This is a genomic window from Taklimakanibacter albus (genome assembly GCF_016595235.1).
Taxonomy (GTDB): Bacteria; Pseudomonadota; Alphaproteobacteria; order Rhizobiales; family Aestuariivirgaceae; genus Taklimakanibacter; species Taklimakanibacter albus.
Genome location: NZ_JAENHL010000008.1, coordinates 578,810 through 635,412, shown reverse-complemented (window position 1 = coordinate 635,412; position 56,603 = coordinate 578,810). Strand labels below are relative to the sequence as shown.

At 63.6% G+C, this 56,603-nt stretch carries 54 protein-coding genes (2 of these 54 running past the window's edge); 40 read left to right on the top strand and 14 right to left on the bottom strand.

Annotation, left to right across the window (positions count from 1 at the left end):
- The 3 genes in view from JHL16_RS25890 to JHL16_RS25880 are tightly spaced (at most 28 nt apart) and all read right to left on the bottom strand, a layout consistent with a single transcriptional unit that may run on beyond the window.
- Positions 1-311 carry the start of an ABC transporter permease gene (locus JHL16_RS25890; protein ID WP_200187787.1) on the bottom strand. It extends 388 nt beyond the left edge of the window, so the window shows 311 of its 699 coding nt (coding positions 1-311); it begins with the start codon at positions 309-311; its stop codon lies off the left edge, out of view.
- 21 nt (positions 312-332) lie between these two features.
- Positions 333-1,103 carry a transporter substrate-binding domain-containing protein gene (locus JHL16_RS25885; protein ID WP_200187786.1) on the bottom strand — a complete coding sequence of 257 codons (771 nt, stop codon included), beginning with the start codon at positions 1,101-1,103 and terminating at the stop codon, positions 333-335.
- Positions 1,104-1,131: 28 nt separating this feature from the next.
- On the bottom strand, positions 1,132-1,932 hold the full coding sequence (locus tag JHL16_RS25880) for an ATP-binding cassette domain-containing protein (protein ID WP_200187785.1): 801 nt from the start codon (positions 1,930-1,932) through the stop codon (positions 1,132-1,134).
- Positions 1,933-2,090: 158 nt separating this feature from the next.
- On the opposite strand from JHL16_RS25880, the gene JHL16_RS25875 reads away from it, so the two are divergent.
- The 4 genes from JHL16_RS25875 to JHL16_RS25860 all read left to right on the top strand — a co-directional run bounded on the left by JHL16_RS25875 (position 2,091) and on the right by JHL16_RS25860 (position 5,013).
- On the top strand, positions 2,091-2,465 hold the full coding sequence (locus JHL16_RS25875; protein ID WP_200187784.1) for a RidA family protein: 375 nt from the start codon (positions 2,091-2,093) through the stop codon (positions 2,463-2,465).
- On the top strand, positions 2,465-3,694 hold the full coding sequence (locus tag JHL16_RS25870) for a Zn-dependent hydrolase (RefSeq protein ID WP_200187783.1): 1,230 nt from the start codon (positions 2,465-2,467) through the stop codon (positions 3,692-3,694). Before JHL16_RS25875 ends, JHL16_RS25870 begins: the two co-directional genes overlap by 1 nt.
- A gap of 125 nt (positions 3,695-3,819) precedes the next feature.
- Positions 3,820-4,158, top strand: coding sequence for a cupredoxin domain-containing protein (locus tag JHL16_RS25865; protein WP_200187782.1), 339 nt, complete (start codon positions 3,820-3,822; stop codon positions 4,156-4,158).
- 18 nt (positions 4,159-4,176) lie between these two features.
- Positions 4,177-5,013, top strand: coding sequence for an FTR1 family iron permease (locus JHL16_RS25860; protein ID WP_200187781.1), 837 nt, complete (start codon positions 4,177-4,179; stop codon positions 5,011-5,013).
- 219 nt (positions 5,014-5,232) lie between these two features.
- On the opposite strand, the gene JHL16_RS25855 is transcribed toward JHL16_RS25860, so the two are convergent.
- Positions 5,233-6,045, bottom strand: coding sequence for an IclR family transcriptional regulator (locus JHL16_RS25855; RefSeq protein ID WP_200187780.1), 813 nt, complete (start codon positions 6,043-6,045; stop codon positions 5,233-5,235).
- A 134-nt stretch (positions 6,046-6,179) separates the two neighbouring features.
- Here JHL16_RS25855 and JHL16_RS25850 point away from each other — a divergent pair, with 134 nt between their 5' ends.
- The 4 genes from JHL16_RS25850 to JHL16_RS25835 all read left to right on the top strand — a co-directional run bounded on the left by JHL16_RS25850 (position 6,180) and on the right by JHL16_RS25835 (position 10,882).
- A complete protein-coding gene (locus JHL16_RS25850) occupies positions 6,180-7,217 on the top strand; it encodes an ABC transporter substrate-binding protein (RefSeq protein ID WP_420884585.1) in 1,038 nt (345 codons plus the stop codon).
- Between the two features lie 220 nt (positions 7,218-7,437).
- Positions 7,438-8,943 (top strand): sugar ABC transporter ATP-binding protein, encoded by a 1,506-nt coding sequence (locus JHL16_RS25845; protein WP_200187778.1) that lies wholly within the window; start codon positions 7,438-7,440, stop codon positions 8,941-8,943.
- Between the two features lie 5 nt (positions 8,944-8,948).
- Positions 8,949-9,911, top strand: a complete 963-nt coding sequence (locus tag JHL16_RS25840; RefSeq protein ID WP_246771287.1) for an ABC transporter permease — start codon at positions 8,949-8,951, stop codon at positions 9,909-9,911.
- Entirely contained in the window at positions 9,908-10,882 is a 975-nt protein-coding gene (locus JHL16_RS25835; protein WP_200187776.1) for an ABC transporter permease, read from the top strand. The genes JHL16_RS25840 and JHL16_RS25835 overlap by 4 nt, the downstream gene beginning before the upstream one ends.
- Here the strand turns inward: JHL16_RS25835 and JHL16_RS25830 are convergent.
- From JHL16_RS25830 to JHL16_RS25820, 3 genes are all read right to left on the bottom strand, one after another.
- Positions 10,879-11,676: an ABC transporter permease gene (locus JHL16_RS25830; protein WP_200187775.1), complete on the bottom strand. Its 798-nt coding sequence runs from the start codon at positions 11,674-11,676 to the stop codon at positions 10,879-10,881. The genes JHL16_RS25835 and JHL16_RS25830 overlap by 4 nt on opposite strands.
- Positions 11,673-12,527 carry an ABC transporter permease gene (locus JHL16_RS25825; RefSeq protein WP_200187774.1) on the bottom strand — a complete coding sequence of 285 codons (855 nt, stop codon included), beginning with the start codon at positions 12,525-12,527 and terminating at the stop codon, positions 11,673-11,675. Before JHL16_RS25825 ends, JHL16_RS25830 begins: the two co-directional genes overlap by 4 nt.
- Positions 12,528-12,592: 65 nt before the next feature.
- Positions 12,593-13,627, bottom strand: a complete 1,035-nt coding sequence (locus JHL16_RS25820) for an ABC transporter substrate-binding protein (protein WP_246771170.1) — start codon at positions 13,625-13,627, stop codon at positions 12,593-12,595.
- A 187-nt stretch (positions 13,628-13,814) separates the two neighbouring features.
- On the opposite strand from JHL16_RS25820, the gene JHL16_RS25815 reads away from it, so the two are divergent.
- The 3 genes from JHL16_RS25815 to JHL16_RS25805 are packed head-to-tail and all read left to right on the top strand — an operon-like array spanning position 13,815 to position 17,071.
- On the top strand, positions 13,815-14,552 hold the full coding sequence (locus tag JHL16_RS25815) for a FadR/GntR family transcriptional regulator (protein ID WP_348647283.1): 738 nt from the start codon (positions 13,815-13,817) through the stop codon (positions 14,550-14,552).
- Between the two features lie 4 nt (positions 14,553-14,556).
- Positions 14,557-16,284, top strand: a complete 1,728-nt coding sequence (locus tag JHL16_RS25810; RefSeq protein WP_200187772.1) for an IlvD/Edd family dehydratase — start codon at positions 14,557-14,559, stop codon at positions 16,282-16,284.
- Between the two features lie 7 nt (positions 16,285-16,291).
- Positions 16,292-17,071, top strand: a complete 780-nt coding sequence (locus JHL16_RS25805) for an SDR family NAD(P)-dependent oxidoreductase (protein ID WP_200187771.1) — start codon at positions 16,292-16,294, stop codon at positions 17,069-17,071.
- Between the two features lie 119 nt (positions 17,072-17,190).
- Here JHL16_RS25805 and JHL16_RS25800 read toward each other — a convergent pair whose 3' ends face one another.
- From JHL16_RS25800 to JHL16_RS25785, 4 genes are all read right to left on the bottom strand, one after another.
- Complete coding sequence (locus tag JHL16_RS25800) at positions 17,191-18,663, bottom strand: ATP-binding cassette domain-containing protein (RefSeq protein WP_200187770.1); 1,473 nt, start codon at positions 18,661-18,663, stop codon at positions 17,191-17,193.
- Positions 18,660-19,712, bottom strand: coding sequence for an ABC transporter permease (locus JHL16_RS25795; protein ID WP_246771169.1), 1,053 nt, complete (start codon positions 19,710-19,712; stop codon positions 18,660-18,662). The genes JHL16_RS25800 and JHL16_RS25795 overlap by 4 nt, the downstream gene beginning before the upstream one ends.
- A gap of 101 nt (positions 19,713-19,813) precedes the next feature.
- Positions 19,814-20,929, bottom strand: coding sequence for a sugar ABC transporter substrate-binding protein (locus tag JHL16_RS25790; RefSeq protein WP_246771168.1), 1,116 nt, complete (start codon positions 20,927-20,929; stop codon positions 19,814-19,816).
- A gap of 204 nt (positions 20,930-21,133) precedes the next feature.
- Entirely contained in the window at positions 21,134-21,964 is an 831-nt protein-coding gene (locus JHL16_RS25785) for an IclR family transcriptional regulator domain-containing protein (protein ID WP_200187769.1), read from the bottom strand.
- A 158-nt stretch (positions 21,965-22,122) separates the two neighbouring features.
- Here JHL16_RS25785 and araD1 point away from each other — a divergent pair, with 158 nt between their 5' ends.
- The 4 genes from araD1 (at position 22,123) to JHL16_RS25765 (ending at position 28,299) form a co-directional block, all read left to right on the top strand.
- A complete protein-coding gene (araD1, locus tag JHL16_RS25780; RefSeq protein ID WP_200187768.1) occupies positions 22,123-23,112 on the top strand; it encodes an AraD1 family protein in 990 nt (329 codons plus the stop codon).
- Positions 23,113-23,148: 36 nt separating this feature from the next.
- A complete protein-coding gene (locus tag JHL16_RS25775) occupies positions 23,149-25,218 on the top strand; it encodes a hydantoinase/oxoprolinase family protein (protein WP_200187767.1) in 2,070 nt (689 codons plus the stop codon).
- An 11-nt stretch (positions 25,219-25,229) separates the two neighbouring features.
- The gene (locus tag JHL16_RS25770; RefSeq protein WP_200187766.1) at positions 25,230-27,038 is read left to right on the top strand and encodes a hydantoinase B/oxoprolinase family protein; all 1,809 of its coding nucleotides are present in this window, start codon (positions 25,230-25,232) and stop codon (positions 27,036-27,038) included.
- A gap of 70 nt (positions 27,039-27,108) precedes the next feature.
- Positions 27,109-28,299, top strand: a complete 1,191-nt coding sequence (locus JHL16_RS25765; protein ID WP_200187765.1) for a M20 family metallopeptidase — start codon at positions 27,109-27,111, stop codon at positions 28,297-28,299.
- A 224-nt stretch (positions 28,300-28,523) separates the two neighbouring features.
- Here JHL16_RS25765 and JHL16_RS25760 read toward each other — a convergent pair whose 3' ends face one another.
- Positions 28,524-29,684, bottom strand: a complete 1,161-nt coding sequence (locus JHL16_RS25760; protein ID WP_200187764.1) for an aminotransferase class V-fold PLP-dependent enzyme — start codon at positions 29,682-29,684, stop codon at positions 28,524-28,526.
- Between the two features lie 104 nt (positions 29,685-29,788).
- Between JHL16_RS25760 and JHL16_RS25755 the strand changes: the two genes are divergently transcribed.
- The 7 genes from JHL16_RS25755 to JHL16_RS25730 all read left to right on the top strand — a co-directional run bounded on the left by JHL16_RS25755 (position 29,789) and on the right by JHL16_RS25730 (position 34,303).
- Positions 29,789-30,706, top strand: a complete 918-nt coding sequence (locus JHL16_RS25755; protein WP_200187763.1) for a LysR family transcriptional regulator — start codon at positions 29,789-29,791, stop codon at positions 30,704-30,706.
- Between the two features lie 113 nt (positions 30,707-30,819).
- Complete coding sequence (locus tag JHL16_RS25750; RefSeq protein ID WP_200187762.1) at positions 30,820-31,602, top strand: transporter substrate-binding domain-containing protein; 783 nt, start codon at positions 30,820-30,822, stop codon at positions 31,600-31,602.
- Positions 31,603-31,625: 23 nt separating this feature from the next.
- Positions 31,626-31,757, top strand: coding sequence for a hypothetical protein (locus JHL16_RS35315; RefSeq protein WP_281436053.1), 132 nt, complete (start codon positions 31,626-31,628; stop codon positions 31,755-31,757).
- A gap of 44 nt (positions 31,758-31,801) precedes the next feature.
- Positions 31,802-32,518 (top strand): ABC transporter permease, encoded by a 717-nt coding sequence (locus tag JHL16_RS25745; protein ID WP_200187761.1) that lies wholly within the window; start codon positions 31,802-31,804, stop codon positions 32,516-32,518.
- Entirely contained in the window at positions 32,515-33,231 is a 717-nt protein-coding gene (locus JHL16_RS25740) for an ABC transporter permease subunit (protein ID WP_200187760.1), read from the top strand. Before JHL16_RS25745 ends, JHL16_RS25740 begins: the two co-directional genes overlap by 4 nt.
- Entirely contained in the window at positions 33,228-33,602 is a 375-nt protein-coding gene (locus JHL16_RS25735; protein ID WP_200187759.1) for a RidA family protein, read from the top strand. The genes JHL16_RS25740 and JHL16_RS25735 overlap by 4 nt, the downstream gene beginning before the upstream one ends.
- The gene (locus JHL16_RS25730) at positions 33,599-34,303 is read left to right on the top strand and encodes an HpcH/HpaI aldolase family protein (protein WP_200187758.1); all 705 of its coding nucleotides are present in this window, start codon (positions 33,599-33,601) and stop codon (positions 34,301-34,303) included. The genes JHL16_RS25735 and JHL16_RS25730 overlap by 4 nt, the downstream gene beginning before the upstream one ends.
- Here JHL16_RS25730 and JHL16_RS25725 read toward each other — a convergent pair.
- Positions 34,284-35,276, bottom strand: coding sequence for a M14 family metallopeptidase (locus tag JHL16_RS25725; protein WP_200187757.1), 993 nt, complete (start codon positions 35,274-35,276; stop codon positions 34,284-34,286). The two genes, JHL16_RS25730 and JHL16_RS25725, sit on opposite strands and share 20 nt — an antisense overlap.
- Before the next feature lie 334 nt (positions 35,277-35,610).
- Between JHL16_RS25725 and JHL16_RS25720 the strand changes: the two genes are divergently transcribed.
- The 12 genes from JHL16_RS25720 (at position 35,611) to JHL16_RS25665 (ending at position 47,646) form a co-directional block, all read left to right on the top strand.
- Positions 35,611-37,365, top strand: a complete 1,755-nt coding sequence (locus JHL16_RS25720) for an ABC transporter permease (protein WP_200187756.1) — start codon at positions 35,611-35,613, stop codon at positions 37,363-37,365.
- 24 nt (positions 37,366-37,389) lie between these two features.
- Positions 37,390-38,697, top strand: a complete 1,308-nt coding sequence (locus JHL16_RS25715; RefSeq protein ID WP_200187755.1) for an ABC transporter ATP-binding protein — start codon at positions 37,390-37,392, stop codon at positions 38,695-38,697.
- A gap of 154 nt (positions 38,698-38,851) precedes the next feature.
- Complete coding sequence (locus tag JHL16_RS25710) at positions 38,852-39,850, top strand: TadE/TadG family type IV pilus assembly protein (RefSeq protein ID WP_200187754.1); 999 nt, start codon at positions 38,852-38,854, stop codon at positions 39,848-39,850.
- 225 nt (positions 39,851-40,075) lie between these two features.
- The gene (locus JHL16_RS25705; protein WP_200187753.1) at positions 40,076-40,753 is read left to right on the top strand and encodes an FCD domain-containing protein; all 678 of its coding nucleotides are present in this window, start codon (positions 40,076-40,078) and stop codon (positions 40,751-40,753) included.
- 2 nt (positions 40,754-40,755) lie between these two features.
- Positions 40,756-41,616, top strand: a complete 861-nt coding sequence (locus JHL16_RS25700; RefSeq protein WP_200187752.1) for an ABC transporter permease — start codon at positions 40,756-40,758, stop codon at positions 41,614-41,616.
- On the top strand, positions 41,613-42,470 hold the full coding sequence (locus tag JHL16_RS25695) for an ABC transporter permease (RefSeq protein WP_246771167.1): 858 nt from the start codon (positions 41,613-41,615) through the stop codon (positions 42,468-42,470). Before JHL16_RS25700 ends, JHL16_RS25695 begins: the two co-directional genes overlap by 4 nt.
- A 29-nt stretch (positions 42,471-42,499) precedes the next feature.
- The gene (locus JHL16_RS25690; protein WP_200187751.1) at positions 42,500-43,564 is read left to right on the top strand and encodes an ABC transporter substrate-binding protein; all 1,065 of its coding nucleotides are present in this window, start codon (positions 42,500-42,502) and stop codon (positions 43,562-43,564) included.
- Positions 43,565-43,639: 75 nt separating this feature from the next.
- Positions 43,640-44,308, top strand: coding sequence for an RraA family protein (locus JHL16_RS25685; protein WP_200187750.1), 669 nt, complete (start codon positions 43,640-43,642; stop codon positions 44,306-44,308).
- Between the two features lie 16 nt (positions 44,309-44,324).
- Positions 44,325-45,398, top strand: coding sequence for an ABC transporter ATP-binding protein (locus JHL16_RS25680; protein ID WP_200187749.1), 1,074 nt, complete (start codon positions 44,325-44,327; stop codon positions 45,396-45,398).
- A gap of 5 nt (positions 45,399-45,403) precedes the next feature.
- Entirely contained in the window at positions 45,404-46,159 is a 756-nt protein-coding gene (locus JHL16_RS25675) for an HpcH/HpaI aldolase family protein (protein WP_200187748.1), read from the top strand.
- A gap of 23 nt (positions 46,160-46,182) precedes the next feature.
- Positions 46,183-47,010: a carbon-nitrogen hydrolase family protein gene (locus JHL16_RS25670; RefSeq protein ID WP_200187747.1), complete on the top strand. Its 828-nt coding sequence runs from the start codon at positions 46,183-46,185 to the stop codon at positions 47,008-47,010.
- Positions 47,011-47,040: 30 nt separating this feature from the next.
- Positions 47,041-47,646 carry a DUF1989 domain-containing protein gene (locus tag JHL16_RS25665; RefSeq protein WP_200187746.1) on the top strand — a complete coding sequence of 202 codons (606 nt, stop codon included), beginning with the start codon at positions 47,041-47,043 and terminating at the stop codon, positions 47,644-47,646.
- Here the strand turns inward: JHL16_RS25665 and JHL16_RS25660 are convergent, their stop codons facing one another.
- Entirely contained in the window at positions 47,647-48,564 is a 918-nt protein-coding gene (locus JHL16_RS25660) for a LysR family transcriptional regulator (RefSeq protein WP_200187745.1), read from the bottom strand. It lies immediately after the preceding gene.
- A gap of 101 nt (positions 48,565-48,665) precedes the next feature.
- Between JHL16_RS25660 and JHL16_RS25655 the strand changes: the two genes are divergently transcribed.
- The 6 genes in view from JHL16_RS25655 to JHL16_RS25630 are tightly spaced (at most 58 nt apart) and all read left to right on the top strand, a layout consistent with a single transcriptional unit that may run on beyond the window.
- A complete protein-coding gene (locus JHL16_RS25655; RefSeq protein ID WP_200187744.1) occupies positions 48,666-50,117 on the top strand; it encodes an aldehyde dehydrogenase family protein in 1,452 nt (483 codons plus the stop codon).
- On the top strand, positions 50,114-51,112 hold the full coding sequence (locus JHL16_RS25650; RefSeq protein ID WP_200187743.1) for a membrane dipeptidase: 999 nt from the start codon (positions 50,114-50,116) through the stop codon (positions 51,110-51,112). The genes JHL16_RS25655 and JHL16_RS25650 overlap by 4 nt, the downstream gene beginning before the upstream one ends.
- On the top strand, positions 51,109-53,529 hold the full coding sequence (locus JHL16_RS25645) for a DUF3726 domain-containing protein (protein WP_200187742.1): 2,421 nt from the start codon (positions 51,109-51,111) through the stop codon (positions 53,527-53,529). Before JHL16_RS25650 ends, JHL16_RS25645 begins: the two co-directional genes overlap by 4 nt.
- A gap of 4 nt (positions 53,530-53,533) precedes the next feature.
- Positions 53,534-54,544: an Ldh family oxidoreductase gene (locus tag JHL16_RS25640; protein WP_200187741.1), complete on the top strand. Its 1,011-nt coding sequence runs from the start codon at positions 53,534-53,536 to the stop codon at positions 54,542-54,544.
- A 32-nt stretch (positions 54,545-54,576) separates the two neighbouring features.
- On the top strand, positions 54,577-55,767 hold the full coding sequence (locus JHL16_RS25635) for an ABC transporter substrate-binding protein (RefSeq protein ID WP_200187740.1): 1,191 nt from the start codon (positions 54,577-54,579) through the stop codon (positions 55,765-55,767).
- Between the two features lie 58 nt (positions 55,768-55,825).
- On the top strand, positions 55,826-56,603 hold the 5' portion of the coding sequence (locus JHL16_RS25630) for a branched-chain amino acid ABC transporter permease (RefSeq protein WP_200187739.1). 110 nt of this gene lie beyond the right edge of the window; 778 of the gene's 888 nt are visible here — the first part of the coding sequence; the start codon lies at positions 55,826-55,828; its stop codon lies beyond the right edge, outside the window.

Genomic DNA, 56,603 nt, shown 5'->3' with positions numbered 1-56,603 from the left:
CCGATGGCGAGCACGCCGGCGGTGAAGGCGTCGAGCTCGATATGTTTCCATAGGCCGGTGATGGCGCCCAAGCGATTGAGCGCCATCTGGCCGCCGAAATAGAGAAGCAGCATCAAGACGAGATCGGGCACGCCGCGGATGAACGTCGTATAGAGCTCGGCGATCCGCCGCGCCGCGTACGAGCCTGAAAGCTTCGCCCAGGCGCCGAGGAGGCCGAGGACAACGGCGACCAGCAGCGACAAGAGGCTGAGGGCCACCGTTATCCGGATGCCTGAGGCGACGAAAGGCGAATATGTGACGACGGCATCCATCGCGCGCGACCGCTGCCGGGTCTATTTGCCGTAGATGTCGTACTGGAAGTACTTCTTCATGATCGTGTCATAGGTGCCGTCGGCACGCAGCTCCGCGATCGCTTTGTTGAACTGATCGCGCAATTCTGAGTCTTCCTTGCGCATGCCGATGCCGACGCCTTCGCCGAAGCATTCGCGGTCGGTATAGATCTCGGAAACGAATTCCATGTCCTTGCCGCGCTCGGTCTTGAGCAGGCCGAAATCGACGCCGATGGCGTCGGACAGGATGGCGTCGACGCGGCCCGATTCGAGATCGAGATAGAGGGAATCGGCCGTCTCATAGACGCGCACGGTCGCTTGCGGGTATGCCTTTTCGAGATAACATTGGGTGACGCCCGGAATGGTGCCGATCACCTTGCCGCCGAGCGCCTTGTCGGCGGTGTCGAGCTTGGCGCCCTTGCGCGCCACGAAGACGCCGCCGGTCTGGTAATATTTGTTGGTGAAGTCGATCTTCTTCTTTCTTTCCCCGGTGATCGCCATCGAGGCGAAGATGCCGTCATATTTGTTGGCGAGAAGGCCGGGAATCATCCCGTCCCAGTCCTGCGCCTGGAATTCGCAAGCACGCTTGATCTTGTCGCAGAGCGCCATACCGAGATCGATCTCGAAACCTTTGAGCGAGCCGTCGGCGGCGCGTTCATTGAAGGGCGGATAGGCGCCTTCGGTGGCGAAGCGGATCGTGTCTTCCGCATGCGCCGTGGCCATGCCCGCCAGGATCATGATGGCGCCGGCCAGCAAAGTTGTATGTTTCTTCATTTTCCGTTCCTCCGTTTATGATTGGGATTCAATGCCGCGCCCGCGCCAGGAAGCGCTCGAAATGGGGCGAGGTGGGATGGGCCATCACGCTTTCGGGCGCGCCTTGCTCCTCGATCTCGCCGTCGCGTAGGAAGACGACGCGGTTGGACGCTTCGCGGGCGAAGGCGATCTCATGGGTGACGATGATCATCGTGCGGCCTTCTTCGGCGAGCGCCCGGATGATGTTCAGGACCTCGCCGACGAGCTCGGGATCGAGCGCCGAGGTCGGCTCGTCGAAGAGCATGATCTCTGGCTCCATGGCCAGCGCCCGGGCGATGGCGCCGCGCTGCTGCTGGCCGCCCGACAGGAAGGCCGGATAATAGGTCTTGCGGTCATGGAGCCCGACCTTGGCGAGAAGCGCTTCGGCCCGTTCGATCGCTTCCTTGCGGCCGAGGCCCAGAACGTGGATGGGCCCCTCGATGATATTTTCGAGCAGCGTCATATGGGACCAGAGGTTGAAGCTCTGGAAGACCATCGCCAGCCGGGCGCGCACTCGTTCGATCTGCCGGCCGTCCGCCGGTTCCTGCTGGCCCTGGGGCGACAGCCTGGTGCGGATCGTTTCGCCATTGAGGGCGATGCTGCCGCGGGTCGGCATTTCGAGGAAATTGATGCAGCGCAGGAAGGTGCTTTTGCCCGAGCCGCTGGCGCCCAGGATGGAGATCACATCGTGATCATGGGCATCGAGCGAGACGCCCTTCAGCACGTCGAGGGCGCCGAAAGACTTGTGAAGATCGCGGATTTCGAGCTTCGCCCGTTTCTGTTCCGGTTCCGCCTGGCTGTGATCGAACACGTCCCTTGTGCCTTCCGCGTAAGTTCGGAGGGCATGCTCGGCCGGCACGGGCCTCAGGTCGTTCGCAAAAGCATCAAGTGAAGTTTCCGCTTATGGGAGCTTTCGCGCGGCTGTCTTGGGAGACTGTCGGGTCCTTCATCACGCGAACAGGAGTGATCATGGCCAAACAAGTCATCTCGGGTCCGGGCATGGAAGGCCTGCCCTTGTCGGAAGCGGTCCGCGCCGGCGATTTCATCTATGTGTCCGGTATGGTCGGCTTCGGGCCCGATGGCCGGATCGTCGAAGGCGGCGTCGCCGCCGAAACCGACCGCATCATGGCGGATGCTGCCGACATCCTGAAGCGGGCGGGCGCCTCGCTCACCGACATCGTCAAGGTGAGCATCTGCCTGACCAAGGCCGACGACTTCGCCGCCTTCAACGAGGCCTATGCCAAATATTTCCGCAAGGACCCGCCGGCGCGCGTGAGTTTAGTCGCGGATCTCACCATCGATGCCCGTGTGGAGATGGATTTCATCGCCTATACTGGCAAGTGATGACTGTGATCGAAGAGACGGACTTCGCCGAACTTTTCGCCGATCTCGACAGATTGGCGGGCTTTGGCGGCAGTGAAGGGGGCGGCGTCAGCCGCACCGCCTTTTCGCCGTCCTTCACCGACGCGCAAGCCTGGCTGGCCGGGCGGATGGCGGAAGCGGGCCTCGCGGTGCGCCTCGATGCAGCGGGCAATCTCATCGGCCGCTTTGGTCCGCCCGGGCCCGCTATCGTCTGCGGGTCCCATATCGACAGCGTGCCGAATGGCGGCCGCTTCGACGGGGCTCTGGGCGTCCTGGCGGGGCTGGCCGCCTTCCGTGCGCTCAAGACCGAGGGCCATGTCTTCGATCGCGCGCTGGAAGTCATCGCTTTCGCCGACGAGGAGGGCGAATATTTCAGCCTGTTCGGCTCACGCGCCATGCTGGGTCTGGTCACGGCGCCGGAGATCGAGGCCGCGCGCGGCACGCGTGGAAAGCTGCTGATCGATGCCTTGCGCGACGCAGGGCTCGATCCCGCCCTTGTGGCATCGGCCCGTCGCCCGGCCTCGGACTTCCATGCCTATGTCGAGCTGCATATCGAGCAGGGGCCGGTTCTGGAGCAGAGCGGCTTCGATCTCGGTGTCGTCGAGAACATCGTCGGTATCGCGACGTTGGAAGTCACCTTCACCGGCAGGCCTGATCATTCCGGCACCACGCCGATGCGCCAGCGCAAGGATGCCATGCGCGCCGCCATCACCTATTGCCAGCTTTGTTACGACGAAGCCGCCAAGGATGAGGCACTGCGTCTCAATTTCGATGACTGGTCAGCCGCCCCGCGGGCGCTGAATGTCGTCGCCGAACGGGTGCGGTTCCGACAGGAGATCCGCCATCCCGACGCTGCGTCATTGAGCGCGTTCGTTGCGAAAGCTGCCCGCTTTGCGCAAGGTGCGGCGGAGGAGAGCAGCGCGACGGCTGATCTGCGTGAGCTTGCCCGTGATGAGCCGGCGCAGATGAACATGGTCATCAAGGCGCTTCTGAAGGCTCAGGCGGAGGCACGCGGCTACAAGACCCTGGTCATGCCGTCGGGCGCCGGCCATGACGCGCAGCTTTTCGCACCCATCTGCCCCACCGGCATGCTGTTCGTGCCGAGCGTCGACGGCCGCAGCCATTGTCCGCAAGAGTTTTCGAAGCCGGACGCCATTCGACTTGCCGTAACGGTGCTGCGCGATGCGCTCCGATCTCTCACCCGAATCTAGAATTATTCCAGTTCCAGAATTGACACGTATACGGATTAAATTTCGGTCATGAAGCCCTCGGCGCCTCGACGCGCGCCGAATAGCCGAGTAGTTTGCTCAGACACTTCGTTGAAGGAATCCGGAAAATGCTGTGTCTTCGCGGCGCGCTGTTGTGCGCGCTTGCTTTTGTCACTCTACCCGTAGTCGCGCGAGCGGAAGATCAGACCGCCTATCAGATCGTACTCAAGGGCAAGGCCTTCGCACCGGAGCACCTCAAAGTGCCGGCGGGCAAGACCTTCTTCATCAAGGTCAGGAACGACAATGACGCGCCGGCCGAATTCGAATCGAAGGATTTCAAGGTCGAGAAGATCGTCGCCGGCCATTCCGAGATTCTGGCACGGGTGAAGGCGCTGAAGCCCGGCACCTATACGTTCTTCGACGATTATCACGAGGACGAGACGCGCGGCATCATCACCGCCGAATAAGGAAGAGGAGAGCCCGCGATGCTCGCCGCGCTCATCATCGTCTTCCGCGAAGTCGTCGAGGCCGGCCTCGTCGTCGGCATCGTTCTCGCCGCGACCCGTTCGGTCGGCGGCAGCCGCCTGTGGATCGCCTTTGGAATCATTGCCGGCGTGCTCGGCAGCTGTCTCGTCGCGATTTTTGCGAGCGCCATCGCCAATGCCTTTTCGGGCGCGGGGCAGGAGTTGTTCAACGCCGCGATTCTGGCCGTCGCTGTCGTGATGCTCACCTGGCACAATGTCTGGATGGCGAGCCATGGCCGTGAGCTGGCCAATGAGCTTAAAGCCGCAAGCGAGGCGGTGGCGCGCGGGCGGAAGTCGCTTCTGGCGCTGGCTCTGGTCGTCGGCATCGCGGTGCTGCGCGAAGGTGCCGAGATTGTTCTTTTCCTCTTTGGCATCGTTATCACCGATGGCGGCTCGGGCCTGGCGCTTCTCTTAGGCGGCTTCCTCGGCCTGGTTCTGGGCGGCGGCCTGTCGGCGCTGACCTATCTTGGCCTCTTGCGCATTCCGGCGCGCCATCTGTTCAAGGTGACGAGTGTGATGATCGCCTTCCTCGCCGCAGGTCTCGCCGCGCAGGCGACCTTCTTCCTCGAGCAGGCGGGTGTCGTCGAGATTCTCGGGGACACTGCATGGGATACATCCGCGATCCTCTCGGAGAAGAGCCTTCTTGGCCGCGTGCTCCACACCCTTGTCGGCTATAGCGATCAGCCGAGTTTCCTTCAGCTGCTCGTCTATCTGGGCACGCTTCTGGTGATCTACCTGCTCACGCGCGCTTTCGCGCCGGCGCCGAAGGTGCGCATCTCTCAACATCCCTCATGCTGAGGTGGCCGCGAAGCGGCCCTAGATCGCGATCCGTTCAGATCTCTGATCTGAACGGATAAGCGCGATCAAAGTTCATAGTGGGCGCGCGATCGGACGGAAAACCGGCATCCACTTTTCCTGATCGCGCGCCGAGCATCCATCAGGATAGAGCAAGGATGCTGAAGCACACCCTTCGAGGCTCGCTGCGCTCGCACCTCAGGGTGAGGATGATGAGGCGGCCTAAGCTACACCCGCCTTGCTGATGCGGACCGGCGCGGTGCCGAGCTTGTCGGAGAGCTCGCGCGCCGAAGCGATCAGCGTCTCGCGATAGCGCTCATAGTTGCGCGCCGCATCCTCGCGCGGCGCGATCAGGCACAAAGTGGCGACGGAGATCGGGCCGCCCTGATGGATGGGGGCGGCGAAGCAGTGGGTGAAATTGTCGGCGACCGAGTCGAAGGAATAGAACTGTGCCGCGCGCGCCTGCGCGACATCGGCAAGGAATTTTTCGGGCGCGAGCCGTGACTTGTTCGGCAGGATGAAATCCTGTGCCGGAATGAAGTCGAGGATCTCCTCATCGCTCATATGGGCGACGAGAAGCCGGCCCGAGGCGGTCCATGGAATGGGCGTGCGCTCGCCGACATCGGAGCTGATCCGGAACGGGCGTACGCCTTCGCGCATCATGGCGACGGTATATTTGTTGCCATCAAGCATGCAGAGCTGCGAAGTCTCATGTGTCGCTTGCGCCAGCTGGTCGAGATAGGATTTGCATTCGCGCGTGAGGTCGAACTGCGTCTGGTAGGCGAGGCCGAGGAAATAGAGCTTGCGGCCGAGAAAGACGCGGCCCTCCTTATCGGCATATTCGAGCATGCCCGAATTGACCAGCAGATCGACCAGCTCATAGGTCGTCGATTTCGGCGCCGCGATGTCGACCGCGATCTCATTGGGCCGCGCCGGCCGCCGCCTCTTGCGCAAGTAGTCGAGGATCTCGACCGCCCGGTCGAGCCCGCGCATCCGCCGGCCGCTGTCGATGTCCCTCACCATTTCCGCGGTCATGTTTTTCTCCACAACTCTGCCGGGCCCCATTGCCGCTTTCCCAGAAGGGCGATAGCATCATCCTTCCATTATAGCGATAGCTATTCCACTATAATGGAATAATCCCTGGGAGGAAGATAATGAGGAAGTCAATGATGAAAGCGGCCGTCAGTGCGCTCTGCATTGGCCTGTTCACCTGCATCGGGCTCGTCACCGAGGCGAGTGCCGCTGCCAAATGCATCAAGGGTGACCGCAAGGCGCCCTATACGATCGGCTGGGCGAATATCTATTCGGTGCCGACCTGGATGAAGCAGACCGAAGGCACCATCGCCGCCGAGGTCGAGGAGCTGAAGAAGAAGGGCCTCGTCGACAAGCTCGTCATCACCGACGCGCAGGGCGACGCCAATGTGCAGATCCAGCAGATCCAGTCGATGATCGACGCCGATGTCGACGCCATCATCCTGATCGCCGGCTCTTCCACGGCGCCCGCCCGCGTCGTCGCCGATGCCTGCGCCAAGGGCATCGCGGTCATCAATTTCGACAGTCTGGTCGACACCGATGAAGTGACGGCCAAAATCAACACTGATTCCAACGAATGGGGCGATACCGCCGCGAAATGGCTGATCGCGGAGCTGGGCGGCAAGGGCAAGATCCTCGTCCTCAACGGCCCGGCCGGCATTTCGGTGAGCGATGACCGTCGCAAGGGCGCCAATGCCGCGCTCGCCGCCAATCCCGGCATCGAGATTCTGGCCGAGACCAACACCGCCTACAATGTCGCGCCGGCGCAGGAAGCGGTGACGAGCCTGCTCTTCGCGCATCCCGAGATCAACGGCATCCTGTCGCTCGGCGGCGCCTTGTCGGCCGGTGCTATCCTCGCGATGGACAAGCAGGGCCGCCCGATGGTGCCGATCACCGGCGAGAATGCCCGACAGTTCCTGGAACTGTGGAAGGAGAAGGGCCTCAAGTCCTGGGCGACGATGCAGCCCAACTGGCTTGGCGCTTTCGCCACCTACACCGCGGTGCAGGCGCTCGAAGGCAAGGATGTTCCGGCCTTCGTCAAGGTGCCGCTGCCGGTCATCGACAACAGCAATATCGACGGCTATCTCGCCCGCGCCAAGGACTTCCCGGCGGATGGCTACATCTTCTCGCCCTATGACCAGAAGCTTTTCGACGAGTTGCTCGCCGCGAAGTAATCGATCATTCTCTCAAATATCCTCACGCTTCCCTCTTTTCCCCTTCTCCCGCGCGTAGCGTGGGAGAAGGTGCCCGATAGGGCGGATGAGGGCTCTTTTGTGAGAGCGATTACACTGGCCGAAAGAGCCCTCACCCGGCCTTCGGCCACCCTCTCCCATTGCTTCGCAACGGGCGAGGGGGAAATACTGATGGGATGAGATCGGAGTCCAGGTCGGGGGCATGACGCCACAAGCCATCATCAAGGCGAACGGGTTGTCGAAGTCGTTCTTCGGCAACCCTGTTCTCCAGAATGTGTCCATCGCGCTCGAGCCGGGACGCATCCATGCGTTGCTCGGTGAAAATGGCGCCGGCAAATCCACGCTCATCAATCTTCTGTCGGGCGCGCTGGCACCCGATGGCGGAGAGATCGAGATCGATGGGCGCAGCCATCGCCGGCTGACGCCTTCCGAGGCGCGCCGCGCCGGTATCGCGGTGGTGCAGCAGGAATTGAGCCTGACCAGCGATCTCTCCATTGCCGAGAATATCGGCCTCGGTGCCTATCCGCGCCGCTTCGGGCTGATCGACTACAAGGCCCTGGCGCGGAAAGCGCGCGAGGTCTGCGATCTGGTCGGCCTCGAAGAGAATCTGAGTACCCCGGTGGGCGATCTGCCGCTCGGCCGCCGCCAGATGGTCGAGATCGCCAAGGCGCTGTTCCGCAAGCCCCGCATTCTGGTGCTCGACGAGCCGACCTCGTCACTTTCCGCCCATGAGGCGCAGACCTTGACGCGGCTCTTGCAGCGGTTGCGCGCCGAGGGCACCGCCATTCTTTACATCTCGCACCGCCTCAATGAAGTGATGCGCCTGTGCGAGCATGTCACCGTGCTGAAGGACGGCAAGGTGACCGCCGACCGTTCGCTGCAGGGCGTCGATGCCGCGGGCCTGGTGCGACTGATGGTCGGGCGCGATCCGGGCGATCTCTTTCCGCACTGGACGCCGAGCCCGGAGCGCCAGACTATTGTCGAGGTTACCGGTTTCTCCTCGGGCCTCTTGCGCGACATCGATCTCGAGATAAAACGCGGCGAGATCCTGGGGCTTGGCGGCCTCGTCGGCCAGGGCCAGGAGGATCTGCTGCTCGGCCTTTATGGCGCCTTGCCGGCTTCGGCGCGCCGCGCCGTCTTCAATAATGTCGCCGGTCTGCCGTCCTCCGTTTCCCGCGCCAATGCACTGGGCCTTGCTTACGTGCCGGCCGACCGCAAGCGCGAAGGCCTGCATCTCATTCATTCGATTGCCTGGAACATGATGCTGCCGGATTTCGGCAAGGCACGCGGTTTGAGCCGGCGCGACCCGGCCGCTGAGCGCAAGCTCGCCACCGAGCTCGCCGACCGGCTCAGCATCAAGGGCGATCTCACCCGTCAGGTCCAGGCCTTGTCCGGCGGCAATCAGCAGAAAGTGGCGCTCGCCAAATGGATGCCGGCCGATCCGCCGATCCTCCTGCTCAACGACCCGACGCGTGGCGTCGATGTCGAGACCAAACGCGAGATCTATGTGCTGCTGCGCCGCTTCGCCGCTCAAGGAAAGGCCATCGTGCTGTCGAGCTCCGATACGCCGGAGCTCGTGCATCTCTGCGACCGCGTCGCGGTGATGCGCGAAGGCGGCATCGCGGCGCTTCTGGAACGCGAGAAGATCAGCGAGGAAGCAATCGTCGCCGCCGCCATGGGCGCCGAGGCCGCCAAGGTGGCCGCATGAGCAGCATGATCCGCACCGGCGATGACCGGCTTTATTGGCGCGTGCAAGGCGAGCGCAATCGCGGCCTCATGGGCCTGTTCGCTGTCGTTGCCGCCTTCTTGGCGCTCTACGCTTATCTCTTTCCGGGCCTGTTGAGCGTCGCCGGCGTCTCCAAATTCGCCCAGAGCTGGCTGCCGCTGGCGCTCGTCGCCATGGCGCAGGCGATCCTGATGCTGACCGGTGGCATCAGCCTGGCGATCGGCGCGACGGTGAGCCTTGGCGCGGTGATCGCGGCGACGACGATGAGCGGTTATTTCGGTGTCGCCGGCGGCATCGTTGCGGTCTCGGCTTCGGGCCTCGTTATCGGGGCGCTGTGCGGCGTCATCGCCATCCGCCTGCGCCTGCCGGCGATCATCGTGACGCTCGCCGCCTCCTTCATCATCGGCGGCCTGGCGCTGCTCATCCTGCCGCGCCCGGGCGGCGCCATTCCCGGCTGGTTCTCCGATCTGCTCGCCGGCAATACGCCCGCCGCTCTGGTCCTCGTCTTCCTTGTGGCGCTGCTGTGGAAGCTCTATCTCGCCACACCTCTGGGCCTCAGCCTCTATGCGGCGGGCGAAAACCCGGTCGGCGCCTATCGCGCCGGCGTGCCGGTCGATGCGGCGCGGATCGCCGCCTATGCGATCAGTGGCCTGCTTTCGACATTGGCGGGGCTTTTCATCGCCGCGCAGACCGGCTCGGGTGATCCGGTCATCGGCCAGGCCTTCACGCTCAATTCGATCGCCGCCGCGGTGCTGGGCGGTGTCGGCTTCCTCGGCGGGCGCGGCACGATGCGCGGCGCCATTGCCGGCAGCCTGCTGTTGAGCGTGATGATCAATGTCATGTTCTTCTTAGGGTTTCCGCCGGTCGCGCAATATGTGGCGCAAGGCCTGATCATCATCGGTGCGGTGGCCTTGCCGCAGCTGACCGCTCGTTTCCGGAGGAGGCCATGAACCAGGCGAACCATTCCCGCTTTCCGGCCTGGAGCCCGAGAGCGCTCCTGCGCAACCGCGCCTTCCTCACCGTCGCCATCGTCATTCTGGTGTGGGTCGTGGCGGGCTTCGCCAAGCCGGGCTTCGGCTCTTACGGCCATCTGCGCTATCTGCTCGAGCTCGCCGCGGTGATCGGTCTTGTCGCCATCGGCCAGACCTATGTGGTGATCGCCGGCGGCATCGATCTCTCGGTCGGCGCAATCGTCACGGTGAGCGCGGTCGGCGTGCCGCTGGTCGCTCTGTCGGGTGACGGCAGCGGCACCTTCGCCGTCCTGATCATCCTGGTGGCGGCAACCTCGATCGGCTTCCTCAATGGCTTGGGCGTCGCCTACTTGCGCATCCATCCGATGATCATGACGCTCGCGATGGCGACCTTCCTGCAGGGCGTCCTCATCCTCATCGCCGGCGGCACCGCCATTTCGGCGCAGAATCCTCTGCTCGCCTGGCTCGGCAATGCGCGCATCATCGGCATTCCCGCCGGCGTGCTGCTGTGGGCCGTGGTCTCGGGCGCGGCCCTTGCCGTCCTGCATGCGACACCTTTCGGCGCCAGGCTCTATGCGCTCGGCGCCAATCCGCTGGCGAGCGCTCTGTCCGGTATCAATGTCCAGGCGACGACCATGGCGGTCTATGCGGTGAGCGGTCTCGCCGCCGGCCTGGCCGGGGTGCTGATCCTCGGCATGAACGGCCAGGGTTATGTCGGTATCGGCGATCCTTATCTTCTCGCCTCGATCGCCGCGGTGGTGCTGGGCGGCACCTCGATCCTGGGCGGCTCCGGCTCCTATGCCGGCACCATTCCGGGCGCCATATTGCTCGTCACCATCACGGCCCTGATCACCGTCGTCAATGCGTCCGCCGGCTGGCGCAGCATTCTTTTCGGGTCGCTGATCCTCTTGCTGCTCCTGCTCTCCGGGCGAGAATCACAACGCCGTTAAGTTCCTTCGGCGTCCTTCGGCAGGAGATAACGCACCGCCAGCACGCACATCAGCGTGGTGAAGGCGAGGATGAGCGCAACCAGCGCGTTGATGTCGGGCGTGAAGCCGAGGCGCATCATCGCCCACAACCGGATCGGCAGCGTGTTGTCGGTTCCCGTCACCAGGAGGCTGATCATCGTCTCGTCGAAGGACAGCGCGAAGCAGAGGATGGCGGCACCGATGAGCGCGCTTTTGAGATTGGGCAGCACGACATAGAAGAAGGTCTGCCAGCTCGAGGCGCCGAGATCATAGGAGGCCTCGATATAGCTGACACTCAGCGATTGCAGCCGGACGACGATGGTACGGTAGGCGAGCGCCAGCACGAAGACCGTGTGCCCGATAATCACGGTCAGAAGCGAGCGCGGCACATCGGTCTCGCGGAAGAAGATCAGCAGCGACAGGCCGATCATGATCGGCGGCATCAGGAAGGGCAGGAAGATCACGAACTGCATCAGGTCGCGGCCGAAGGTGGCGCCATTGCGGTAGTGAATAGCGAACAGGATGCCGAGCAGCACCGCGAGGAAAGTCGCCGTGAAGCCGACGATCAGCGTGTTGAGGAAAGCGGTGATGATGCCTTGATTACGAGTCAGCGCGACATAGGCCGAGAGCGACGGGCTCGTCCATTGCACGTCACCGCGCGCGATCTCGAAGAAGGACGACGCGATGGGAACGAGCAGCGGTCCGTAAAGCAGGACGAAGACGAGGGCCGTCAGGGCCGAGAGGCCGAACGAGGCGAGGCGCGAGAGCTGCATCATGTCTGGCGCTCGAAGCGCCGACCCAGCGCGATCACTACGCTCATGACGAGGGCCAGGATGACCGACAAAGCGGCGCCGAAGGGCCAGTTGAAGGCGGCGCCGAACTGGCTGTAGATGATGCGCCCGAAGGTGAAGCCATTGGGGCCGCCGACCATTTGCGGCGTCAGGAAGTCGCCGATTGCGAGCACGAAAACGAAGCTCGCCGCCGTCACCACGCCCGGCAGGCTTAGAGGCAGGATGACCCGGCAGAAGGTCTGCCAGTTGGAGGCGCCGAGATCGGTCGAGGCCTCGATGAGATTTTTCGGGATGCGCTCGAGCGACAGGAAGATCGGCAGGATGGCGAAGGGAATGAGCAGCACCGTGAGGGTGAGCAGCACGGCATTGAGGTTGAAGACGAAGAGGGTCAGCGGCTGATCGATGAGATTGGCCCAGACCAGGAAGCGGTTCAGGAAACCGTTGCCGCCGAGAATGCTGCGGATCGCGTAGATCTTGATGATGTAGCTCATCAGCAGCGGCACCAGCACCAGCATCAGCAGGATGTATTTGCGCCGCCCCGACAAGGTGGCGAGGCGGAAGGCGACCGGATAGCCGAGGAGGGCGGCGAGCACCGCGACCGCGAGGCAGAGAAGACAGGTCTGCCAGAGGACGGGGATGAAGATCGCGTCGGTGAAGAAGCGGCTGTAATTGCGCCAGGTGAGATCGTAATGCATCTGGCCGCCCTCCACCCAGAAGAAGCTGTAGGTGAGGAAGCTCAGCAGCGGCGCCACGATGAAAAGGAAGGGAAGCCCATAGGCGAGGACAGAGATGGCGATACGCCAGCCCTTCGCCTGCCGGTCTCCGACGAACAACATGCGCGATCAGGTTCCTTGCGGCGGCGATCCGCGAACGGGTCGCCGCCTGTTGCCGTTGGCTTATATTAAGGCTGCGCCTTGACTTCGTTCCAGAGGTCCGAGCGTTTGGTCGGATCTTCGACGAATTCGAGCCAGACCAGCTTGTCGTTGGGATTGGCGCTGCCGGTCTCGGCGACCGTGTTGCCGAAGCCGGTGCGCTCAGACAGCTGCTCGCCGATTTTCTTCTGCAGCAGGAAATTGACCCAGGCTTCCGCCGCATCCTTGTCCTGCACGCCGCTGGTCATTGCCCAGGTGTCGAGCCAGGCCAGCGCGCCTTCCTTGGGGTTCACGTAGCCGATATCGGCGCCGGCATCCTTCATCGCCTTCACCTGCTGCTGGCCGTAATTGGCCCAGATCAGCGCCACGTCGTTGCTCTTATAGAGCTGCAGTGCCTCGTCGGGTGTCGTGTAGAAGCTGAGCACATTCTGCTTGAGCTCCGACAGCTTGGCCTTGATCTGGCCCATCTGCTCCGCGCTCAGATTGAACGGGTCGGGGAAGCCCAGAGTGAGCGCGGTGAAGGAGAAATTATGCTCGCCATTGTCATAGGCCAGCACCTTGCCCTTGTATTTCGGGTCCCACAGGATGGTGAAGGAATCCGGCGCCGGCGACACTTTGGCCTTGTCATAGATGAGGCCGATCGAGTCGAAGCAGAACGGGATGGCATGCACCTTGCCGTCGCGCATGATACCCTTGATCTGGGCGAGGTCCTGGAAGCGCGGCAGGACATTTTTCTGATTGGGCAGCTTGGCGAGATCATGCGGCGTGGTGAGGCCGCCATCGATATAACGTTGCAGCTGCGCGGTGTTGACCGCGAAGACGTCGAAATCCTTGCCTTCGCTGCCTTTGATCTTGGCCCAGATTTCATCATCAGTGCCGATGAAGACGACCTGGGCGGTGATGCCCGTCTGTTCCTGGAACTCCTTGACCCAGTCGTCATCGGCATAGCCCTGCCAGGCCATTACCCGCAACTCGCTGGCGGCGCGCGCCCAGCTCGTCCGGAGCAGAGCCGGTGCGGCGACGCCCATCGCGATCATCGCGCGGCGGTTGAGTTTGATCTTCATGATGCGTTTCTCCCTGACTGTTTTTCCGACGGGAGGGCATCGGAGCGCGAAGGGGGCTGTTTGCTCCCGCCGCGTATTGACGGCCCTTCATCGTCTTATTAAAAGCTATTATATGAATAATATGAAGAATGCAACGAGTCGCCCTAAATCTCGGAATTCTTTTGCAAATCTGATCGGTCGGAAACCGGTGAGGTCGACCGGACTGGCATCGGGCGGCCTGCATGCGACGGTCCTCAACCAGATCGGCCAGCGCATCGTGCGCGGCGACTTCGTGCCGGGCGACCCCTTGCCCAATGCCGATGACTGGAGTGCCGCCCAAGGTGTGAGCCGCACGGTTCTGCGCGAGGTGATCAAGGTTCTGGCCGGCAAGGGCCTCATCGAGTCGCGTCCCAAGACCGGCACGAAGGTGCGCCCACGTTCGCAGTGGAATTTCCTCGACCCCGACGTGCTGGCCTGGCGTTATGCCAGTGCCGGCAGTGGCGAGGATGTGCGCAGTCTGTTCGAATTGCGCCGCGCCATCGAGCCGATGGCGGCAGGACTCGCCGCCGAGCGCGCGACACCTGAGCAGGTAGCCGAGCTCGAGGCGGTGCTCGTCGAGATGGAGGAGGCGGCCGATGACAGCGAACGCTTCGCCGAGCCCGATCTCGTCTATCACCAGTCGATCCTGCGCATGACCGGCAATGAGCTCATCGGCTCGCTCGCCGCCTTGATCGAGACGGCGCTGGTGACGAGCTTCCGTCTCACCAATGATCTGCCCGAGGGCCAGCGCCCATCGGTGCCGCTCCATCGCGAGGTCGTCCGGAAGATCGCGGCGCGCGATACGGAAGGCGCGCGCAGCGCCATGCTCACCTTGATCGACAAGGCCGAGGAAGATGTCCGGCACATCCTCGCCTCACGACAGACACGTCAAGCCAACGGAGAATAAGAAAATGACGGAACGGCGTAAGTTGCGGTCGGCCTCCTGGTTCGGCGGCGCGGGCAAGAATGCCTTCATGCATCGGAGCTGGATGAAGAACCAGGGCCTGCCCGATCATCTGTTCGATGGCCGGCCGGTGATCGGCATCTGCAACACCTGGTCGGAGCTCACGCCCTGCAACGCCCATCTGCGCGGCATCGCCGAGCATGTGAAGCGCGGTGTATATGAGGCGGGCGGCATGCCGGTCGAGTTCCCGGTGATGTCGCTGGGCGAATCCAATCTGCGCCCGACCGCGATGCTGTTCCGCAATCTCGCCAGCATGGATGTCGAGGAATCGATCCGCGGCAATCCGATCGACGGTGTCATTCTCCTCGTCGGCTGCGACAAGACCACGCCGGCTTTGCTGATGGGCGCGGCGAGCTGCAACCTCCCGACCATCGCGGTGTCGGGCGGACCGATGCTCAACGGCAATTTCCGCGGCCAGACCATCGGCTCCGGCACCCATGTGTGGAAATTCTACGAGGATGTGAAAGCGGGCCGCATGCCGCTCAACGACTTCCTCGCCGCCGAGCAGGGCCAGAGCCGCTCGGCCGGCAGCTGCATGACGATGGGCACCGCTTCCACCATGGCCAGCATGGTCGAGGCGCTCGGCATCGGCATGCCGGACAATGCCGCCATTCCCGCCGTCGATGCGCGCCGCGGCGTGCTCGCCCATCTTGCCGGCCGGCGTATCGTCGAGCTCGTCAATGACAACATCATCATGTCGGACATCCTGACCCGCGCCGCCTTCGAAAACGCCATCCGGGTGAACGGCGCGATCGGCGGGTCGACCAATGCCGTGCTGCATCTGATCGCTGTCGCGCGGCGCATCGGCGTCGATCTCGGCCTCGACGATTGGGACCGCCTCGGCCGCGACGTGCCGACCATCGTCGATCTCATGCCGTCGGGCCGCTTTCTGATGGAGGACTTCTATTATGCCGGTGGCCTGAGCGCCGTCATGCGGACCCTCGCGGAAGCAGGTTTGCTCCATCGTGACGCGCAAACCATCTTCGGCAAGACGATCGGTGAGATCGTCAAGGACGCGCCGAACTACAATCCCGAGGTCATCCGGCCCTTCGACAAGCCGCTGACGGAGCAGGGTGGCATGGCCATCCTGCGCGGCAATCTGGCGCCCAATGGCGCCGTCATCAAGCCCTCGGCGGCGACCCCGGCCTTGATGCAGCACAAAGGCCGCGCCGTCGTCTTCGAGAGCATCGAGCATTATCATGCGCGCATCGATGATCCGGCGCTCGATATCGACGCCAATTCGGTGATGGTGCTCAAGAATTGCGGACCGCGCGGTTATCCCGGCATGGCGGAGGTCGGCAACATGCCGCTGCCGGCCAAGCTGCTGAAGCAGGGCGTGTCCGACATGGTGCGTATTTCCGATGCGCGCATGAGCGGCACGGCCTATGGCACGGTCGTCCTCCACACGGCACCGGAAGCGGCAAGCGGCGGCACGCTGGCGCTGGTGCGGGATGGCGATCTCATCGAGCTCGACGTGGCGGGACGGCGGCTCGAGCTCTTCGTCGACGAGGCAGAGCTCGCCGAGCGTCGCAAGGCCTGGACCCCTCCGGAGCAACCGCAAGGCGGCGGCTATCAGAGCCTCTATGTCGAACGTGTGCTGCAGGCCGATCAGGGCTGCGACTTCGACTTCCTGGTGGGCCGGCGTGATGCCGGCGTGCCGCGCCATTCTCACTGAGGACATCATGACGGGCGATATCGAGCATGGCGCGATCTACCCGAGTCTGAAGGGTCGCAGCGTCTTCATCACCGGCGGCGGCAGCGGCATCGGTGAAAGCCTGGTCGAGCATTTCTGCGCGCAGGGCTCGCGCGTGGCTTTCATCGATCTGGCCGAGGACGCCTCGCGCCGTCTTGTCGCCAGGATTGCCGCCAAGGGTGATCCGGCGCCGCATTTCATGGCCGGAGACCTCCGCGACATCGAGCGCCTGCGCGCGACGATCGCCGAGGCGGCCGAGCGCCATGGGCCGATCAAGGTCCTGTGCAACAATGCCGGCAATGACGATCGCCACAAGAGCGAGGACGTGACGGTCGAATATTGGGACGACCGCATGGCGGTGAATGTCCGCCATCAGTTCTTCGCCGCCCAGGCGGTGAGACCGCAGATGAAGGAAACGGGCGGCGGCTCGATCATCAATTTCGGGTCCATCACCTGGCTGGTTGGCGACGGCGATTGCCCGGGTTATGTCACCGCCAAGGCGGCGATCACCGGCATGACACGGGCGCTCGCCCGCGAATTCGGCCCCGATCGCATCCGCGTCAACTGCATGCTGCCCGGCTGGGTGATGACGGAGCGCCAGATGCGCCTGTGGCTCAACCCCGAAGGTGAGCGCCAGATCGCCGAGCGCCAATGCCTGCCGGACCGTCTCTATCCGCCCGACATTGCGCGCATGGCCTTGTTCCTCGCCGCCGATGACAGCCGCATGTGCTCGTCGCAGAATTTCATCGTCGACGGCGGCTGGGTGTGAGCGAGTTTGCGCCGTAAAATACCCTCATGCTGAGGTGCGAGCGAAGCGAGCCTCGAAGCATGATCCAGGTACGGATATCTTGCCGCTTGCCACCCTTCGAGGGCCGCTTCGCGGCCACCTCAGGGTGAGGGTAGAGGTGAGACCTCGCGCTCGGCGATCCAGTCGGCGAGGCGCGGCAGATCGCCGGCGGTGGTGATCTCGAGCCTTCCGCTGATGGCGCCTTTTGCCAGGACGACTACCTCATCGGCCGCTTCGAAGATCTCCGGCACTTCGGTACAGAGCAGCACGACGGCGCGCCCCGTTCGGGCAAAAGAGCGGATCATCGCATAGATGTCGCGCTTGCTCGCGACATCGACTCCGCGCGTCGGCTCCTCGACGACGAGAATATCGGGATCGCTTTCGATCGCGGCGCCGAGCGCCACTTTCTGCTGATTGCCGCCGCTCAGCGAGGTGATCGGCGCCATGTGGTTCTGCGCCTTCACATTGTAGCGGCCGAGGCCGCCGAACCCGATGGCCGACAGCCGCGCCGGGCTGAGAAGACCGGCCGCGCCGTTGAGCTGCCGGTAGCCGAGGCGCGCCGCGAGGTTTTCGCCGACGCTCAGATTGTGGAAAATGGTCTGGCGCCGGCTGGCGGCGAGATAAGCAACGTTCTCGCCATTAGGCGTGGCGATGGTTCCGTTCGCCGGCCGGAATTGGCCGATCACCTGGGCCAGCTCGCGGGCGCCCGATCCCTCGACGCCAGAGAGAGCAAGAACCTTGCCGGTGGCGAGCTCGAAGGAGACCTTCTCGAACTTCTTCTGCCGGTCGCAGCAGTTTTCGAGCCTCAGCGCGACGGTATGGCGGCCGTCCGGCTGAGCGCCCTTCGCCGGTACCGCATCGGCGGCTACGCGCTTGACCGACAATCCGACGGTCAACTCGTCGGCGATGCGAGCCTCCGAGACGTCGCCTGTGATCTCATGGCGGATCTGCCCGTCGCGCAGCACCAGCACGCGCCGGCAATAGCGCACGAAATCATTGAGGCGATGGGTGATCAGGATGACCACCTTGCCCTTGGCCGTGAGCTCGGTCATCGTCGCGAAGAGCGCCTCGGATTCATTTTCGGTGAGAGCCGAATTAGGCTCGTCGAAGAGGAAGACCTCCGCATCGCACATGATGGCGCGCGCGATCTCGACGCGCTGCTGCACGGCGAGGGACAGATCGGCGAGCTGGTAATCGGCATACTGGCCAATGCCGAGCGAGGCCAGAACAGTGGCCGTGTCCTTGGCCGGCTCCATACGCCCGAACCAGGATCTCTCGCGCCCGACCGCAAGATTCTCCCGAACCGTCATGTTGGGCCACACTTGCGGCTCCTGATGGACGACCGCCACATAACGCCAGGGCTCGTCGAGCCGGGCGCCGTCGCGGGTGAGGGTGATATCGCCGCTGTCGGCGGTTTCCTCGCCGGCGAGCATGCGCATGAGCGTGCTTTTGCCGGCTCCATTCGGGCCGGCAATGCCGGTGATCGATCCGGATTCGATCGCGAGTGACAGGCCATCGAGCGCGCGGGTTGCGCCATATCGTTTGCGGACGTCGGAGACGACGAGGCTGGTCACGTGGTGGCCTCCGCCGAGCGCTGGCCGGCGCGCCGGATCAGCTTCTGCGAGATCGTGTCGAGCCAGACCGCGGCGATCGTCACGACGCCGATGAAGATCAGCTGGATGAAGGAACCGACACCGAGCAGGGCCAGGCCGTTATTGAGCATGGCGAGCAGGATGACGCCGAGCAGTGTGCCGACGATGGTGCCGCGCCCGCCATTGAGGCTGGCGCCGCCGATGACGACGGCGGCGATGGCTGAGAACAAAAGCGAGCCGGACTGCGTCGGCCCGACCGAGCCGACATAGGAGAAGTCGATGATGCCGGCGAGGGCCGCCATCACGGCGCTCAGAATGAAGACGACATATTTGTATTTGGCGACCGGCAGGCGCGCGACGCGGGCGGCGTCCGGATTGCCGCCGATGGCGACGAGGCGGAAGCCGAAGATGGTGCGATGCCGGATGATCCAGAAGAAGATGAAGGCGGCGACGAGCCAGAGGATTTCCGAGGGGATGCCGAAGGGAAGCAGCGCGCCCCCGAGCACGTGGAACAGGCTGAGCTCCCAGGCGGGCGGCAGCGGGTCGTTATAGGCGGGCGTGAAGGTCGAGGCATTGCTGACCAAGAGCTGCAGGCCTTCGGCGACATTGAGCATGCCGAGCGTGGCGATGAAGGAGGGAAGCCCGGCTCTGACGGTGAAGAAGCCGTTGATGACCCCGGCCAGCACGGCGACGAGAAGAGCGCAGATCAGCGCCGGAATGAGGGGCAGGGTGAAAGGCAGGCTGCCGCCGCCGAGCCACAAGGTCGCGGTGAGGATGGCGGCGAGGCCGTAGATTGCACCCACCGAAAGATCGATTTCACCCAGGAGGATGACGAGCTTCTGCGCGAAGGCGATCATACCGAGGGCCACCATCGAGCGCAGCAGCGTCAGGACATTGTCGAAGCTCAGAAAGGCGGCGCGCTGCGACTGGACGAGCGCGGCGATGAGCACGATGGCGAGCGCCAGGCCCAGAGTTCTCAGATTGTTGAGCGCCTTCTGGGTTCCGAAGGTGCGGAGCATGAAATTCTGCATGGGGCTTTCCGGTGTGCGGGAGCCGCCGGGGACCGAAACATCGGCGTGCCGGCGGCTGCTTCAGTTTTCAAGTGACTTGGAGTGATAAGCAGCGCTGCCGCTTACTTCGCCCGTTTCAAGCGCTCGCGGCCTTCCTGCGTGTCGATCTGGTTTTCACCGCCGGCCTTGGTGATCACGATCGGGCGCAGATGCTGCAGCGGATCATCCGGCGTTTCGCCGGTCGCCAGGAACTTGGCGCACTGCTCGACCGGCGCCTGGGCCTGGTAGTCGAAGCCCTGGTCGATCGTCACCAGCGTCGTACCGCCATCGATCGCATCGAGGATCGGACCGGAGACGTTGAAGCCGGAGGTGTAGACCTTGCCGGTCAGGTTGAGGTTGCGGATGACATTGCCGACGCCCTCGACACCTTGATCGGTGTGGAAGAACAAGGTGATCTGCGGATTGGCGGTCAGGAACGGCGTCACCGAGTTCAACACTTCCTGGGTGGTGAAGTTCTTGCCGGTCGGAATGCCGCTTTTGGCGTCATTGAAGAACTTCGCATCCGGGAACACCTTCTTGTAGCCGGTGATGAAGCCTTCCATGCGCGCCTGCGCCCAGGGCTGGTCCGGCGCGCCGGAGCCCATGGCGATCTCGTTCACCTGGACGCCGTTCTTCTTGATGAGCTCTGCCGTCGCCTCGCCGTTGATCTCGCCGGCATTGACTTCGTTCAGCGCATAGAAGGCGAAGCGCTTGGCGTTCGCGGCGTCGATATTGAGCGTGTAGACCGGAATGCCGGCATCGACATATTTGTTGATGATGTTGATGAACTGGTTCGGCAGCGGCGGCTGAATGGCCAGGCAGTCGACCTGGGCCGAATTCAGCAGGGTCTCGAGCTCGGCGAGCTGCTGCGACGTATTTGGATTGACCGGACCGGTGATGCGGCAATTGACCGGCATGCCGGCGGCCGCTGCATTGTCGCAGCCGCGTTGCATGCCGATGCGCATCTCCGCACCCTGGATGGGGATGCCGGTGCCTTCGATATCGACCACGACATTGGGCTTCTCGCCGGCTTTCAGCTTTTCGATGATCCGCGGCGCGAGCTTGAAGGTCCCCCAGGGAAATTCGCGGCTCTGCACCTTGTCCGGAACGGTTTTCTCCTCGGCGACGGCCGGACTTACCGCCAGGCCCGCCACCGCGGTCAAGGCGATGGCCGCTGCGGTTACGCACATCCTAGTCATTCTGAACTCCCTTATTTTCGTTCTGTTATACAGAACATAGTTCTGTAATTCAGATCATAACAAGGAGCCTCTGCTTGTCAATTGCCGAGATGGGCGCTGAGGTGATTCAGGCGAAAACCGCGTGGGGAAACGGCTTGAGTCGCGCTAAGGCGACGGGCGGGCGGCTTGAGGCAGACGGTTTCCTGTTGGCGGGATGCTACGGAATCAGCGCGATCCGCCGCCCTGCTTGAGTGCGGCATGGGTGGGGCCGCCGATCATCTGGCTGATGCGGTCGGCATGGGCGCGCACCGTGGCGCCGAGCTTGGCGAGCTCGATATCGCCGCGCTCGAGCTTGAGCGTGGTGACGCTCAGCGCCGCGATCGCCTCGCCGCCGCGCTCATAGATGGCGGCGCCGACGCACAACACACCGATATTGTCCTCCTCATCGTCGACCGAGTAGCCGCGCCAGGCGATGAGCGCCAGATCCTCGATGAGCTTGGCGGGCTCGGTGATGGTGCGGTCGGTGCGCCGCGGCAGGCCGATGCGGCTCAGAAGTGTCGCCACCCGCTCTTGCGGGATATGCGCGAGAAGTGATTTTCCTACGGCAGAACAATGCGGTAGCTCGCGCCGGCCGAGCGAGGGCGCGAGCTTGAAGATGCCCGGCGCGTCGACGCGCGCGATCGCCACCGCATAACCTTCATCGAGGATCGCGAGGCGCGCCGTCATGCCGGTCGCTTCCATCAGCTGATGCAGGACCGGCATCGCGGTCTGGCTGATCGCGATATTGGAGGCGGCCTGGTCGCCGAGATGGATGAGGACGGTGCCGAGGCGATATTGCCGCGATCCGCCGATCCGGCTGTCGGCGACGAAGCCATGGGCGATCAGAGTCTGCAGCAGCGAGAAGGCGGTGCTCTTCGACACACCGATCGCTTCGGCGATCTCGGCGACCGTCATGCCCTTGGCATTGTCGCGCCCGAGCGCCACCAGAACGTCGAGCGCTCTGCCGACGCTGCGCAGCGAATATTTGTCATTTGCCGGTTGGTTTGTGTCGGTCACTTGGTTCGCCGCTGTTTTGATTTTGCCTTCGCCGCACTATCCGTCTCACGACGCAATTGACAAGTCCATGATGACGATCTTATTCTACATAACAGAATGAAGTTCTGTATAACAGAACAACTAGATAATCTCAAACTCTTTCAGCATTCGGGGAAATCATGCGTCTCGTGCAGTTTATGGATGAATCAGGCCGGCGTCGGACCGGCGCGGTCGTGGACGGCGTTCTGCGGCCGTTGCGCGATGTCGAGCGCGTCTATGATCTCGCTCTCGCCGCGATCGCCAATAAGCGCAGCCTCGCGGCCGAATCCGAAAGCCGCCTCGAAAATTCATCCGTCGATTACGATCGCATTGCCGCCGACGGACGGCTGCTGCCGCCGGTCGATCATCCGGAACCGGCGCGCTTCTGGATCACCGGCACTGGACTGACCCATCTCGGCAGCGCCGATGCGCGCGACAAGATGCATGAGCTGGCCCATGGCTCCGATGCCGACATGACCGATTCGATGAAGATCTTTCGCATGGGCCTGACCGGCGGCAAGCCCGCCGCAGGTGAGATCGGCGTGCAACCGGAATGGTTCTTCAAAGGCGTCGGCACCTGCGTGGTGCCGCCCGGTCAGGATCTGCCGCTGCCGTCTTTCGCGCTTGCGGGCGGCGAGGAAGCCGAGATCGCCGGCCTCTATATCATCGATCCGGAAGGCACGCCCTGGCGTCTCGGCTATGCGCTCGGCAACGAGTTTTCCGATCAGGTCACCGAGGCGATCAACTATCTCTATCTCGCCCATTCGAAGCTGAGAGTGTGCTCGATCGGCCCCGAGCTGCTGCTCGGTGATCTGCCCGACGACGTCACCGGCAGCGTGCGCGTCCATCGCGACGGCAAGCCGATCTGGGAGGGTGAGTTCCTGAGTGGCGAAAGCAACATGTCGCATTCGATCCGCAATCTCGAGCACTATCACTTCCGTTATGACATGTTCCGGCGGCCGGGTGATCTGCATGCCTATTTCTTCGGCGCGCCCTGCCTGAGCTGCGCCCATGGCATCAAGACGCAATCGGGTGACGAGTTCGAGATCGACGTGCCCGTTTTCGGCCGCCCGCTCCGCAATGTGATGGTTGCCGAGCCCGAGCGGAAATTCGCCGTCAAGACGCTCTGAGACATCCCTTCATCGCTGTTGCAGGACTGAGAACATATGGGCCTTCGATTTGCCGTCGATACCGGCGGGACCTTCACCGATCTGGTCGTCGCCGCCGAAAACGGCGTGCTGACCATGCACAAGGCGTCGACGACGCCGGCCGATCCCGTCGCCGGTGTCATCGACAGCCTGCGCCTCGCCGCCGAGAGTGTCAGCGAGACGCTCGCCGATTATCTCGGCCGCGGCGAGATGCTGGTGCATGGAACGACGCATGCCATCAATGCGATCGTCACCGGCGCCACCGCCCGGACCGCCTTCCTCACGACCGAAGGCCATCCCGACACGCTGGTCTTCCGCGAGGGCGGACGCATGGAGCCCTTCAACTTCACCATTCCCTATACCGAGCCCTATATTCCAAAAGCGCTCACTTTCGAGGTGCCGGAGCGCATCACCGTCACGGGTAAGATCAAGAAGCCGCTCGACGAGACGGCGGTCATCGCCATTCTCGACAAGCTGAAGGTCGAGAATGTCGAGGCGATCGGCGTCTGCTGCCTGTGGTCGATCGTCAATCCCGCCCACGAGCTGGCGATCGGCCGGCTGATCGAGAAACATCTGCCGGGCGTGCCTTATACACTCTCGCATCGCATCAACCCGTCCTTGCGCGAATATCGCCGCGCCTCCTCGACAGTGATCGATGCCTCGCTGAAGCCGGTGATGGGCGCCTATATGCGCGGGCTCGACCAGCGCCTGAAGGAAGCGGGCTTCAACGGCCGGGTGCTCGTCGTGACCTCGCAAGGCGGCGTGATGGATGCCGAGCAGGTCGCCGAGACGCCAGTACATCTCATCAATTCAGGACCGAGCATGGCGCCCGTCGCCGCCTTCGCCTATGGCGCCGGCGCCGAAGCCGAGACGCTGATCGTTGGCGACACCGGCGGTACCACATTCGACGTGTCGCTGGTGCGCAAGGGACGTATTCCGCGCAGCCGCGAGACCTGGCTCGGCCAGCCTTTCCGCAGCCACATGACCGGCATGCCGTCGGTCGACGTCAAGAGCATCGGCGCCGGCGGCGGCTCCATCGCCTGGGTCGATGCCGGCGGGCTCCTGCATGTCGGACCGAAAAGCGCCGGCGCCGTGCCGGGGCCGGTCTGCTACCGGCGCGGCGGCACAAGGCCGACGGTGACCGACGCCGCCCTCGTTCTGGGCTTCCTCGATGCCGACTTCTTCCTGGGCGGCAAGATGAGCCTCGATCGCGACGGCGCCTTCGAAGCGATCCGCCGCGATGTGGCGGAACCGATCGGCAAGTCGGTGGAAGATGCCGCCGCCGCCATCATGGAGCTTGCCACCGAGCACATGGTGCAGGCGATCATGGACATCACCGTTAATCAGGGCATCGATCCGACCGCGGCGGCCTTCGTTGCGGGCGGCGGCGCTGCCGGATTGAACTGTGTCGCCATCGGCCGCAGGCTCGGTTGCCGGCGGGTGGTCGTTCCGGAGACGGGGGCGGGGCTTTCCGCGTCGGGCGCGCTCATCTCGGACTTGAAGTCGCATTACCAGGCGATGTTCCATACCCGCAGCGACGAGTTCGACCATGCCGGCCTGAATGCCGTCCTGACGCAGCTCGAGGCGCAATGCACCGACTTCGCCAAGGGGCCGGGCGCCGGCGCCTCCGCAGTCGCCATCGATTGGTCGACGGAAGCCCGTTATGTCGACCAGGCCTGGGAGATTGAGGTGCCGCTTAAAAACTCCCGCATCGAGGGAGACGGTGATCTCGATGTCTTCGTGGGTGATTTCCACGCGACGCATCAGGATATCTTCGCGGTGAGCGATCCGGGTGCGCCGGTCGAGACGGTGAGCTGGAACGCCGAGATCAGGTGCCGCATCGGTTCCGCCGAGCCTGGCCGCCTCGCGCCCAAGAGCGGCAGCTCGCTGCTCGCTTCGCGCCGGGTGCGTTTCATGAATGCCGGCTGGCATGAGGTCGAGGTCCACCGCTTCGAGGCGCTGCCGGAAGGCGCCGGCATTGCAGGACCGGCGATCATCGAATCCGATTTCACCTCGATCGTCATCGATCCGGGCGCGCGCGCCGTGCGCGACCGCTCCGGCTCGCTCATCATCGACATCATTCAGTGAAGGCTCGCACCATGACCGGCAATCAGACCAGCATCGACGGCTCGCGTTTGGCGATCCTCACGGCGCGCTTCGAGGGCATCGCCCGCAAGATGGCCAATACGCTCCACCGCACCGGGCGCTCGGGCATCCTCACCATCGCGCGCGATTTTTCCTGCGTGGTGTTGACCGCGGATCACCAGCTTCTCGCCACCGCCGAAAGCCTGCCCATCCATGTGCTGCGCGGCCCCGACATCATGGCGCGGACGATGGCCGACAATCATCCCGTCCTGAAGCGCGGCGATGCCTATCTGCACAATTCGCCCTATCACGGCTGCACCCATCCGGCCGACCATTCCATCTTGGTGCCGGTCATCGACGATGCGGGCGTGCACCGTTTCACGGTTCTCGCCAAAGCGCATCAGGCCGATTGCGGCAATGCGCTGCCGACGACCTATATGGGCGCCGCCAAGGACGTCTATGCCGAAGGTGCGCTGATTTTCCCGGCTGTGAAGGTGCAGGACAATTACGAGCACAACATGGATATGGTGCGCATGTGCCGGATGCGTATCCGCGTGCCGGATCAGTGGTGGGGCGATTATCTGGCGACGCTCGGCGCGGCGCGCGTCGGCGAGCGCGAAGTGCTCAATCTCGGCCGCGAGATCGGCTGGGATGTGCTCGAAGCCTATACGCGCCAGTGGTTCGACTACAGCGAGAAACGCATGATCGAGGTCGTGCGCGCCATGCCGAAGGGCAAGGTGACGCGGACCAGCACGCATGACCCGTTCCCCGGCACGCCGGCGGACGGCATCACGATCACGGCGACGGTCGAGGTAAAGCCCGACGAGGCGATGATCGAGGTCGATATGACCGACAATCCCGACTGCATGCCGAACGGACTCAACCTCTCGGAGGCGACGGCTCTGTCCGCGCCGATGGTCGGCATCTTCAATTCCATCGATCACACGGTGCCGAAGAATGCCGGCTCCTTCCGGCGCATCGCCATCAAGCTGCGCGATAATTCGATCGTCGGGCGGCCGTCGCATCCCACCTCCTGCTCGGTGGCGACCACCAATGTCGCCGATCGCGTCGCCAATCCGGTGCAATGCGCCATCGCCGAGCTCGCCGACGGCCTGGGCCAGGCCGAGACGGGGGCGCTCATCCCACCGTCCTGCGGCGTGGTGTCGGGCGTCCATGACGGAAGGCCGTTCGTCAACGAAGTCTATCTCGGCTGCACCGGTGGCGCCGGCACACCCTTCACCGACGGCTGGCTGACCATCCTTCATGTCGGCAATGCCGGCATGTGTTACCAGGACTCGATCGAAATCGATGAATTGCGCCATCCGATCTTCGTCCATGCCCGCCGGCTGATGCCGGACACCGAAGGGGCCGGCCGCTTCCGTGGTGCGCTCGGCGCCTATTCGGAATTTGCCCCGGTCGATTGCGAGATGACGGTGGCCTATGTCAGCGACGGCAATCTCAACCCCGCCTCGGGTACGCGCGGCGGCCTCAAAGGCAAACCGTCCGCCCAGTTCAAGCGGCTGGCCGACGGATCGCTCGAGCCGGTGCCGGCCTGCGCCGAGGTGCTGATCGGCAGCGCCGAGACGATGGTCTCGATCAGCTGCGGCGGCGGCGGTTATGGCCATCCCCATGAGCGCGAGCCGCAGCGGGTCGCCGATGACGTACGCGAAGGCTGGGTCAGCCGCGCGCGGGCCGAGACTGTCTATGGCGTAAAACTCGATGCCGCGGGCCACGTCGACCGGCCGGCGACCGCGAAGCTGCGCGGCACGGGCGGCAAGCGGGAACCGGAAAGGGCGCGCGTCCTTTCTGGCAGCCCTGCCTGAACCGGGCATTCTCATCGGCTGCCCGCGTCTGCTATGCCTGGGAGCGATCCATGGGGAAAACGAGCAGCCGATGAACGATCTGTCCAAGACCAGCAACGAAGCGGGCATCACCGATGCCGAAGTGGTGAAGCTCCTGTCACAACTTGTGGCGGTGCCGAGTGTCAATATCGCCTTCCGTCAGCCGGGCGATCCGGATGACTGGTTCCATGAGGCGCGTGTCGGCGCCGCGGTCGCCGACTGGCTCGGGGCGTTGGGCATCGATGTCGAGATCGACATGGTGGCGCCCGAACGGCCGAATGTGATCGCCCGCATCAAGGGCTCCAAAAGCGCGCCCAGCATGCTGTGGGAAGGACATCTCGACACCGTCCAGGTGACGGGCATGGCGGCGCCCTTCACGCCGCGTGTCGAAAACGGCCGGCTCTATGCCCGCGGCGCCGTCGACGACAAAGGCTGCCTGGCGGCTTTCATGCTGGCGATGCGCGATCTGGCCCGCGACCCGCCACCGGGCGACGTGACCTTCCTCGCCGCCTCAGATGAGGAATTCAGTTTCACCGGCATCACCCATCACATGGAACGGCCCGAGCGCTACGCCATGGGCATTGCCGGCGAACCGACCGAATTGCGCGTGGTCCGTGCCTGCAAGGGCTGCGTGCGCTGGTTCGTCGACGTACATGGCCGCGCTGCCCATACCGCCAAGCCGCATGAAGGCGTCGATGCGGTGAAAGCGGCGCGCAAATTGCTCGACCTTTTCGAAGATGAAATGAAAGGCCGTACCGAGATCCATGCGCTGCTCGGACCCGCGACCTTGACCTGCACGCAGTTCGAAGCGGGCGAGGGGCCCAATACGGTGCCCTCACGCGCCCGCTTGCGCTTCGATTACCGCTATCTGCCGAGCGAGAGCGGTGAAGCGGTCTGGAAGAGCTTCAAGGCCATCGCCGATAAGTTCGCAGCGGCGTCCACCGGTATCCATATCGAGAGCCACGATCCTTTCATCGATTCCGCCGCGATGGATGTCGCGGCCGAGGAGCCGATCGTCGGCCTCATGTCGCGGGTCTGCGCCGAAAGCGGAATCGATCCCGAGCCCGAGGGCGTGCCTTATGGCTCGGATTCGACCAAGATGGTGATGGGCGGCGTCCCGACAATCGTTTTCGGCCCCGGCAATATCGTCCAGGCGCATTCGCTCAACGAATATGTCGAGATCGCGCAGGTGACGAAAGCGGCGAAAATGCTCGTCGCCGTGGCGCGGTCGGTTTTGGATTGAGCATGCGGTTGTCCCCTCGCCCCTCGAAGAGGGGAGAGGGAGGGGCCCAACGCGTTAGCGTTGGGAGGGTGAGGGGCATCCCTGTTACCTTTCTGCCCAACTCAGCACGCGATAGAGCCGCTATCATTGCAGTAAAGAGACCGGGTGCCCCTCACCTTCCCATTGCTTCGCAATGGGCCCCTCCCTCTCCCCGCTCGCGCGGGGCGAGGGGAAGAACCGCATTTTTAGATGGTGGATAATAGAGCCCGTAGCCGCTCGCCGATGTGAGACACTTCATCATCTTCGAGCACATCCATGACGAAGCCGATCTTGTCGCCTTCCTGGATCGCGAGGATCGACGGGTTCTCCGCCTCGAGCATCTGTGAGATCTCGGATGCAGATTTTGCCACGCTTTTGTCGAATGTCACCAGCAAGCAATTGACCGGTTCGTCGATGAAGCGCTCGTCCATGGTGAAGCATTTGGGCGCGAGCTTCAGGCCTTTGAGGCCGTTGAGCTTCTCCTTCAGCAGGCCCACCTGGCGTTCATACTGGACGAAACGCTGGGTGTGATCGAGGCTCAGCCATTCCTCGAGCGCCACGAGCACGGCGATGACGGTCTGGCGGTCCATCTTGAGCGGCCGGCCGAGCTTCAGATATTTGCCGGACTCGTAACGCGTGAAATGCACATTGCTCACCGCGTCGATGAGCGCCTTGCGCCCCAGGACGAAGCCGCCGGCATTGGGGCCGCCGAAATATTTGGCGCTGATGCAGACGAGATCGGCGCCGCGCCGCATGAAGTCGCCCATGATCGAGGTGGGATAGTTGAGATAGGCGGCATCGACGATCACCGGGATGCCGCGCGCTTTGGCGATCTTCACCACCTCTTCAAGCGCCAGCGTGCCGGGTTTGCCGTCGAGATGGGCGGGATGAAGAATGGCGGCGGTATTATTACCGATCGCCGCTTCGAGCTGATCGGCGCGCGTACCGTTGCCGGAGCCGATTTCGACGAGTTTGGCGCCGGTCATGCCGACCTGGCGGTCGTATTTGTAGCGATGGCCGGCCTGGATCAGGACGTCGCTCTTCATGCCGGTCGTATCGGGAAGCTGCTGCGATTTCTCGCCATCGGTCCCGGCGAGGCAGGCGGCGGTGCCGAGAAAGATCGCGGCAGCCGCACCTGGGGTGACGCGCGCGGCCTCGACCCCGAGGAGGGCGGCGATGCGCGCGCCAGTCTTGTCGAGAAGCTCGGTCATGCGCACGAACTGCCCGTTGAAGGCTTCCGCCGCCGCCCACACGTCGGGGCTGAGCCGCGAGCCGCCGAGATCGGTATAGATACCGCAGGCATTGATGACCGGCCTGATGGCGAGGCGGTCGAAAAGTTCACTTCCAGTGTTCCGGGTTGTTGGCATGGCCGATCTCATAGTAGTTGAGGCAGAGCCGGCAGATTGTGGTTTTGCCGCGGATCAAACATCGAAATCTGCCGAGGTGAACCTCGTGCGATCGGAGAGGGAAGATGCTGGGACGGGTGAGTGACGCGGATCTGCGGCTATTGCGGGTCTTTGCGGCGGTGGTCGAATGCGGCGGCTTCGCCGCGGCGCAGGCGCTGCTCAATGTTTCCGAATCCACCATCAGCACCCATATGCATGATCTCGAAACGCGCCTGGGCTTGCGCCTGTGCCAGCGTGGCCGCGGCGGCTTCCGGCTGACCGAGGATGGCGAGGTCGTGTTCCGTGCCGCCAGTGACCTCTTCGGGTCGCTCGACCGCTTTCAGACCAAGATCGCCACCCGCAAGCGTCAGCTGAACGGACCGCTGGTCATCGGCATGCCGGACAACATCATCACCCATCCAGAATTCCCGCTCTCCGCCGCGATCGACCGCTTCTATGGCCGCGACAATGCCGTGCATATCACGGTGGAAGTCCTCACCCCCCGCGATCTCGAGCGTGGTGTGCTCGAAGGCAAATTGCATCTCGCCATCGCGCCGCGCCATCAGCGGGTGGCGGGGCTTCGCTATGACAAGCTCCTAGCCGAGATCAACTACTTCTATTGCGGGCGCAAGCACGCGCTCTTCACCCAGGCCGGCCGCAAGCCGTCACTCGAGGAAATCGCTGGCGCCGGCCTCATCAGCCGCGGCTATCTTTCCAATTTCGACCAGCGGTTCTTCAAGGATGCGCCGCATCACGCCACCGTCTTCAGCATGGAGGCGTCAGCGCTGCTGATCCTATCGGGGCGCTTTGGCGGTTTCCTACCGTCTTATTATGCGCAGCGCTGGGTCGCGTCCGGCGAGATGCGGCCATTGCGCCCCGACATCCTGGCTTATTCGCCGGATTTCTTCATCGTGACGCGGAAGGGCTCAGAGCTGAGCCTCGCCGCCAAGACGTTCCACGGCGATCTGCGCGCCGTGGCGGCGGAGATGAAAAAGGGCAAATGATTGCTTCGACGGGCGTCGAACCAAACTTCCGCAACTGGCCATATTAACCGGACCCGGGCATCTGGTTTCGTGCAGGCCTATCACAAGAACATCAAAGGATTGGGGAGACAGACATGCCGGGACTGAAACATTTGGCTTTTGCCGCGGCGCTGCTGGCCGCGACCTCACTGCAGGCGCTGGCGCAGGAGAAAATCAAGGTGGCAACGGAAGCGTCCTTTCCGCCTTTCTCGAAGACGGAGGCCGATGGCAGTTATTCGGGCTTCGAGATCGATCTCGGCAATGAAGTGTGCAAGCGGGCCGGGCTCGATTGCGAATGGGTGAAGCAGGATTTCGACGGCATGATCGCGGCACTCCTCGCCCGCAAATACAACATGGTTTTCTCCTCCATGTCGATCAAGCCGGAGCGCGAGAAGGTCGCCGATTTTTCCATTCCTTATTACGCCGGCAAATTCGTCTTCTACGGCAAGAAGGGCGCCTTCAAGGACTTCGCCCAGGACATCAAGGGCAAACGGGTCGGCGTCTATGCCGGCGCCACGCAGGATCAGTATGTCCGCAAATATCATGCGGGCGAGCTCGAGCCGGTCGGGTATGAGAATGCCGATCAGATCCATGCCGATCTGGTCAATGGCCGCATCGACCTTGCCTTCGGCGAGCAGATGCCGGCCAATGAGTTCCTCGCCTCGCCGGCAGGCCAGGATTTCGAGGTGGCCGGTCCCGTCATCGACAATCCGGAAGTGCTGGGCCGTGGCGTCGGCGCCATGTTCGCCAAAGGTGATCCGCTGAAGGCCAAGGTCGATGAGGCGATCCGCGCCATCTATGCCGACGGCACCTTCGACAAGATCGAGCAGAAATGGGTGCCCGGCGCCGACATCCGCGCCGACAAGCTCTGGCAATGAGGCGGATCCGGGGGAGTATTCTGATGAGCTTGATCCACCGCACGATCCTCACCCTGAGGTGCCTGCCGAAGGCGGGCCTCGAAGGGGCTGTCGCAGCAGTCTCGCTCTATCCTGATGGACGCTTCGAGGGCCGCTGCGCGGCCACCTCAGCGTGAGGGTGTTTCAAGAGATGATCTTCTCCGTCGTCGCGCATTGAAGCATGGACTGGTCGCTTTTTCTGCCGGGAGCCACGGGCTGGGGCGATGAACTCGCCGCCGGCCTGTGGCTGACGCTCAGGCTCGGCCTCGCCTCGGTTCTCATCGGTACCGGGCTCGGGCTCCTGGCGGCACTGGGCGAGCTATCCCGCTTCCGCGCCCTGAGCCACGGCCTCGCCGCCTATAATGTCGTGATGCGCAGCGTGCCAGAGCTGCTCGTCATCCTGCTCCTCTATTACGGCCTTTCCTTCCTCATCATGGCGCTGCTGCGGCCCTTCGGCATCGACAGCTTCATCGAGGTCAGTCCCTTCTGGGCCGGCACGCTGGCCTTGAGCCTCATCCATGCCGCCTATGCGAGCGAAGTCTTCCGCGGCGCTTTCCAGGCCATACCGAAGGGCCAGGTCGAAGCGGGCCTCGCCTTCGGCATGAGCCGCTTCCTGGTCTTCCGGCGCATCAAGTGGCCGGTGGCCTTTCGCCTGTCGCTCGGCGCGCTCGCCAATCTCTTGATGACGACCTTCAAGAACACGCCGCTCGTCTCGGCCATCGGCTTGCAGGACCTCATCCGCGCCGCCGGCGATGCCGGCCAGAACACCAAGCTCTATTTCCAGTTCTTCATCGCGTCGCTGGTCATCTATCTCGCCATCGCGGCACTCATGCAGATTTTCCAGATGCGGGCCGAGACCAATCTCTACGCGCATTTGCGGCGCGGACCTTCCGCATGATCCTCGATTGGGAGACCTTCCTGACCTTTGTGCCCTTGCTGGTGCAAGGAGCCGTGACCACGATCGAGCTTACCGTGCTCGTCACCATCTTCGGCTTTCTGATCGCGCTGCCAGTGGCGCTGGCGCGCAATTCGGCGTCGCGCGCCGCACGTGCCTTCGCGCGGAGCTTCATCTTCTTCTTCCGGGGCGCGCCCATTCTGGCCGTGCTTTTCCTTCTCTATTACGGCCTGCCGCAGATCCCCGGCATCAAGGACAGCATCTTATGGCACCTGATCGCGCGGCCGATGCCGATCGCGGTCCTGGCGCTGTCGCTCAATTCAGCCGGCTTCCTGGCCGAGATCTTCGCGCTCGCCTTGCGCAATGTCGCGGTGGGCGATATCGAGGCGGCCCGCGCATTCGGCTTCAGCCGGTTCCAGACTTTCCTGCGCTTCGCCCTTCCAGGAGCGGCGCGGCTCTGCATGAGGGCCTACGGCAATGAGCTGGTCTTCGTGCTGAAGGGCACCGCCGCCGTCAATTTCATCACCATCACCGACCTCATCGGCGCCGCCAACCAGATCTATTTCAACACCTTCGATCCGATCACGCCGCTCCTCGTCGCGGGCGCGATCTATCTCGTCTTCGCGCTCCTGATCGTCACCGCCGTGCGTTATATGGAGCGCCGATTGTCACCCTGGCTTTTTCTCAAAGCCGCATTGAAGGAAGCAAAAGCATGAAGCGCGAAACAATCACCCTGGACAATGCGGAGGGCCTGCCGCTTTCGGACGCGGTGCGCTTCGGCGACATCATCTTCGTATCGGGCATGGTCGCCTTCGACGACAAGGGTGAGATCGTCAAAGGCGGCATCGCCGCCGAGACCCGCCAGACTTTCAGGAATATCGAACGTGTCCTCGAAAAGGCCGGCGCCACACTCGCCGACGCGCTCAAGGTGAACATCATCCTCACCCATGCGGAGGATTTCGACGCCTTCAATATCGCCTATCGCGAGCTCTTCCCCAAATCACCGCCGGCGCGTATCTCCATGGTGGCGGGACTGACCATCGATGCCCGCCTCGAAGTGGATGTCATTGCGGGAGTGAGTTCATGAAACAAGCCTTTTGGCTGCAGACGGCCAATCAGCAGGCCTGCGAGATCGCGCGTCTGGCCGGCTACGACATGGTGGTGTTCGACGGCGAGCATGGCGTCCTCGATGTGACGGCGCTCGACCGGCTGGTGTCCTTCTGCGCCGGGATCGGCCTCGAGCCTTATGTGCGGGTGGGAGAAGCGAGCCGGATCCAGATCCAGGCGGCGCTCGATATGGGGGCGGCGGGCGTCATCCTGCCGCAGATCGAGGGCCTCGACCATGCGGCGCGGGTCACCGCCTTCTCCAAATATCCGCCGCTCGGCTCGCGCGGCATCGGTTACAGCCGGACCATGAAGTATGGCAGCGTCGGTGCGGACTATATCGCGGCCGAGAACGCCAAGCGGCTCTGTTACGCCATGATCGAGACGCCGGGCGCCTTCGCCGCCATGGCGGAGATCGCCGCGCTGCCGTGCGTCGATGGCCTGTTCATCGGACCGGGCGACCTGTCGCTCACCCGCGGCCGTGGTCTTTTCGCCGATACGGCGGCAGATGCGGCCGATCTGAAACTCGTCGCCGAAACTGCGCGCAAGGCCGGCAAGCGCTTCGCCGCCGCCGGGCCGACGCGCAATTATGCCAGCCAGGCCGCCGGGCTGGGCGCCAGCTTCGTCGCCGGGGGTGATGAGCTCACTGCGATGATGGTCGGTTTCAAGTCTTTTCTGGAGTGATGTCGTCGGCGAGGTAGATGACGGCATTACCCTTCTGCTGCCGTCCCCGGCTCGCCACCGCGATCACGACGCCGGCCGTCGGTGCATGAATGGCTTCGGCGGTTTCCCGGCTCTCGATATGGCCGAGAAGATCGCCGCGGCGGACCTCTGTGCCGAGCTCGACGAGAGGCGCGAAGCAGCCGGTGGTCGCGATCGTCACATGATGCTCTGGTCGTCCCAGAAAAAGCAGGCGTGACCGACTCTGTTCGGGACGCCTCGCGTCATCGGATGGAACGACGCCGATATGGGACAACAGATTGCGCAAGCCGCGCTCCGCGACGGCGAGCGACTGCGGCGTGGCGCGCCCGGCGCCACCCAATTCCGAAGAGATCGCCTTTTTGCCGAGTGCGCGCGCAGCGTCCTCCAGCGTGCCGCCATGCGGCATATGAGGCGAGGCGGGGACTTCGTCGAAGACGATGGCATAAGGCGCATCGAATGCGAGCAGCGGCGCCAGCATCGCATCACATTCGGCCGATGGATAACGCGCCTGGACATTCGAGCTCAGCACGAATTCATGCGCTTTGCCGCCGGAATGCAGATCGATGACCCAGTCGATACGGGGCAGGAGGGTAGTCTCGACGAATCGGGCAATGAGATGGGCCGGGCCTGAACCGTGGGGCCGGCCATAGAGCCGGTTGAGATCGCAGCCATCGCCCGGCGTGAGCCGCGTGCCGGCCTGGCAGGCCGGCACATTGTGAAACGGCATGAGGATAAGCGTGCCCAGGACGTCGTCCGCCGCGATGGTGCGGGCGAGGCGCGTCAGCGCGATCTGGCCTTCGAATTCATCGCCATGTGTGCCGCCCGCCACGAGCACGGCAGGGCCCTGGCCGCGATGGACAATGGTCAAGGGCAGGGACAGGCCATCGGCAAGATGGATGTCGAGATGCTGTTTGCCCGTCACGGTAAGGTCGAGATGATGCGGTGAGACGATCATGGATGCCCTTGCTAGCGAGACGGCCGGTGGCCGAACATGGAGGATCGGTAAAGTGAACATCGGGCTATAACATTATCTTTGGTACAGGTTTCTTCCGGCACCTTGACTTGCTCAGGCAGGCGGCGCACGTGACCGACAGTGCATTGTTCCCAACCACAAGATTGCGACATGGATAACGACCCTAGTTGGTGTCCGGCGTCATTCGGGCATCGGACACTCGATACAGCGATGAAAAATCCCCCGTCGGATCTCGCGGGGCGGGTTTTGGCCGGGCGCGTCTAGCGTCAATCCATCCGCTTCCGGATCCGTGACGGATCGGTGCGAGGTGGATGAGATGGCTCTGTTCTTCAACGATCGTAACCGCCGCAACGCCCTTGCTGTGCTGAGCCATGTCCGGGTTCTGCCCAATGGCTATGATCTCATCGCCTTCATCCTGATCATGACCGCCATCGTCCTGCTCATCCATGGCGGGTTGGCGATGCGGGCGCCGCTCGACCAGATCGCCCGCCATCCGATCGAGCTCGATCCGATGCGGCTGCCGGAATATGCGCTGCGCACCACCTTGCGCATGTTCGCGGCGATGTTCGCCTCGCTCCTCTTCACTTTCGTCGTGGCGACGCTCGCCGCCAAGAGCCGGCGCGCCGAAATGGTCATCATCCCGGCGCTCGATATTCTCCAGTCGGTGCCGGTCCTGGGCTTCCTGACCTTCACCGTCACCTTTTTCACCGGCTTGTTTCCGGGCCAGCAGCTCGGCGCCGAAGGCGCCGCGATCTTCGCCATCTTCACCAGCCAGGCCTGGAATATGGCCTTCTCCTTCTATCAGTCGCTGAAGACCGTGCCGCGCGATCTCGACGAGGTGAGCCGCGGCTTCGGCCTCTCGGCCTGGCAGCGCTTCTGGCGCCTGGAGGCGCCTTTCGCCGCGCCGGGTCTCATCTGGAACATGATGATGTCGATGTCCGGCGGCTGGTTCTTCGTGGTCGCCTCCGAGGCGATCACCGTCGGCGACACAACGGTCGATCTGCCGGGCATCGGCTCCTGGCTGGCGACCGCCATCAGCGCGCGTGACTTCGCCGCCATCGGCTGGGCCGTGCTCGCCATGGCCATCGTCATCGCGCTCTATGACCAGTTGCTGTTCCGGCCGATCGTCGCCTGGGCCGATCGCTTCCGCGCCGAACAGGGGGCGAGCCAGGAAAAACCGCGCTCCTGGGTCTATGAGCTTGCCCGCCGCACCCGTGTGATGAAGACGGTCACGGCGCCTTTCATCTGGGTCTGGCAGCGTCTGTTCCTCCTGCGTCTGGGCAGCGTCGGGTCGCGCTCCATGGCCGTGGGCGCGACAAAGAGCACGCGTCTCGCGGATTATGTCTGGCTCGTTGTGATCGTGGCTCTGGCGGCCTGGGGCGCTGTGCTTGTCGTCGACTATCTCAAGACGACTTTGGGTTTCACCGATGTCCTCGACGCCTTGGGCCGAGGCCTCGCGACATTGGTGCGCGTCGTCATCCTCATCGCGCTGGCGAGCCTCATCTGGGTGCCGATCGGCGTGTGGATCGGGCTCCGTCCGAAAGTCGCCGAGCGGGTCCAGCCTCTGGCTCAGTTCATGGCAGCCTTTCCCGCCAATGTGCTGTTTCCCGTCGCGGTCCTCGCCATCGTCGCGACCGGCGTCAGCGCCAATATCTGGCTGTCGCCGCTCATGATCCTCGGCACGCAATGGTACATTCTGTTCAATGTGATCGCCGGCGCCAGCGCCATCCCGACCGATCTGCGTGAGGCGGCCGCCGTCTATCAGATCAGATCCTGGCCCTGGTGGCGCTATGTCGCTCTGCCTGCCGTCTTTCCATATTATGTCACCGGCGCCATCACCGCCTCCGGTGGTTCATGGAACGCCAGCATCGTCGCGGAAGTGGCGAGCTGGGGCGATGCGAAGCTCGAAGCCTATGGGCTCGGCTCCTATATCGCCAACGCCACCACCGCCGGCGATTTCCCGCGTGTGCTTCTGGGCATCGCCGTCATGTCGCTCTTCGTCACCTTCTTCAACCGCGCTTTGTGGCGCCCGCTTTTCGTCTTCGCCGAACGTCGCCTGCGCCTCGACTGACTGTCTGTTTCTGGGAGACCTGCCATGAACGACGCCATCGCCAAGGAAGCCCTCATCATCGCTAGGGATGTATGCCAGTCCTACGCCAAGCCGTCCTCGGGGACGCTCGTGGTGCTCGACAATGTCGATGTCACACTCGCACGCAACGAGATCGTCGGCCTGCTCGGCCGCTCGGGTTCCGGCAAATCCACCTTGCTGCGCGCCATTGCCGGCCTCATCAAGCCGTCGGGCGGGACCATCAGTTGCGAGGGCCGCGCTTTGACAGGCCCGTCGCCGGCGATCGCCATGGTGTTCCAGAGTTTCGCTTTGTTCCCCTGGCTCACTGTCCTGCAGAATGTCGAACTCGGCCTCGAGGCGCAGGGCGTTGCTCCGGCGGAACGGCGCAAACGCGCCCTCGATGCCATCGACCTCATCGGCCTCGACGGTTTTGAGAGCGCCTATCCCAAGGAATTGTCGGGCGGCATGCGCCAGCGCGTCGGTCTCGCCCGCGCTCTGGTCGTCCGTCCGAAAGTACTGCTGATGGACGAGCCCTTTTCGGCGCTCGACGTGCTCACCGCCGAGACCCTGCGTACCGATCTGCTCGATTTGTGGTGCGAGGGCCGCATGCCGATCGAGTCGATCCTGATGGTCACGCATAATATCGAGGAGGCGGTGCTGATGTGTGACCGCATCCTCATTTTCGGGTCCAATCCGGGCCGCGTCATCGCCGAGATCCGCGTCGATCTTCCGCAGCCGCGCAACCGGCTCGATCCGGCCTTCCGCGACCTGGTCGAGAAGATCTATGTGAAGATGACGATGCGCGATCAGGCGCCGGGGCAGAGCGGCCTTTTCCCGGGCACCGGCATCGCATTGACACTGCGCCGCATCTCCACCAACCTCCTGTCGGGCCTCATCGAGGCGGTTGCCGCACCGCCCTATAATGGCCGCGCCGACCTGCCGCCCTTGGCGGCGGGCCTCCAGCATGAGATCGACGATCTGTTCCCGGTCGCTGAGACCTTGCAGCTCCTGCGTTTCGCCGAGCTGGCGGGCGGCGACATCCAGCTGACCCAGACCGGAAGGCACTTCGCCGAAGGCGGTGTCGATGACAGGAAGCGCATCTTCGCCCAACAGCTCCAGGCCTATGTGCCGCTGGCGGCCCATATCCGCCGCATCCTGGGCGAGCGGCCGACCCATATGGCGCCGGCGCGGCGCTTCCGTGATGAGCTCGAGGATCACATGTCGGAGCGGGATGCCGGCGAGACCCTGCAGACGGTGACCAACTGGGCCCGCTATGCGGAATATTTCGCCTATGACGAGCAGACCGACATGTTCTCGCTGGAGAATCCGGCCTGAAGATTGGCACATATCCTGCACGGTGGCCGGCGATCTTACCCGTTGAGATTGTGTAAACTATCGGGACACATATGATTCATATCGCGACCGTTCTTTCTGATATGTCCCATTCTTACGCTCGGGCATACATGTCCGGCGGCGCGGAGGGCTGACTATGGGGCGTGGGTTTCTGCGTAATCAGGCGGGAAACGTCGCCGTTTTTACCGCTCTCTTCGCCATCCCTCTTTGCGCGGCGGGCGGGATCGCCATCGATTATGCCAGGGCCTCCATGGTCAGGAACTTTCTCCAGGCCGAAGCCGATGCCGCGGCTCTCGCCGGCGCCAAGGGTGGCCCCTCGGGCAATGATCAGGCCTGGGTGAACAATCTGCGCAGCAATGTGCAGCAGAGATTCGAGAACAAGGCTCTAGTCGCCAGCCTCAACGCGTCAGGCAGCTGGATCATGCCCACCGATTTCAGCGTGACGGCCAGCGCCAGTGTTCCGGTCACCATCCTCGCTGTGGTTCCGGGCTTGTCCAAGCAGATCAATGTCAGCGTGCAGGCCGTGGCCCGGTTCAGTGAGCCGGTTCTGACCTACAATCCGCCGGTCGTCTCGCAGCTCGATCCCGACGCCGCCGACTACAACCGCATCTATGTCTATTGTTACAATGCCAAGAACAAGGACAAGGCCGACAAGGGCCGCACCCAGATGACGGCGATCGCCGACAATGCCGGCACGACCTACAACTACACGATGCCAGTCTGTGCCGCTGGCGAGACCATGAGCTATCGGCTGCACAATGTGCGCAACGCCCGTACCCAGAAGTCCAAATGGGACAGCTCGCGTGCCGAATTCTATGAATATTACACCGACACGGTCATGACGGCCGGCGTCGAAAGCTACAATCTCGGCGTCAGCCTGCTCGAAACGGTGTTGTGCGCCAACCGCAACGCCTGCAAGCCCGTACGCGAGGGCGGTGTCATCCCCGAAGGCACCAACCGGACACCACAGAAGGCCACTGCCGCCTGTGCGCCCGGCAAGTTCATGTATTACGGTTGGGAGGACCGCCCGCCCGAGGGCGGTGGTTCGGACCGTGACTACAATGACATCCGCATCATCATCGAATGCCCGACGGTCGCCACGACCGGCAACGAGAACGTCTGGCTGATCAAATAGAGCCCCGGTTTGCGGGCCGGTCTTTCCGGCCTGACCTCAAGCTCGATCTCGGTGACGCCGGCTGCCGATTGGCTAAGCCTTTGGCATAACCAATTAATATCAAAAGATTTTTCTCAATCGCTCCCTCTGGTGACTCATCTGTTGATGCAGCGCCGGAAGCGGGTTGACTCATGCCGTGTTTCCAGGATATTACCAATATATTAGAAATATCTGACAGAGATATCCGTGGCGAAGACCTCTTCCAACCTGCAAAGCGACGGCATCTACAGCGAGCTTCGCCGCCTCATCGTCCGCACCGAGATGAAGCCGGGCAGCCTGATCGAGGAAGCCGTGGTCATGGAAAGGCTGAAGGCCGGGCGCACGCCCTTGCGCGAGGCGCTGCAGCGGCTGGTCCAGGACGATCTCGTGCGCAACGTGCCGCGCCGCGGCTATTTCGTGACCGACACCTCGGCCGCCGACGTCATCCATATCTTCGAGGTGCGCCGCACTCTCGAAAGACTGTCGGCGAGGCTTGCTGCGGAGCGGGCGCGTCCTGAGCATTTGCGTGAGTTCGAGGAATTGCTGCGCGAAGGCGAGGCAGGCATCAAGGCCGGCAATACCGATCTCGTCTGGAATCTCGAAGTCGACGAGCACATGCATCTGCTGCTCGCCCGCGCCTCCGGCAATTCCTATCTCCTCTCCTCGATCGCCCGGCACTACGCGCTGTCGATCCGCGTCTCCTATCTCTCCAACATGCATATGACGCTGGTTTCGGACGAAATCGACGCCTATCGCATGCTGCTCGAGGCGCTGAAGCGGCGCGACGCCGATCTCGCCGAGAAGACCATGATGCAGCATCTCATGGATCATCCCTTGTCGACGATCCCCGGCATGTCGGTGGTCGCTGAATCGCGGGCCGGCTGACGATGAGAGGGCTCGGCCGCAATCGCCTGCTGACGCTGTTGATGGTGACGCCGTCCATCGTCATCGTCGGCGTGTTCCTGCTGGTGCCGCTGCTGATCGTCGTCGCCTACAGCTTCGCCGAGCGCGACTCCTATGGCGGTGTGGTGCCGGCCTTCACTCTCAACAACTACGCACAGCTCCTCGATCCGATCTATCATCCGATCATGTGGGGCTCGCTCGAGCTGGCCGCGATCAATACCATCCTGGCTTTGGCGATTGGCTATCCCATTGCCTATTTCATCGCCTTTCGCGCCGGACGCTGGGCGCCCTTGCTGCTCGTCCTCATCCTGGTGCCGTTCTGGATCAACTTCCTCATCCGCATCTCGGCCTGGATCGTGCTTCTGGGGCGCGGCGGCCTGATCAACGCCACACTGCAGGCTTTCGGCATCATCGACGAGCCCGTGCGCATGCTCGGCACCTATGGCGCGGTACAGGTGGGACTGCTTTATGCCTTCCTGCCTTCGGCGGTGCTGCCCATCTATGCCGCTTTGCAGCCGATCAACCGCACGCTGCTCGAGGCCGCCCATGATCTCGGCGCCAATCCGCTGCAGTCCTTCTTACGCGTGACCTTGCCGCTTTCGCTTTCGGGCGTGATGGCGGCCGTCCTCTTCGTCTTCGTGCCGTCCATGGGTGTCTTCGCCATCCCGGTTCTCCTGGGCGGCGGCAAGGAGATCATCATCGGCAATCTGATCGTCCAGCTGTTCCTCGAATTCCGCAACATCCCCTTGGGCGCCGCGGTCTCGGTCATCCTGCTCCTCGCGTCCTCGCTCGGCATCCTTCTCTATATGCGGGCGCTGCGGAAGATCGAGCTGGCGCGTTCATGACCATGCGCGCTGATGCTCCAGCCTTGCTCACGGAGAGCGCCTCGAGCGTGTGGACGACGCGTCTGGCACGGCTGGTACCGCCGGTCTTCACCTTCGCGGCGCTGGCATTCCTGTTCATCCCGATCTTCGTGCTGATCGCCTATTCCTTCAACGCCTCGCGCTCGACCGTCGTCTGGCAGGGGCTGACGCTCGACTGGTATGCCGCCGTGTTAGACGATCGGCGCCTGCGCCAGGCGGTGATGAACAGCGCTTTCGTCGCGTTGTTCGCCGGCGCCTTCAGCGCCGCGATCGGCACCCTGACGGCGCTCGCCATCGTCCGGCGTCAGTTCCCCGGCAAAGAGATGTTGTCCACGGCGCTTCTGGCCCCGATCGTGCTGCCCGAGATCGTCATCGCCGTGGCGCTGCTCGTCTTCATGGTGGCCCTGAAGGCGCCGCTCGGTTTCACTTCGATGATTATCGGCCATGTGCTGGTGACGTTGCCTTTCGCGACACTCATCATGCGCACCGCCGCCGTCGCCCTCGATCCGCGTCTCGAGGAGGCCGCCGCAGATCTCGGCGCCAATGAGTGGCAGACATTCCTGCGCGTGACCTTGCCGGCGCTGGCGCCTGCCATCCTTTCGGCCTTCCTGATGGCGGCGACCTTGTCCTTCGACAATTTCGTGATGTCGACCTTCGTCACCGGGGTCGGGAGCACGACGCTGCCCATCTATATCTATGCCCAGCTCAAGACCGGCCTGACGCCGCAGATCAACGCGCTCGGCACCTTGCTCGTCATCGCCAATATGACCGTTCTCATCGCCGTCATCGGCTACCAGTTCCGCCTGCGCGCCCGTCGCCAGCGGTTGAGTCAGTGAGTTCCAAAAAGCAACAGGGAGGACTACGCATGTCGAGTTTCGTGTCTTGGGGTAGAAGGAGCGTGCTGCTGGGCGCGGTGGCGTTTGGATTGGTCTTCGGTCTTGCCGTGAGCGGGCCTGCTCATGCCGCAGGCGAGCTTCATATCTATGCCTGGTCGGGCGAGCTGCCGCAGGAGATTGTCGACGACTTCGAGAAGGAGACCGGCATTACGGTCACCTTCGACACATTCGACAGCAATGAAACGATGATGGCGAAGCTCGAAGCCGGCGCTACGGGCTATGACATCGTCAACCCTTCCCAATATGCGGTCCAGATCCTGGCCAAGAAAGGCCTCATCGAAGAGCTCGAGCACGGCAAGATCGCCAATATCGGCAACATCTCGGAGGAGTTCCGCAATGTCTCCTACGATTCGGGCAACAAATATCAGATCCCCTATCTCAGCGGCTCGACCGGCCTCGCTTACAACACCGATTGCGTGAAGGAGGAGGTGACGAGCTGGAAGTCCTTGTGGGACGAGAAATACAAGGGCCGCATCTATATGCTCGACAATATGCTGGCGGCCTATATTGCCGGCCTTCAGGTGAACGGCTTCCGCGCCAGCTCAACCAACGAGGCGGAGATCGCCAAGGCGACGGAATCGCTCATCGCCCAGAAGCCTTTGCTCGCCGGTTATAACAGCACCAACTTCGCCGACCTGGTGTCGTCCGGCGAGGCCTGCCTTGTCGAAGCCTGGAGCGGCACGGTCATCCAGGTGATGGCGGAGAATCCCAAGGTCCGTTACGTGCTCCCGCAAGAGGGCGGCACCATGTGGGTCGACGGCTTCTCGGTGGCGAAGGGCGCCGCCAATCGCGACAACGCCTATATTTTCATCGACTATCTCTTGAAGCCCGAGGTCGCCGCCAAGGTGACGAAGCTGTCCAAGATCGCCACCTGCGTCGGCAAGTCGCGTGAATTGCTGCCGCCTGAGATCGCCAACAATCCGGCGATCTTCCTGCCCAAGGAGCAGGTGGCCAAGGCCGACTTCATCCTCGATGCCGGGGATGCGATGAAATTCTACCAGGATGGCTGGACCAAGGTGAAGACGGCCCAGTGACCGATTGCGTGTTCCCGGCCACATCGCATGGCCGGGAACGCCCCTTGTTCAGATTTGCATTCAGTGGAGACGTAAATGCTGGCGATCAATCCGCGCCCGGCTTCGATCAAGCCCGAGCTTCTGCAGAAATACAAAACCATCACACCCGCCGCGATGGGCCACCACATCGAGAGTGGCATCATCAGCTCCGCCCTCAAGCCGGCCCGTGGCGGCATATCCTTCGTCGGTACGGCGATCACCGTCCAGTGCCTCGGCCGTGATTCCGCCATCGTCCACAAGGTCATCGATCTGCTGCAGCCGGGCGATGTGCTCGTCATCGATCGCGGTGGCGATATGCGGTATGCCTGCTGGGGTGAGATGATGACGCTCGCGGCGCATTTGCGCGGCTGCGCCGGCGTCATTCTCGATGGCCTCGCCACCGACATCCAGTTCATCCGCGAATGCCCGATGCCGGTCTTCAGCAAGGGTTTTACCCCGCTCACCACCCAGCTCAGCGGTTCCCAAGGCTCGATCAACCAGCCGATCCAATGCGGCGGCGTCGTGGTGCAGCCGGGCGATCTCGTCTGCGCCGACGACAATGGTGTCGCCATTCTCAATCCGGCCCTGGCCGAGAAGCTCTATGACCTGTTTGCCGCCGAGGAGGAAGGTGATGCGCAATATCGCGACCAGCTCAATGCCGGAAAGCTCCCGTCGGAACTCTCCGCCATCGATGCCCTCATCTCCGCCCACGCCACTTCGCACTGAGACGGTGCCAGGAGCGATGACCAGCGAAGTCGCCGTCGCCTTAAAGGATGTCGAGAAGTCCTTCGAGACGCGCGCCCGCAAGGAGGGTGCAGGGGACGAGGGCAAGATCTTCGCGGTGCGCGATGTCAATCTCGACATCAGGCGCGGCGAGTTCTTCACCCTTCTCGGCCCCTCGGGCTGCGGCAAGACGACGACCTTGCGTATGATTGCGGGCTTCGAGCAGCCGACTTTGGGCCAGATCTTCATCACGGGGCAGGCGCTGGCCGGCGTGCCGGCGCATCTGCGCCCGGTGAACACCGTGTTCCAGAGCTACGCACTGTTCCCGCATATGTCGGTCTTCGACAATGTCGCCTTCGGGCTCAAGGTCAAAGGCGTGGCGCGCGACGAAATCCGCCGCCGCGCCGGCGAGGCGCTCGAGCTGGTGCGCATGTCGGAGATGGGGGACAGACGTCCGTCCGAATTGTCGGGTGGCCAGCAGCAGCGTGTCGGCATCGCCCGCGCGCTGGTCAACCGGCCGGCGGTGCTGCTCCTCGATGAGCCTTTCGGCGCCCTCGATCTCAAACTCCGCAAGGAGATGCAGCTCGAGATCAAGAACATGCAGCGCCAGCTCGGCATCACCTTCATCTTCGTGACCCACGACCAGGAAGAGGCGCTGACCATGTCGGACCGCATCGCGGTCATGAACAAGGGGCGCGTGCTGCAAGTAGGAAGCCCCGTCGATATCTATGAGCGGCCGAGCACGAAATTCGGCGCCGACTTCATCGGCGAGATGAATTTCATCGAGGCAGGAAGGCTGGCCTTTCCGTTGCCGGCGGGCGTCAACGCCGACAAGGCCGTCCTCGCCTTCCGTCCCGAGGCGGTGAAGTTTCACGACGGCGAAGAACACGCCGACCGGCTCGGCTTCGACGCGGTGGTCGCGGACACGATCTATATCGGTACCGACCTGCGTTACATCCTCGATCTCGCCGAAGGCCTGCGCGTGGTGCTGCGCAGCCAGAATTCGGCAGGTGCCGGGCGCGAAGTCCTTCAGCCGGGCGCACGTGTCCGGCTCTCCGTGCACAAATCCGATATCCGTATCCTGACCGAGTGAGTGTGATGACCGATAAACTGCCTGCCGAACTGGCCGCCGTGTGGATGTCGACGCCGAACCACATGTTCATCGAGATCGCCCGTGACATTGGCTACCGGCAATTCGTCCTCGATGTCGAGCATGGGTTGTTCGATCTCGAGCGCACCGACCGGCTCGTCGCTTTCGCCAAGGCGCTGGGTCTCAAGGTCTTTGCCAAGGTCGCTGCGCCCGACGGCACGGCGATCCAGCAGATGCTCGATATGGGCTGCGAAGGTGTGATCATTCCTCATATCGGTGGGCTGGAGCATGCCCGCCAGGTCACGGCGGCGGCGAAATATCCCCCGATAGGCAATCGCAGCTTCGCCGGCACGCGCACCTCCGCCTATCTGGGCGGTACGCAAGCCTATTACGAGGCCGAGAATGAGCGGGTGCGCTGCTATCCGATGGTCGAGACGGCGGAAGCCCTGGCCGATATCGAGGCCATCCTGGCGCTTTCGACCGTCGATGGTGTCTTCATGGGGCCGACCGACCTCTCTTTGAGCCGCGGCCGTGGCGCCTATCGCAATACGGATGCGGACAAGGTCGATCTCAAACGCGTCATTGACGCGGCGAAAGCCGCCGGCAAGCCATGGATCATGCCGGCCTGGAGCCTCGCCGAGCAGCGCGATGCCCTTGCGCGCGAGGCGGGCATGATCGTCATCAGCGAGGAGCTGGGCGCCTTGCAGGCAGGTCTCGCCAGCGCGCTCAAAGATTTCCAGGCGGTCGCCGCCGGGCGGAACTGAACAGAGGAACAGGGAAGATCATCATGAAAGCCGTAGTCATCCAGATGAATGTGGGGACCGACAAGGCCGCCAATCTGCGCAAGGCCGCCGACCTCATCGACCGCGCCTGCGAGGTCAAGGCGCCGGATCTCATCATGCTGCCGGAGAGCTTCACCTTCTTCGGCGGCACGCGCGACGAGCAGCGGGCGTCGGCCGAGGCCTGTCCGGGCGGCGACTCCTACCAGATGCTGCAGGAGAGGGCGGCACGCCATAAGGTCTTCATCCATGGCGGCTCGCTCAATGAGCAGGCCGGCAACAAGGTGCACAACACGACGATCGTCTTCGACCGTTCGGGCAAGGAAGTGGCGCGCTACCGCAAGATCCATATGTTCTCGATCACGGCGCCCGACGGCACCGTCTATGACGAACGCTGGCTCTATGAGGCGGGCACCGACATCGTCACCTATGATCTCGACGGCGTCACTGTCGGCTGCACCATTTGCTACGATCTGCGCTTCCCTGAGCTATTCCGCGCGCTCGTCGACAGGGGCGCCAAGGTCATCGCGGCACCTGCCGCCTTCACCTTGCAAACCGGCAAGGAGCATTGGGAGGCGTTGCTGCGTGCCCGTGCCATCGAAACTCAGTGCTATGTCCTGGCGCCCGGCCAGGAGGGTGCCTATGTCGAGGACGGCAAGACCTATCACAATTACGGCCATTCGCTGATCGTCGAGCCGTGGGGCACGGTGGTGGCGCGGCGTGGCAGCGGCGACGGCCTCATCGAAGCGACGCTCGAGTCGGAAGCGATCGAACGGGCACGCAACCTCATTCCGCTCGCCAAGCACCGCAGCATCCGTCTGGCCGCCGGCTTGTAATTTCAGGGCGCGCGCGTGTAGAAGGCGCGGATGAGCAACGTGGAAAAAGTCACCGTGCTGGCGGGGAAGGGGGCGCAAATCCCCGTCCGCGCCGGCGATGAGGTCACCGTCGTCAATGTGAGCGGCACCCAGGTCGTCGATTTCTGGTGCCTGCCGAAATCATCGCCACAGCAATATCTCTCGCTCGAGCATTGCCGCGAGGTGCTGAACAAGATCTATTTCACGCCGGGCGATGTGCTGGTCAGCGACCGCTACGAGCCGGTCTTCGATTATGTCGCCGACACGACGGGCGGCTTGCATGACAGCCTGATCGCGCCCTGCAATCCCGAAATGTACCGGCGCTTCGGCAGGCCCGACGGCCATCCGAGCTGTGCCGGCAATTTCTGGGCCGGCGTGAAGGAGGCGGGGCTGGCCATTCCCTTCGTGCCGTCGCCGTGGAACCTGTTCATGCGCGCCGCGGTCAAGCCCGACGGCTCAATCGAATATTCCCGCCCGCCTTATCTGCCCGATGGCCGCGTCACGCTGAGGATGCTTGTCGATGCCACCATCATCGTCTCGGCGTGCCCGGATGACTGTTATCCGACCAATGGCGGCGACGGCAGTCCGCGCGATGTCGTCATCGAGATCACACGCTGATCAACGCTTCGGGCGGCCGAGCATCTGAATGCCGAGCTCGGTGGCCTTATCTTTCAAGGTAAGGCGTAGCTGGGCCACGAAGGCTTCTTCCGCCGGCGAATGCCGCTCGATGGACCGGGTGATGAGGCCGACGGTGCGTGACGCCTTGCGGTCGCGCAGCGGTACGAAAGCGAGGCCGTCGCGCCAGGCGGCGATGGAGAGGCGCGGCAGGATGGTGATGCCAATGCCGGCACGCACCAGCGCCAGCAGCGAAAGCACATTATAGACGACGATGGGCGCGCCCGAATTGAGCCCGGCGAGCTCAGCCGTCTCCGTCATGCTGCTGATGCCGTTGCCGAGGAATGTGCGGTCATGGAGATCCGCCCAGTCGATCGGCGACTTCGTCCGCGCCAAGGGATCGTCGGCGCGGCAGATGATGCCGAGCTTCTCTTCGAACAGCGCCTCGAAATGGAGGTCGGGCCGCGCCCGCCGCAGGCTCGCGACGCCGAGCGCCACCTTGCCGCTTTCGACCGCCTCGGCGACCGACGGGGAGTCGGCATCGCGGACATTGATCTCGACGCCGGGGTGGCTCTCGCGATAGCGCAGCAGAACCCCCGGAACGATCGACGTGGCGATCGAGGGCACGCAGGCGAGATCCACCCGCCCGGCCTGGTTGCCGGCGAAGGCCTTGATCGCCGCGACCGAGCGCTCATGATGCGACAGAAGCTCGCGCGCCTGGGCGAGGACGAAGGTACCGGCCTTGGAGAGGCGGTTCTTGCGGTCGGTCTCGAAGAGGGGCGCGCCGACATCCACCTCGAGCGCCTTGAGCGTCATCGATATCGTCGACGGCGTGCGCCCGAGCTTGTCGCCGGCCTCCGTGATGCTGCCCATTTCGGCGACGGCGATGAAGGCTTTGAGCGTACCGACCGAGAATCGCATGGGAATTTCCATTTCGGTTTTCTTGAAATAGAATAGAGTTATTCCAAATTGACTGAAGTAGCGCAAGGGGCCATGCCAAGGGGGTTTCCAGGAGTCGAGCCGTGCAGTCAGCCTTTGCGAATTTCATCGATGGAGAATGGGTGGCGGCGTCCCGGACGGTCGCCAATATCAATCCGTCCGACCTTTCGGATGTGATCGGCCATTATGCTCAAGGTGACGGCGATCAGTTGGCGCGCGCCATCGCCGCGGCGCGCCGGGCCGCTGAAGCCTGGGGCCGCACTCCGATCGAGCAACGCTACAAGGCGCTCATGGCGATCGGCCGTGAGCTGATCACGCGGTCGGCCGAGCTCGGCGAGCTCTTGTCGCGCGAGGAAGGCAAGCCGCGCGCCGAAGGTGTCGGCGAGGTCTATCGGGCCGGACAGTTCTTCGAATTCTACGCCGCCGAATGCCATCGCCAATATGGCGAGAACGCCGAAAGCGTCAGGCCCGGCATCGATGTCGATGTCCGCCGCGAGCCGGTCGGCGTCGTCGCGGTGATCTCACCCTGGAACTTTCCCATGGCGACCGCCAGCTGGAAAATCGCGCCGGCGCTGGCCTACGGCAATGCGGTCATCTGGAAACCCTCCAATCTGACGCCGGCATCGGCCTGGGCCCTGGCCGAGATCATCTCGCGCCAGAACCTGCCGCCCGGCACCTTCAACCTCATGATGGGCTCCGGTGCCGTGATCGGCAGCGCCTTGGTGGCGAGCCCCGATATCGACGCGATCACGCTCACCGGCTCGCGCGAGACCGGACGTGTCGTGGCGATCGCCTGTGCGCCAAATCTTACCAAGCTGCAGCTCGAAATGGGCTCCAAGAACGCGCTCGCGGTGATGGATGACGCCGATCTCGACCTCGCCGTCGCCCACGCGGTCAATGGCGCCTTCTTCGGATCGGGACAGAAATGCACGGCCTCCTCGCGCATCATCGTCGACCGCAAGCTTCACGACGCCTTCGTCGACCGTTTCGTCATGGCGGCGACCGCTCTGAAGGTCGGCCATGCGCTCGATGAAGGAACCCAGATCGGACCGGTCGCCGATGCGACGCAGCTCGCCGCCGCCGAAGGTTACGTCGCTCTGGGCAAGACCGCCGGTGCGGAGCTCAGCTGTGGCGGCGCACGCGCCGAGGCGCGTACCGAGGGTTATTATTTCAGCCCCACCGTGTTCACGGGCACAAGCAATGACATGAAGATCAACCGTGAAGAGATGTTCGTGCCGATCGCCTGTGTGATCAAGGCGGAGGACTATGATCACGCCGTGACGATCGTCAATGATACCGAATTCGGGCTGACCGCCGGCATCATCACGCAATCTCTGGCGCGCGCCAGCGCCTTCCGCCGCGACGTCAGGACCGGCTGCGTGATGGTCAACCTGCCGACCGCCGGCACCGACTATCATGTGCCTTTCGGCGGGCGCAAACATTCATCGCACGGACCGCGCGAGCAGGGGCGCGCCGCCGCCGAATTCTACACCGCCGTCAAGACCAGCTATATCAATGCAGGCAGGGCCGCATGACCGACAGGCCGGAAAAACTGAGCGGCGTCGTGATCGACTGCCTGCAATACTGCAAATATTCGGAAGCAGTCTTCCGCGATCTCAAAGCGGGCGGCGTCGATGCCATTCACACGACGATCGCTTACCATGAGGACTTCCAGGAAACCGTCGCCAATATCATCCGTTGGAACGAGCTCTTTGCAGCCCATGGTGATCTGGTCTTACACGGCAAGACCGGTGCCGATGTCCGCCGGGCGAAGGCGGAAGGCCGCATCGCCGTCTTCTTCGGCCTGCAAAATTGCTCGCCCATCGAGGACGATATCGGTCTCGTCGAGATCTGCCACACGCTCGGCGTGCGTTTCATGCAGCTGTCCTACAATAACCAGAGCCTGCTGGCCTCGGGTTGCTATGAGAGCGAGGATGCCGGCATTACCCGCATGGGACGCGAGGTGATCGCCGAGATGAACCGCCTCGGCATGGTGATCGACATGTCGCATTCGGGCGAGCGCTCGACGCTCGAAGCGATCGAGCTGTCGCGCCGGCCGATCGCGGTGACGCATGCCAATCCCTTGAGCTGGCACAAGGTGGTGCGTAACAAGGCGGATACCGTGCTCAAGGCGCTCGCGGCTTCTGGCGGCATGCTGGGCTTCAGCCTCTATCCGCATCATCTGAAGAACGGCAGCAGCTGCGCGCTCACCGAGTTCTGCGAGATGGTGGCGCGCACGGCCGATCTGATGGGCGTCGCTCGTCTCGGCATAGGCTCTGATCTTTGCCACGGTCAGCCAAAAGAGGTCGTCCAATGGATGCGCCGCGGCACCTGGACGAAGGAGCCGCTCGACCCGGCCAATCCGGTGGTGTTTCCGCCACAGCCCGCCTGGTTCGCGAGCAACCGCGACTTCCCGAATATCGCGACAGGACTTGCGAAAGTCGGCTTCTCACCGGCCGAGATCGACGGCATCATGGGCGGGAACTGGCTGCGTTTCTTCGAGGCTTCTTTTGGAGGCGCCAAGGGATGATGGCCGCGGCTGCCAGGGTCTCGTCCGGCGGGCAAGCCCCGATCGCGACCTTGCGCGCGCCGGAACAGGTGCTGCGCCTCGCCAGGATGGGCAGCTTCCATCAGACGCGGTTGAGCTTCATGCGCGTGCTGCTGCGGCATCTGGCGCGCCGGAACTGGCAGATCGAGCGCAGCCTGTGGGAGATCGACGCCAAGGGCGCCGGCGTCGCCGTCTATGAGGCGCGGGGCGACGGCTGGGTCTATTCGCTGATCGCCTTCGGTCATGAGCTCGATCCGGAGAAACGCACCGACCGTGTGATCGCCGAGGAATGGGACGCGACCTTTGTCCTTCATGACGGTGTCGCGACACGCGCCGATATAGAGCGCCTGGCCCGCAACGTGCCGCGCCAGGAGGCTGGACGTTGCAGCGCAGCCGAGCTGGTGATGTCGCGCGCCAATCGCAGCGTCCGGCTGTTCGACCATGTCGTCTCCGAGCTGGCGCAAGGCCGTCAGCCCGCCGCCGCCGATCTCGATGCGGTCGGTTATCTGATGCGCACCACCGCCGTCTACGGCAACGGCAAGTTCGGGCTTGCCGATCGCGACAGGATCGCCGAGCGCCCGGTGCTTTCCGGCCCCTTTGCCGCCGAGATGCTCACCGTCTGGCTGATCCGCGCCTTCACCACCGATCTGGTCGAGCATCTGGCGACCGTCCGGTCGCCCGACACGGCCGTGCGGCTCGATCGCGATCTGCGTCGCAGGCTGGGCGTCGGCAACTCGACCGGGCTCGGCATGGCGCCCTTCGTGGTCAATCATCCAGGATTGTTCCACCGCTGGATCAATGCGCGCGAGACCGCCTTGAGCCGTGTGCTCACGCTTGAACATGCGGGCGCCGCGCAGGTCGCGGTGTTTCGCGACCGGCTCGCCCGCGCCTGGCGCCAGATGGCCGCCTGGCGCGTCGATGATGCCCTGCAAATGGCCCGGATCGCGGAACTGGTACGCGACCTCGATCGTCTCGCGGCCGAAGTCGAGACGATCGATTTCGAGCTTCCTTTCGTCTGGCGCAGATTGTGCGCCTTTGCCGAAGCGCAATTGGGGCTGGAAGCGCAGGAGCTCCTGGTGACCTTGCTGCTCGAGCCTCATGGTGCGCTCGTCGATGATCTGAGCGCCGCCATGGGCGGTGACGAGACGCCGGATTTTGTCATCGACGGCACTGCAACCCTTGCCGACCTGCGGACCGGGATCGAAGCGACTTATGGATTTGCGCTGGCCGAAGACTTCACTGTGCCGCGGGCACAGGCGCGTTTCTGGTATGTTTCGGAAGAGAAGCTCGAGCCCCGACTCGGCGAGCGGGCGCTTGAAGAGGGCGCCGAGCGCGAGCTGCCGTTGACGGTGGCGCGCGATGTGGCCGCCCTTCATCGCCTGCTCACCGGCGTTCCGTCCGACCTGACGATCGCCGAATTCCTCGCCGCGCATCCTGAATGCCGCCATGCCGTCCGTCGTGTGCAGCTGTCGGCGCGCTGCCACTATGCCGAGGTGCGGGACAACCTGACCGGCGCCGAACTGCGTCCGATCGATATCCTCCGCTGCAAGCTCTCTTTCTTCGGCGCCACGGATTTCGACCCGCGCTCGGATCGCTGGGTCCGGGTGGCGCTGTTTCGTCACGCGCCGTTCCCGGACGAGCTTCACGACATCGCGTCCGACGACTGGGCCATCCCGCCGCTGGGCCGCGCCACGCGGAGCGCGGCGGCGAAGGCGCCGTCGACCGGAGATATCACACCCTCGAGTCCGGCTGAGCCCGAAGGTTATTCGCTCAACGAGATCGAGGCGGAAGCGCGCAAGGCGGCGCGGGGGACAGGGCTGAGCTGGGGCCTCGCCGAGGATGTCGGCCGTATCGCGCGGCTTCTGGCGCACACACGGCAACTTGCGATGCTGGCGGATGCACTGGATGAGCTCAAGAGTGGCCGTCACGCGACAGGTCTCATCTCTGACCGGTCCGGGATACGCGCCACAGAGGATCGTCCTTTGAGCCCGCTCGTGCTCGCTTCGGCGATTGCCGATCGCAGTGCCGAGATCGCCGAAGATACGCTCACCATCTCGGCAAAAGTGGCTGAGCCTCGTCTCCTCGTTCCCATGCTGACAAGCGTGGCGGAACGTCTGCGGCGGCCGCTTCGGCTGCAGCTCGACGGACACGAAGTCGTGGTCGGCCGGGATATTGCTCCGGCCCTTGCGGCACTCGCGGAGCCGCGCACCGTCGATACCATTCTCATATCCGCATTGCCACGCGGGCTCGATCAGGCGTCTCCGCCGAAAACCGGCGGGGTCACCATTCCCGATGAACTCTGGCGCCGTTTTACGGCGCTCGCCGCGCTCACTTATGTCCCGGCCTCCGAGCATTCGCGCCTCGCCGGTGCCGGCGCCGGCCTCAGCGACAATGATTGAACCCATGACGCATCGCCGCCTCACTATCTCAGAGATCGAAACCCTGGCCTTTGACGCTCTGTCGGCATCGGGAGCGCGGGCCGATGCCGCAAGGCCCCTCGCCAAGGCGGTCGCCGCCGCCGAGGCCGAAGGCATTGCCTCACACGGCCTGGCCTATGTGCCGGTCTATTGCGAGCATCTGACCTGCGGCAAGGTAGACGGCGCCGCGGTTCCACGTGTCACGCAGCCATCTCCCGCGGCAATCGTGGTCGATGCGGGAACTGGCTTCGCGCATCCGGCCATCGACCAAGGCTTCGCGCAGCTGGTGCCGCTCGCCCGCAAGATGGGGATCGCGGCGCTCGCGGTGCGCAATTCCTACAATTGCGGTGTCCTCGGCTATCACACCGATCGTCTCGCCGCCGTCGGGCTGTTAGCGCTCGGCTACACCCATGCGCCGGCCTCGATCGCGCCGGTCGGCGGGCGTCGCGCCGTGATCGGCACCAACCCCTTCGCCATTGCCGCCGCCGGCAAGGACGGCCGTATCGTTCTGTCGATCGATCAGAGCGCCAGCGTCGTCGCCAAGAGCGAGATCGGCAAACGCAAGCGGGAAGGCAAGAGCATTCCGCCCGACTGGGCCTTCGGGCCGGACGGCGAGCCGACCACCGATCCCGACCTGGCGCTCAAGGGCACCATGGCGCCATCCGGTGGTTACAAGGGGTTCGGCATAGGGCTGATGGTCGAGCTTCTCGCCTCGGCGGCGGCGGGCGCATTGCCGTCGACGGAAGCGAGCCCGTTTGCCGGCACGGCCGGTGGGCCGCCGCGCACCGGTCAGTTCTTCATCGCCATCGACGCACAGGCGACCTCGGGCGGCATCTTCGCCGACCGCGTGGAAGCGCTTGCCGCGGCGATCGGCGATCAGCCGGGCGCACGCCTGCAGGGCGCACGCCGCGCCGCTGCACGGCACGCCGCTGAAAGTGAAGGCATTGCGGTGCCGAGTGAATTGCTGGCGCGCATCGAGGCGATCCGTAGTCGTTAATCCAAATCATCAAATCAACAGGGAGTAGAATAATGATCAATAATATCGGCAGGATTTCCCGGCGCGCGCTGCTCGCCTCGATGACCACGGCGGGCCTGCTGCTCGCCGGACCAGGCAGCGCATACGCCGCCGAGGATATCACGCTGGGCCTGGTATCGCCTTTGTCCGAGCCGGGTGACGCGCGCTCAGGCGACGCCATCAAGAAGACCGCCGATCTCTGGGTGAAGCTCATCAACGAGGCCGGCGGCATTGGCGGCCGGCAGGTGAAGCTCGCCGTATTCGATGATCAGGGCAAGGTCGAGGTCGGTGCTTCGGCGATGGAGCGCGCCATCACCGAGGCCAATGCCTCGGCGATCCTCGGCATCTGGTCGTCCTCGGTCGCGCTGGCGCAGATGGAAGTGGCCAAGGGCTACAATGTCCCGCTGATGGCCTTCTATTCATGGTCGGACGACATCACCGCCAAGAACTATCCGCAGGTGTTCCGCATCGGTCCCTATAACAGCCAGATTGCGGCGCAGATGGTGCCCTTCGTCAAGGACCGCGGCTACAAGAAGGTCGTCGTGCTGGCCGAGGACACCGCCTATGGGCTGGGTTTCGCCAAGGCCTTCGAGGAAGCGGTGAAGGCAGCGCCGGATGTCGCGGTCGAGGTGGTGCAGTTCCAGGCCCAGACCCAGGATCTCACCGCCGTCATGTCGAAGGTCGCGGCGTCGAAGCCCGATGCCGTCATCGTGCAGACGGTCTTCTCGGCCACCAATCTGTCGATCAAGCAGGGCCGCGAAGTGGGGCTCAAGGCCGACATCATCACCGGCTGGGACTGGCCGCTGCTGCCCGATTTCTGGTCGACTGTCGGCGAGGCGGGTATAGGCGTCGTCTATCCGACCTTCTCCGATCCCTCCCTCAATGTCACCGCGACCGGCAAGACCTTCGTCGAGGCGTACAAGACGGCCTATGGGCATGAACCGGCGATCTTCCAGTATTATCTGTGGGACAATTTCAACGCCGTCAAAGCCGCGATCGAGAAGAGCGGCTCGTCGGAGCCCGCCAAGCTGGTCGAGACCTTGCCCGGCGTGACCTTCGAGGGAACCATCGGCCCGGTCTTCTTCCGCAATGAGGCCGGCACGGTGAATTTCCACCAGTGGGACAAGTTCGCCATGTTCTTCAAGAAGCTGAACAAGGTCGGCGACGGCGAGAAGGAAGCCGAGCTCGTGCAGGTCGCCAAGTAGCACCGATACTCACGTGGCCGGTCCGGAGGAGGGCCGGCCCGTGTGCCAGGACATTTCGATGACCCAGCTTTTCGTTCAATCATTGCTGCTCGGACTGCTGCAAGGCGGGCTTTACGCCTTGCTGGCGGTCGGACTGTCGCTGGTGTTCGGCATCCTGCGGGTCGTCAATTTCGCGCATGGCGAATTCGCCATGCTCGGCAGCTTCGCCGCCGTCTTCGTCGTCGGCATGCTGGGCCTGCCGGTCTGGACGGGGCTGATCGCGGCGGCGGTTGCCGGCGCCGCCATCGCCTATGCGACCAACATCCTCGTGCTGAGGCCCATCTATCTGTCGCGCATGCGACAGAAGGGCGAATACACCATCATCGCCACCTTCCTGCTGAGCCAGTTCCTGATCGCCGCCGCGACTTTGTCCTTCGGCACGACCTATCGCAAGCTGCCGGGCCTCTGGGACCAGAATCTGGCGGTCTTCGATTACATCTATCTCTCCGGCAACCGCATCGTCGCTTTCGTCGCCGCGATCGCCATGATCGCTCTCCTGTTCTTCATCGTCTATCGCACCGATATCGGCCGTGCCTGGCGGGCGCTGACGCAGAATCCGCTGGGCGCCGCGGTGGTCGGCATCGACGTCAACCGGTATGCCAATCTTGCCTTCCTCGCTTCGGGCGCCTTCGCCGGGCTCGCGGCGGCGCTGCTGGCGCCCTTGATGTTCGTGTTCCCGGCCTCGGGCGTGATCGCACTGGTCAAGGCCTTCATCGTCGTGATCATCGGCGGCCTCGGCTCGATCAGGGGAACGCTGTTCGCCGGTCTGCTCCTCGGCGTCGTCGAGGTGATGGGCA

Excerpts from the sequence above, each read along its gene's own strand:
- JHL16_RS25885 (WP_200187786.1), bottom strand. The coding sequence starts at position 1,103 with ATGAAGAAACATACAACTTTGCTGGCCGGCGCCATCATGATCCTGGCG.
- JHL16_RS25875 (WP_200187784.1), top strand. The coding sequence starts at position 2,091 with ATGGCCAAACAAGTCATCTCGGGTCCGGGCATGGAAGGCCTGCCCTTG.
- JHL16_RS25870 (WP_200187783.1), top strand. The coding sequence starts at position 2,465 with ATGACTGTGATCGAAGAGACGGACTTCGCCGAACTTTTCGCCGATCTC.
- JHL16_RS25865 (WP_200187782.1), top strand. The coding sequence starts at position 3,820 with ATGCTGTGTCTTCGCGGCGCGCTGTTGTGCGCGCTTGCTTTTGTCACT.
- JHL16_RS25860 (WP_200187781.1), top strand. The coding sequence starts at position 4,177 with ATGCTCGCCGCGCTCATCATCGTCTTCCGCGAAGTCGTCGAGGCCGGC.
- JHL16_RS25855 (WP_200187780.1), bottom strand. The coding sequence starts at position 6,045 with ATGACCGCGGAAATGGTGAGGGACATCGACAGCGGCCGGCGGATGCGC.
- JHL16_RS25850 (WP_420884585.1), top strand. The coding sequence starts at position 6,180 with ATGAAAGCGGCCGTCAGTGCGCTCTGCATTGGCCTGTTCACCTGCATC.
- JHL16_RS25845 (WP_200187778.1), top strand. The coding sequence starts at position 7,438 with ATGACGCCACAAGCCATCATCAAGGCGAACGGGTTGTCGAAGTCGTTC.
- JHL16_RS25840 (WP_246771287.1), top strand. The coding sequence starts at position 8,949 with ATGATCCGCACCGGCGATGACCGGCTTTATTGGCGCGTGCAAGGCGAG.
- JHL16_RS25835 (WP_200187776.1), top strand. The coding sequence starts at position 9,908 with ATGAACCAGGCGAACCATTCCCGCTTTCCGGCCTGGAGCCCGAGAGCG.
- JHL16_RS25830 (WP_200187775.1), bottom strand. The coding sequence starts at position 11,676 with ATGATGCAGCTCTCGCGCCTCGCCTCGTTCGGCCTCTCGGCCCTGACG.
- JHL16_RS25825 (WP_200187774.1), bottom strand. The coding sequence starts at position 12,527 with ATGTTGTTCGTCGGAGACCGGCAGGCGAAGGGCTGGCGTATCGCCATC.
- JHL16_RS25820 (WP_246771170.1), bottom strand. The coding sequence starts at position 13,627 with ATGAAGATCAAACTCAACCGCCGCGCGATGATCGCGATGGGCGTCGCC.
- JHL16_RS25810 (WP_200187772.1), top strand. The coding sequence starts at position 14,557 with ATGACGGAACGGCGTAAGTTGCGGTCGGCCTCCTGGTTCGGCGGCGCG.
- JHL16_RS25805 (WP_200187771.1), top strand. The coding sequence starts at position 16,292 with ATGACGGGCGATATCGAGCATGGCGCGATCTACCCGAGTCTGAAGGGT.
- JHL16_RS25795 (WP_246771169.1), bottom strand. The coding sequence starts at position 19,712 with ATGCAGAATTTCATGCTCCGCACCTTCGGAACCCAGAAGGCGCTCAAC.
- JHL16_RS25790 (WP_246771168.1), bottom strand. The coding sequence starts at position 20,929 with ATGACTAGGATGTGCGTAACCGCAGCGGCCATCGCCTTGACCGCGGTG.
- araD1 (WP_200187768.1), top strand. The coding sequence starts at position 22,123 with ATGCGTCTCGTGCAGTTTATGGATGAATCAGGCCGGCGTCGGACCGGC.
- JHL16_RS25775 (WP_200187767.1), top strand. The coding sequence starts at position 23,149 with ATGGGCCTTCGATTTGCCGTCGATACCGGCGGGACCTTCACCGATCTG.
- JHL16_RS25770 (WP_200187766.1), top strand. The coding sequence starts at position 25,230 with ATGACCGGCAATCAGACCAGCATCGACGGCTCGCGTTTGGCGATCCTC.
- JHL16_RS25765 (WP_200187765.1), top strand. The coding sequence starts at position 27,109 with ATGAACGATCTGTCCAAGACCAGCAACGAAGCGGGCATCACCGATGCC.
- JHL16_RS25760 (WP_200187764.1), bottom strand. The coding sequence starts at position 29,684 with ATGCCAACAACCCGGAACACTGGAAGTGAACTTTTCGACCGCCTCGCC.
- JHL16_RS25755 (WP_200187763.1), top strand. The coding sequence starts at position 29,789 with ATGCTGGGACGGGTGAGTGACGCGGATCTGCGGCTATTGCGGGTCTTT.
- JHL16_RS25750 (WP_200187762.1), top strand. The coding sequence starts at position 30,820 with ATGCCGGGACTGAAACATTTGGCTTTTGCCGCGGCGCTGCTGGCCGCG.
- JHL16_RS35315 (WP_281436053.1), top strand. The coding sequence starts at position 31,626 with ATGAGCTTGATCCACCGCACGATCCTCACCCTGAGGTGCCTGCCGAAG.
- JHL16_RS25745 (WP_200187761.1), top strand. The coding sequence starts at position 31,802 with ATGGACTGGTCGCTTTTTCTGCCGGGAGCCACGGGCTGGGGCGATGAA.
- JHL16_RS25740 (WP_200187760.1), top strand. The coding sequence starts at position 32,515 with ATGATCCTCGATTGGGAGACCTTCCTGACCTTTGTGCCCTTGCTGGTG.
- JHL16_RS25735 (WP_200187759.1), top strand. The coding sequence starts at position 33,228 with ATGAAGCGCGAAACAATCACCCTGGACAATGCGGAGGGCCTGCCGCTT.
- JHL16_RS25730 (WP_200187758.1), top strand. The coding sequence starts at position 33,599 with ATGAAACAAGCCTTTTGGCTGCAGACGGCCAATCAGCAGGCCTGCGAG.
- JHL16_RS25725 (WP_200187757.1), bottom strand. The coding sequence starts at position 35,276 with ATGATCGTCTCACCGCATCATCTCGACCTTACCGTGACGGGCAAACAG.
- JHL16_RS25720 (WP_200187756.1), top strand. The coding sequence starts at position 35,611 with ATGGCTCTGTTCTTCAACGATCGTAACCGCCGCAACGCCCTTGCTGTG.
- JHL16_RS25715 (WP_200187755.1), top strand. The coding sequence starts at position 37,390 with ATGAACGACGCCATCGCCAAGGAAGCCCTCATCATCGCTAGGGATGTA.
- JHL16_RS25710 (WP_200187754.1), top strand. The coding sequence starts at position 38,852 with ATGGGGCGTGGGTTTCTGCGTAATCAGGCGGGAAACGTCGCCGTTTTT.
- JHL16_RS25700 (WP_200187752.1), top strand. The coding sequence starts at position 40,756 with ATGAGAGGGCTCGGCCGCAATCGCCTGCTGACGCTGTTGATGGTGACG.
- JHL16_RS25695 (WP_246771167.1), top strand. The coding sequence starts at position 41,613 with ATGACCATGCGCGCTGATGCTCCAGCCTTGCTCACGGAGAGCGCCTCG.
- JHL16_RS25690 (WP_200187751.1), top strand. The coding sequence starts at position 42,500 with ATGTCGAGTTTCGTGTCTTGGGGTAGAAGGAGCGTGCTGCTGGGCGCG.
- JHL16_RS25685 (WP_200187750.1), top strand. The coding sequence starts at position 43,640 with ATGCTGGCGATCAATCCGCGCCCGGCTTCGATCAAGCCCGAGCTTCTG.
- JHL16_RS25680 (WP_200187749.1), top strand. The coding sequence starts at position 44,325 with ATGACCAGCGAAGTCGCCGTCGCCTTAAAGGATGTCGAGAAGTCCTTC.
- JHL16_RS25675 (WP_200187748.1), top strand. The coding sequence starts at position 45,404 with ATGACCGATAAACTGCCTGCCGAACTGGCCGCCGTGTGGATGTCGACG.
- JHL16_RS25670 (WP_200187747.1), top strand. The coding sequence starts at position 46,183 with ATGAAAGCCGTAGTCATCCAGATGAATGTGGGGACCGACAAGGCCGCC.
- JHL16_RS25665 (WP_200187746.1), top strand. The coding sequence starts at position 47,041 with ATGAGCAACGTGGAAAAAGTCACCGTGCTGGCGGGGAAGGGGGCGCAA.
- JHL16_RS25660 (WP_200187745.1), bottom strand. The coding sequence starts at position 48,564 with ATGCGATTCTCGGTCGGTACGCTCAAAGCCTTCATCGCCGTCGCCGAA.
- JHL16_RS25650 (WP_200187743.1), top strand. The coding sequence starts at position 50,114 with ATGACCGACAGGCCGGAAAAACTGAGCGGCGTCGTGATCGACTGCCTG.
- JHL16_RS25645 (WP_200187742.1), top strand. The coding sequence starts at position 51,109 with ATGATGGCCGCGGCTGCCAGGGTCTCGTCCGGCGGGCAAGCCCCGATC.
- JHL16_RS25640 (WP_200187741.1), top strand. The coding sequence starts at position 53,534 with ATGACGCATCGCCGCCTCACTATCTCAGAGATCGAAACCCTGGCCTTT.
- JHL16_RS25635 (WP_200187740.1), top strand. The coding sequence starts at position 54,577 with ATGATCAATAATATCGGCAGGATTTCCCGGCGCGCGCTGCTCGCCTCG.